This window comes from Pedobacter sp. 05T44 (genome assembly GCF_056395985.1).
In genome coordinates, this window is record NZ_JBFTKO010000001.1 from 1079641 (window position 1) to 1137311 (window position 57671).

The 57671-nt window shown below is 38.4% G+C and carries 46 protein-coding genes (2 of these 46 only partly in view); 18 read left to right on the plus strand and 28 right to left on the minus strand.

Features of this window, described 5'->3' with window-relative positions; translation table 11 throughout:
- Both AC1DDK_RS04415 and AC1DDK_RS04420 read right to left on the minus strand, forming a co-directional pair.
- Positions 1-91, minus strand: partial view of a PspC domain-containing protein gene (locus AC1DDK_RS04415; RefSeq protein ID WP_172661002.1) — the 5' end (the start) only. Its footprint begins 617 nt before the window's first position; 91 of the gene's 708 nt are visible here — the first part of the coding sequence; its start codon is at positions 89-91; its stop codon lies off the left edge, out of view.
- A gap of 20 nt (positions 92-111) precedes the next feature.
- Positions 112-801, minus strand: a complete 690-nt coding sequence (locus tag AC1DDK_RS04420) for an SDR family NAD(P)-dependent oxidoreductase (protein WP_172661003.1) — start codon at positions 799-801, stop codon at positions 112-114.
- A 160-nt stretch (positions 802-961) separates the two neighbouring features.
- Here AC1DDK_RS04420 and AC1DDK_RS04425 point away from each other — a divergent pair, with 160 nt between their 5' ends.
- From AC1DDK_RS04425 to AC1DDK_RS04435, 3 genes are read left to right on the plus strand one after another with little or no spacing between them, the layout of a single operon-like run.
- On the plus strand, positions 962-1696 hold the full coding sequence (locus AC1DDK_RS04425) for an MlaE family ABC transporter permease (protein WP_172661004.1): 735 nt from the start codon (positions 962-964) through the stop codon (positions 1694-1696).
- Entirely contained in the window at positions 1693-2445 is a 753-nt protein-coding gene (locus AC1DDK_RS04430) for an ABC transporter ATP-binding protein (RefSeq protein WP_048903872.1), read from the plus strand. The genes AC1DDK_RS04425 and AC1DDK_RS04430 overlap by 4 nt, the downstream gene beginning before the upstream one ends.
- Positions 2446-2454: 9 nt before the next feature.
- The gene (locus tag AC1DDK_RS04435) at positions 2455-3339 is read left to right on the plus strand and encodes a class I SAM-dependent methyltransferase (RefSeq protein ID WP_172661005.1); all 885 of its coding nucleotides are present in this window, start codon (positions 2455-2457) and stop codon (positions 3337-3339) included.
- Positions 3340-3556: 217 nt separating this feature from the next.
- Here AC1DDK_RS04435 and AC1DDK_RS04440 read toward each other — a convergent pair whose 3' ends face one another.
- The 6 genes from AC1DDK_RS04440 to AC1DDK_RS04465 form a co-directional block, all read right to left on the minus strand.
- Positions 3557-4585 carry a hemin-degrading factor gene (locus tag AC1DDK_RS04440; RefSeq protein WP_172661006.1) on the minus strand — a complete coding sequence of 343 codons (1029 nt, stop codon included), beginning with the start codon at positions 4583-4585 and terminating at the stop codon, positions 3557-3559.
- Between the two features lie 62 nt (positions 4586-4647).
- Positions 4648-5430, minus strand: coding sequence for a heme ABC transporter ATP-binding protein (locus AC1DDK_RS04445; protein ID WP_172661007.1), 783 nt, complete (start codon positions 5428-5430; stop codon positions 4648-4650).
- On the minus strand, positions 5431-6477 hold the full coding sequence (locus AC1DDK_RS04450) for a FecCD family ABC transporter permease (protein WP_477633856.1): 1047 nt from the start codon (positions 6475-6477) through the stop codon (positions 5431-5433).
- Positions 6478-6488: 11 nt separating this feature from the next.
- Positions 6489-7358: a heme/hemin ABC transporter substrate-binding protein gene (locus AC1DDK_RS04455; RefSeq protein ID WP_337715863.1), complete on the minus strand. Its 870-nt coding sequence runs from the start codon at positions 7356-7358 to the stop codon at positions 6489-6491.
- A 72-nt stretch (positions 7359-7430) separates the two neighbouring features.
- Positions 7431-8513 (minus strand): HmuY family protein, encoded by a 1083-nt coding sequence (locus AC1DDK_RS04460; protein WP_337715865.1) that lies wholly within the window; start codon positions 8511-8513, stop codon positions 7431-7433.
- A 30-nt stretch (positions 8514-8543) separates the two neighbouring features.
- Positions 8544-10637, minus strand: a complete 2094-nt coding sequence (locus tag AC1DDK_RS04465; RefSeq protein ID WP_477633857.1) for a TonB-dependent receptor plug domain-containing protein — start codon at positions 10635-10637, stop codon at positions 8544-8546.
- A 208-nt stretch (positions 10638-10845) separates the two neighbouring features.
- Between AC1DDK_RS04465 and AC1DDK_RS04470 the strand changes: the two genes are divergently transcribed.
- Entirely contained in the window at positions 10846-11889 is a 1044-nt protein-coding gene (locus AC1DDK_RS04470) for a hypothetical protein (protein ID WP_172661010.1), read from the plus strand.
- Positions 11890-11942: 53 nt separating this feature from the next.
- On the opposite strand, the gene AC1DDK_RS04475 is transcribed toward AC1DDK_RS04470, so the two are convergent.
- Positions 11943-12419 carry a DUF6702 family protein gene (locus AC1DDK_RS04475; RefSeq protein WP_172661011.1) on the minus strand — a complete coding sequence of 159 codons (477 nt, stop codon included), beginning with the start codon at positions 12417-12419 and terminating at the stop codon, positions 11943-11945.
- Between the two features lie 70 nt (positions 12420-12489).
- Between AC1DDK_RS04475 and AC1DDK_RS04480 the strand changes: the two genes are divergently transcribed.
- Complete coding sequence (locus AC1DDK_RS04480; RefSeq protein WP_288879590.1) at positions 12490-13077, plus strand: HupE/UreJ family protein; 588 nt, start codon at positions 12490-12492, stop codon at positions 13075-13077.
- A gap of 4 nt (positions 13078-13081) precedes the next feature.
- Positions 13082-15400 (plus strand): M1 family metallopeptidase, encoded by a 2319-nt coding sequence (locus tag AC1DDK_RS04485; protein WP_477611794.1) that lies wholly within the window; start codon positions 13082-13084, stop codon positions 15398-15400.
- 49 nt (positions 15401-15449) lie between these two features.
- Here AC1DDK_RS04485 and AC1DDK_RS04490 read toward each other — a convergent pair whose 3' ends face one another.
- The 4 genes from AC1DDK_RS04490 to AC1DDK_RS04505 all read right to left on the minus strand — a co-directional run bounded on the left by AC1DDK_RS04490 (position 15450) and on the right by AC1DDK_RS04505 (position 20049).
- On the minus strand, positions 15450-15887 hold the full coding sequence (locus AC1DDK_RS04490; protein ID WP_172661014.1) for a tail fiber domain-containing protein: 438 nt from the start codon (positions 15885-15887) through the stop codon (positions 15450-15452).
- Between the two features lie 51 nt (positions 15888-15938).
- A complete protein-coding gene (locus tag AC1DDK_RS04495; protein ID WP_172661015.1) occupies positions 15939-16238 on the minus strand; it encodes a hypothetical protein in 300 nt (99 codons plus the stop codon).
- 137 nt (positions 16239-16375) lie between these two features.
- Positions 16376-19411, minus strand: coding sequence for a DNA gyrase/topoisomerase IV subunit A (locus tag AC1DDK_RS04500; RefSeq protein WP_337715869.1), 3036 nt, complete (start codon positions 19409-19411; stop codon positions 16376-16378).
- Positions 19412-19560: 149 nt separating this feature from the next.
- Complete coding sequence (locus AC1DDK_RS04505; protein ID WP_172661017.1) at positions 19561-20049, minus strand: cytidine deaminase; 489 nt, start codon at positions 20047-20049, stop codon at positions 19561-19563.
- A 170-nt stretch (positions 20050-20219) separates the two neighbouring features.
- Between AC1DDK_RS04505 and AC1DDK_RS04510 the strand changes: the two genes are divergently transcribed.
- From AC1DDK_RS04510 to AC1DDK_RS04520, 3 genes are read left to right on the plus strand one after another with little or no spacing between them, the layout of a single operon-like run.
- Positions 20220-25331 (plus strand): translocation/assembly module TamB domain-containing protein, encoded by a 5112-nt coding sequence (locus AC1DDK_RS04510; RefSeq protein ID WP_477633858.1) that lies wholly within the window; start codon positions 20220-20222, stop codon positions 25329-25331.
- On the plus strand, positions 25297-27615 hold the full coding sequence (gene tamL / locus AC1DDK_RS04515; protein ID WP_246269550.1) for a translocation and assembly module lipoprotein TamL: 2319 nt from the start codon (positions 25297-25299) through the stop codon (positions 27613-27615). The genes AC1DDK_RS04510 and tamL overlap by 35 nt, the downstream gene beginning before the upstream one ends.
- 8 nt (positions 27616-27623) lie before the next feature.
- Positions 27624-28661 (plus strand): YihY/virulence factor BrkB family protein, encoded by a 1038-nt coding sequence (locus tag AC1DDK_RS04520; protein ID WP_172661019.1) that lies wholly within the window; start codon positions 27624-27626, stop codon positions 28659-28661.
- Here AC1DDK_RS04520 and AC1DDK_RS04525 read toward each other — a convergent pair.
- Together AC1DDK_RS04525 and AC1DDK_RS04530 are read right to left on the minus strand one after the other, a co-directional pair.
- A complete protein-coding gene (locus tag AC1DDK_RS04525) occupies positions 28658-30778 on the minus strand; it encodes an ATP-binding protein (protein ID WP_172661020.1) in 2121 nt (706 codons plus the stop codon). The two genes, AC1DDK_RS04520 and AC1DDK_RS04525, sit on opposite strands and share 4 nt — an antisense overlap.
- A gap of 122 nt (positions 30779-30900) precedes the next feature.
- Positions 30901-32802, minus strand: a complete 1902-nt coding sequence (locus AC1DDK_RS04530) for a DNA topoisomerase IV subunit B (RefSeq protein ID WP_477633859.1) — start codon at positions 32800-32802, stop codon at positions 30901-30903.
- 130 nt (positions 32803-32932) lie between these two features.
- Here AC1DDK_RS04530 and AC1DDK_RS04535 point away from each other — a divergent pair, with 130 nt between their 5' ends.
- From AC1DDK_RS04535 to AC1DDK_RS04545, 3 genes are all read left to right on the plus strand, one after another.
- A complete protein-coding gene (locus AC1DDK_RS04535; protein ID WP_477633860.1) occupies positions 32933-34276 on the plus strand; it encodes an APC family permease in 1344 nt (447 codons plus the stop codon).
- Between the two features lie 40 nt (positions 34277-34316).
- Positions 34317-35666, plus strand: coding sequence for an MFS transporter (locus tag AC1DDK_RS04540; RefSeq protein WP_288879579.1), 1350 nt, complete (start codon positions 34317-34319; stop codon positions 35664-35666).
- 107 nt (positions 35667-35773) lie between these two features.
- A complete protein-coding gene (locus AC1DDK_RS04545) occupies positions 35774-37084 on the plus strand; it encodes a DEAD/DEAH box helicase (RefSeq protein ID WP_172661024.1) in 1311 nt (436 codons plus the stop codon).
- Positions 37085-37363: 279 nt separating this feature from the next.
- Here the strand turns inward: AC1DDK_RS04545 and AC1DDK_RS04550 are convergent, their stop codons facing one another.
- From AC1DDK_RS04550 to AC1DDK_RS04560, 3 genes are all read right to left on the minus strand, one after another.
- Positions 37364-38095: an acyl-CoA desaturase gene (locus AC1DDK_RS04550; protein WP_048903852.1), complete on the minus strand. Its 732-nt coding sequence runs from the start codon at positions 38093-38095 to the stop codon at positions 37364-37366.
- Between the two features lie 66 nt (positions 38096-38161).
- The gene (locus tag AC1DDK_RS04555) at positions 38162-38659 is read right to left on the minus strand and encodes a cupin domain-containing protein (protein ID WP_337715874.1); all 498 of its coding nucleotides are present in this window, start codon (positions 38657-38659) and stop codon (positions 38162-38164) included.
- A 95-nt stretch (positions 38660-38754) separates the two neighbouring features.
- Positions 38755-39345, minus strand: a complete 591-nt coding sequence (locus tag AC1DDK_RS04560; RefSeq protein ID WP_172661025.1) for a hypothetical protein — start codon at positions 39343-39345, stop codon at positions 38755-38757.
- A 134-nt stretch (positions 39346-39479) separates the two neighbouring features.
- Between AC1DDK_RS04560 and AC1DDK_RS04565 the strand changes: the two genes are divergently transcribed.
- Positions 39480-39788: a hypothetical protein gene (locus tag AC1DDK_RS04565; RefSeq protein WP_288879574.1), complete on the plus strand. Its 309-nt coding sequence runs from the start codon at positions 39480-39482 to the stop codon at positions 39786-39788.
- Between the two features lie 106 nt (positions 39789-39894).
- Positions 39895-40395, plus strand: a complete 501-nt coding sequence (locus tag AC1DDK_RS04570; protein ID WP_288879572.1) for a DinB family protein — start codon at positions 39895-39897, stop codon at positions 40393-40395.
- Positions 40396-40488: 93 nt separating this feature from the next.
- Here AC1DDK_RS04570 and AC1DDK_RS04575 read toward each other — a convergent pair whose 3' ends face one another.
- Positions 40489-40848 carry a response regulator transcription factor gene (locus AC1DDK_RS04575; RefSeq protein ID WP_172661028.1) on the minus strand — a complete coding sequence of 120 codons (360 nt, stop codon included), beginning with the start codon at positions 40846-40848 and terminating at the stop codon, positions 40489-40491.
- Between the two features lie 99 nt (positions 40849-40947).
- A complete protein-coding gene (locus AC1DDK_RS04580) occupies positions 40948-42267 on the minus strand; it encodes a DUF3887 domain-containing protein (RefSeq protein ID WP_337715875.1) in 1320 nt (439 codons plus the stop codon).
- Between the two features lie 157 nt (positions 42268-42424).
- Here AC1DDK_RS04580 and AC1DDK_RS04585 point away from each other — a divergent pair, with 157 nt between their 5' ends.
- The 4 genes from AC1DDK_RS04585 to AC1DDK_RS04600 all read left to right on the plus strand — a co-directional run bounded on the left by AC1DDK_RS04585 (position 42425) and on the right by AC1DDK_RS04600 (position 45778).
- Complete coding sequence (locus AC1DDK_RS04585) at positions 42425-43105, plus strand: response regulator transcription factor (protein ID WP_172661030.1); 681 nt, start codon at positions 42425-42427, stop codon at positions 43103-43105.
- Positions 43106-43343: 238 nt separating this feature from the next.
- Entirely contained in the window at positions 43344-43838 is a 495-nt protein-coding gene (locus AC1DDK_RS04590) for a hypothetical protein (protein ID WP_172661031.1), read from the plus strand.
- 36 nt (positions 43839-43874) lie between these two features.
- A complete protein-coding gene (locus AC1DDK_RS04595) occupies positions 43875-44804 on the plus strand; it encodes a bestrophin family protein (RefSeq protein ID WP_172661032.1) in 930 nt (309 codons plus the stop codon).
- Between the two features lie 377 nt (positions 44805-45181).
- Positions 45182-45778, plus strand: coding sequence for an RNA polymerase sigma factor (locus AC1DDK_RS04600; protein ID WP_172661033.1), 597 nt, complete (start codon positions 45182-45184; stop codon positions 45776-45778).
- On the opposite strand, the gene AC1DDK_RS04605 is transcribed toward AC1DDK_RS04600, so the two are convergent.
- The 8 genes from AC1DDK_RS04605 to AC1DDK_RS04640 all read right to left on the minus strand — a co-directional run.
- Positions 45775-46968: a DUF5009 domain-containing protein gene (locus AC1DDK_RS04605; RefSeq protein WP_477611796.1), complete on the minus strand. Its 1194-nt coding sequence runs from the start codon at positions 46966-46968 to the stop codon at positions 45775-45777. The two genes, AC1DDK_RS04600 and AC1DDK_RS04605, sit on opposite strands and share 4 nt — an antisense overlap.
- Positions 46965-48302, minus strand: coding sequence for a glycosyl hydrolase family 18 protein (locus tag AC1DDK_RS04610; RefSeq protein WP_337715879.1), 1338 nt, complete (start codon positions 48300-48302; stop codon positions 46965-46967). The genes AC1DDK_RS04605 and AC1DDK_RS04610 overlap by 4 nt, the downstream gene beginning before the upstream one ends.
- Before the next feature lie 32 nt (positions 48303-48334).
- Positions 48335-49318 carry a glycosyl hydrolase family 18 protein gene (locus AC1DDK_RS04615; RefSeq protein WP_477633861.1) on the minus strand — a complete coding sequence of 328 codons (984 nt, stop codon included), beginning with the start codon at positions 49316-49318 and terminating at the stop codon, positions 48335-48337.
- 22 nt (positions 49319-49340) lie between these two features.
- On the minus strand, positions 49341-50930 hold the full coding sequence (locus AC1DDK_RS04620) for a SusD/RagB family nutrient-binding outer membrane lipoprotein (protein ID WP_337715883.1): 1590 nt from the start codon (positions 50928-50930) through the stop codon (positions 49341-49343).
- A gap of 23 nt (positions 50931-50953) precedes the next feature.
- Positions 50954-54421 carry a SusC/RagA family TonB-linked outer membrane protein gene (locus AC1DDK_RS04625; protein WP_337715885.1) on the minus strand — a complete coding sequence of 1156 codons (3468 nt, stop codon included), beginning with the start codon at positions 54419-54421 and terminating at the stop codon, positions 50954-50956.
- A 29-nt stretch (positions 54422-54450) separates the two neighbouring features.
- Positions 54451-55500 carry a FecR family protein gene (locus AC1DDK_RS04630; protein ID WP_337715887.1) on the minus strand — a complete coding sequence of 350 codons (1050 nt, stop codon included), beginning with the start codon at positions 55498-55500 and terminating at the stop codon, positions 54451-54453.
- 122 nt (positions 55501-55622) lie between these two features.
- Positions 55623-57377 carry an alpha-L-rhamnosidase-related protein gene (locus AC1DDK_RS04635; RefSeq protein WP_288879557.1) on the minus strand — a complete coding sequence of 585 codons (1755 nt, stop codon included), beginning with the start codon at positions 57375-57377 and terminating at the stop codon, positions 55623-55625.
- 23 nt (positions 57378-57400) lie between these two features.
- Positions 57401-57671 carry the 3' end of a family 78 glycoside hydrolase catalytic domain gene (locus tag AC1DDK_RS04640; protein ID WP_477633862.1) on the minus strand. It continues 2549 nt past the right edge of the window, so the window shows 271 of its 2820 coding nt (coding positions 2550-2820); its start codon lies beyond the right edge, outside the window; the stop codon is at positions 57401-57403.

A 57671-nucleotide genomic window follows, 5' to 3' on the forward strand; every position in this document is an offset into this window, starting at 1 on the left:
TCGTCACATCCACCTCCATGTACTCCGCAACTCCAGATGATACACCTGCAATTACTTTCTCATGCTCATTTCTAAATAATCTCTTGTCCATAATATATTTCCTCCTATATTTTAAAACTGTATCGGCTTTATAGTTATCTCATCAACATTTACGCCACTGCTTAAATTTAAAATGGTGTATATGGTATTCGCAATATCTTCTGGTTGTACAAAACGATCAGCGGGGATTTCTGTTCCCTCCCACGATGATGTTAGTGTTGAACCTGGCAATACAGCTGTTACCTTAACGTTGTATTTTGATAATTCCTCCCTAAATACACTATTAAGACTTAGCAATGCTGCTTTAGTTACACTATAGCTACCTGCATTTTCTGCATTTTGTTTACTGGCTATCGAACATATGTTAAAAATGTGGCCTGATTGCTGTGTGCGCATCATTTTACCAAAAAACTTTGACAGGTAATAGGCTGCGTTAAGGTTCAGATTTATTTGCTTTTCAAGCTGATCATCAGCTTCATCAAGTATAGATCCCTGCAAAAACATACCCGCATTATTCACTAAAACATCAACTTTGGGCATTTCGTTTTTTACAGCATTACAAAATGCATACACATCTTCTTTAATGCTGCAATCTGCCCGATAAGTAAATATCCTAACACCTGTATGCCTTAACTCTTCTGCAAAACTATCCAGTTCAGTCTTTTTTCTTGAACACACTGCTAAGTCATATCCACTCTGTGCCAGCTTTATTGCAATGGCCCTTCCAATACCTTTAGTCGCGCCGGTAATAATTGCATTCATTGTTTAAACATCTTTATTTAGCACAATAATACAAAAAAGCACCGCATGGCAAAACATTAATAGCCAAAGATTGGTTAGAAAAAGGGATTACAACGATTTCAACTTTTTATTGTTTCTTTGTAATAATATTGCACAAATACTATAGCTAATTTTTCATTGAATGAATTTCACCAATTTTGGCAGGTACCTACTTTTATTGAAAGCGGTATTTAGAAAGCCCGAAAAGTTTAAAATATACTTGAAGGCCATCTTTAAACAAATGGATTTTGTAGGGGTAGGTTCCCTGGGGCTGATTGCCATTATTTCTACTTTCATAGGAGCAGTAATGACATTACAAATTGCCTTCCAGTTGGTTAGCGACTTTATCCCTAAAACCATTATCGGTTCTGTAAACAGAGATTCAAGTATTCTTGAGCTTAGTCCTACCATTACCGCTATTGTTTTGGCCGGTAAAATCGGGTCTGCAATTTCCTCTGAAATTGGTACAATGCGTGTTAGCGAGCAGATTGATGCACTCGAGATTATGGGAATCAACTCTCCCGGTTATCTTATCCTGCCAAAAATCATTGCGGGGATTACCATGGTTCCTTTATTGGTAATTATGTCTATGTTCCTCAGCATTACCGGTGGATACATTGGTGGTACTTTATCTGGAGCTGTTTCTCCTGCCGAATATATTCAGGGTATCACTACTGATTTTAATCCTTATACCATTGTTGTAGCCCTTGTAAAGGCTTTTGTATTTGGTTTTATCATCACTTCGGTTCCTGCATATGAAGGTTTCTATGTAAAAGGCGGTGCACTCGAGGTAGCCCAGGCAAGTACAAGAGCTGTTGTTGTTAGCTGTATTACGATATTGGCATGTGATTACATTGTAACCCAGTTATTATTATGATCGAGATTAAGGACATACACAAATCGTTTGGCAGCAACAAAGTACTACAGGGAATTTCAGGTAAGTTTGAAGCTGGTGTAACCAACCTGATCATTGGAGGCTCCGGTTCGGGTAAAACCACACTACTTAAATGTATGATTGGCCTGCACCATCCTGAAGAAGGAAGTGTAGAATACGATGGGCGTGAGTTTACTACCATGAACTTCGAAGAAAAGATAGAGATCAGAAAAGAGATAGGTATGCTATTTCAGGGTTCCGCTTTATTTGATTCAATGACTGTTGAAGAGAACATCATGTTCCCTTTAAATATGTTTACCGATCAGGAACGTAAAGAAAAGCTGGAGCGCGTTAATTTCTGTTTGGAACGTGTAAACCTTGAAGGAAAAAACAAACTGTTTCCCGCAGAGCTTTCCGGTGGTATGAAAAAACGTGTGGGTATTGCCCGCGCTATTGCCATGAACCCAAAGTATTTGTTTGTTGATGAGCCAAACTCTGGACTTGATCCTAAAACTTCGATTGTAATTGATGAGCTGATTAAAGAGCTTACTGAAGAATACAACACTACAACCATAGTTGTTACCCATGATATGAACTCTGTAATGGGTATCGGCGACTATATTCTTTTCTTGCACGAAGGCAAGAAATTCTGGGAAGGCTCTAACAAAGAAATTGCCCATACTGAGATTCAAGAACTAAATGATTTCGTTTTTGCAAGCCGCTTTATGAAGGCTGCAAAAGGAAAGTTTTAATATATAATTATGATAAGCCTGCTAACACCCACGCATTGGAAAGATTATGAGCTGATTGATTGTGGTGATTTTGAAAAATTAGAACGTTTCGGTAACCTGGTACTATCCAGACCTGAGCCCCAAGCGGTATGGAAAAAGACTTTGTCTGATCAAGACTGGAAAAAACAAACACATATCAAATTTAAAGGTCGCTCTGCTACCTCCGGAGAATGGATTAAAAACTCCGCCCATTTACCAGATCGCTGGAATGTTGAGTACAAAAATGATGATGTAAGTATTAACCTCCGCTTAGGATTAACCTCATTTAAGCATGTTGGTGTTTTCCCTGAACAAGCTGTGAATTGGGATTATATCTCTTCATCGATAAAGAAATTTAAAACGGCAAGCCCTAAAGTATTAAACTTATTTGCTTATACAGGTGCTGCATCGTTAATTGCAAAAGCTGCCGGAGCAGACACTACTCATGTTGACTCTATTAAACAAGTAGTAAACTGGGCTAATGAAAACCAGGAACTTTCTAAGCTTAAAGATGTACGCTGGGTGGTTGAAGACGCACTAAAGTTTGTAAAAAGAGAGCTTAAACGCGGTAAAAAATATAATGGAATTATCTTGGACCCCCCTGCTTTTGGTCATGGACCAAATGGTGAGAAGTGGAAACTGGAAGACCACATTCAGGAAATGATGCAGGATGTTGTTCAGTTGCTGGATGAAGAAGAACACTTTCTGATCTTAAACACTTACTCTTTAGGTTTTTCTTCTGTTATTGTAGAGAATCTGATTAAAACTTCATTCCCTCAGGTAAAAAATCTTGAGACAGGAGAATTGTATTTGCAGGCAACTTCGGGTATTAAACTACCATTAGGTGTTTTTGGCAAGTTCAATACTTTCAAATAAAGAAATTCAATATTTTCAATTAGGAAGTGGCGTACACCCGTCATCTCGAAGGAGAGATCTCTTGAACTACTAAACAAGAGATCTCTCCTTCGAGATGACGACAGCTTTAAGATGGAGGAATAGATTTTAAAAATAAAAAAGGCGCCGGGACCTAAACCGACGCCTTTAAACACACTTAAACCCAGTAACACCTTACTGCTTAAGTTTCTTTCGCTGTTTATGCAATTACAGCTAATTCATTTGCGATCATTCTCCAATTCTCATTTTCAGGAATACCAGGTTTACGCTTTCCAAAAAACTGAACAATGATGTTTCCTTCTTTATCAAATACTTCAATACTGGTTACAATACCATCATCTGTTGGCTTTTTAACTAACCATACGTTTGCAATACCATCTTCACGAAGGTGCATGTTAAATTCAGGATCCAGGACGTTAAACCACGGGCCTGTTTGAACAAGCTTCTTTACCAAACCAGTATGGATCTGGATACAGCCGGCATTTGAGGTAAAAACCATTATTTCAAGATCAGTTTCTGAAGCCCTAGTTAAAATTGCTTTCAGAGAATCGGTTGTAATTTGTGTAGCATGGCCTTCAGGTGCTAAACGCAAACCCTGAGTGCGACTTAATCCATGAGTTCTTAACAAACCATGAAAATCGTGCGTATCCTTTAGCGCCAACCATTCCTTTTTAAATGTTTCTACATCAACTTCCTGATCTGGTTTTTCTACGGCAGCAACTTTCTCTGTAATTATCTCTAATGCAGCGGTCTGATCGTCTGCAGTATATTTTTCAACCAATACCTCATAAGCGTCAGCATTGCTCGTATCGGTTAAGTAGATTTTGTGTATCGCCTGTCCATCCTTACCAAAAAACTGGAGGCTTTTACGGTCATTCTCATTAACCGCAAAGGCCGATTTCCATGCGCTCATAAATAACCTCAAATCGATATCAGGATTTACTGCCAATCCCATCATTCCTTTAAAAGATACTTTTTTATAGATTCCTTTACGTTCATGAACACAAAAGTCATTACGTGTTAAGGCCATTACATAACCTAAGCTTTCAACTTCTTTTAATATCTCCTGGAATTGGTCCTGCAAACGGATAGCTGTTGAGTTTACAGTTGTTGCGATTAATTCGGCTTCGCTGGTACCAAGTTGTTTTGCAGCATCTCTGATACGGACTTTTGGGTTTTCTGTTTTGAATGCTTCCCACTGGCTTTTTAAATCTAATATCTTTTCCATTTTATCCTGTTTTAATTAATTCGTTCTATTTTAAATTGAAGTGTATTCATGATACACCTTTTTTAGCTTACACTAGTAGCTGGTATAACCAGCGGACAATTATAATCTTCGCATTCCATTAGCTTTACTTTAATGCTAAAAGTCTCATGAATATTATCACAATTGATCACTTCAACAGGCAACCCTTCGGCTACTTTTTTACCATTTTTTAACATCAGTATTCTATCTGCAAAGCGAGAAGCATAATTGATGTCATGCAAAATGCAGATCACGCAATACCCTCTGTCGGCCAGTTTACGAGCCAACACCATAATCTGCTGCTGAAACTGAATATCAAGACCGTTTGTAGGCTCATCCAATAACAAACAGGCATTCGGGCTGTCATAAACCTGTGCAATAACCCTCGCCAATTGAACCCTTTGCTGTTCACCACCTGACAGCGTATTATAATCTCGGCCCGACAAATGGCTTATTCCTGTATCCTGCATCACTCTTCTTACCACCGAAAAATCGTTGGCAGCTGGCTTCTGATCAAAATGTGGATATCTTCCCATCATTACCAGTTCATCAACAATAAAAGAAACTGAAATCGTATTGTGCTGAGAAAGCACAGCTCTTGTCTTTGCCAGGTCTTCGAGCCTGTAATTCATCAGCTCTTTTCCCTTAATAAAAACCTTACCTGCCGATGGCCTTATCTCTCTGCAAAGCAATTTCATTAAAGTACTTTTACCGGCACCATTAGCACCTAAAATAGCCAGCATTTCACCAGAGTGAGCCTCAAAGCTCAACCCATCTACCAGTTTCCTGTTTCCTACTTTATAGGTAAGTTCTTCTACTCGGATCATCTATAGGTTGTTTTTATTTTTCTCAGAAATAATAATATATATAAACACAKGCACACCAATCATTGCAGTTAATATGCCTATTGGAAGTTCCGCCGGAGCAACTATTGTTCTTGCAATAAGATCGGCCCCGGTTAACAAAGCCCCACCAAGCAATGCTGATCCAGGAATTACCAGTCTATGATCAGCAGTAAATGTCATCCTTATAATATGTGGAATAATTAAGCCGATAAATCCAATAATTCCGGCCATGGCAACAGAAGCACCCACAGCCATGGTGGCCAGAATAATAATCATCCGTTTAACTACTTTAACATTTACACCCATATGCAAAGCCTGGGGTTCTCCAAGGACCAATGCGTTTAAAGATTTGGCAAAAAAAGGAAGCGTAACAATAGGAATTAAAACAAAGGGTAATAATGCACTAACAGTTTGCCAGCTAGCCCCGCCTAGACTTCCAAGGTTCCAAAATGTAATGTTTCTTAATTGTGCATCGGTAGCCATGTACGTCATTAATCCAATAAACGAATTTGCCAATGCATTAATTGCCAATCCGGCCAGTAATAAAGTTGTGATAACTGTTTTACCATTCTTCATCGCAATGCGATAAACAATCATCGTAGTAATACCGGCACCAATAAATGCTGCAATAGATAAGGCGTAAAAACTTAATGTACCTGTTAGATTTTTAAAAATATTTATCTCAAGCACGATCATAATTACAGCAAACAATGTGGCACCCGATGATATTCCTATTAAACCAGGTTCGGCAAGGGGGTTGCGAAACAACCCCTGAATGGCAGCTCCTGAAACGCCCAATCCGGCGCCAATAAGGCTACCCAACAGCACTCTTGGCAGACGAAGATTAAAAAACACTGATTCCTGTTGCGAAGTAAAGCCCTGATGATCGGATAATCTTGTATGGTAACTTATGATAGATAGCAGTTCAGAGAAACTGATATCCACAGCACCAATGCAGGAAGAAACCACCATGGTTACGACCAGAACTACCGCAAGCAGTACAATAATATATCCTGTTTTTTTAATCACCTCTATTTTCTCTACTTAACTGCGTTGTTGATTTTACCAGACAATTCTGTTATTGCCTTGCCTAAACGCAAACCGAAACCGGTTAGCAAAGCACCATCCATAGTGATGAACTTCTTGTTTTTACCTGCATTTGTTTGCGCTATACCCTGAACTGTTTCCAAACCTTGCGTACCGCCTAAACTTTGCAAACCATCATCAAACAACAAGATTACATCGGGGTTGGCTTTAACAAGTGCTTCGGAGGTTAAAGGCTTATACTCAGAAAATCCTGTTACCGCATTTTGTGCTCCGGCTAATTCAATCACTTTATCAACTTGTGTACCTAAGCCGCCAACCATCATTGTTCCTGTGCCTCGGGCATAAATAAACAGTACTTTAGCTTTTTTTGTATTTGTTATTTGTTTTTGAGTAGCCGCTACTTCCGCATCAAATACCTTAATTAGGGAATCTGCCTTGGTCTGCTGCAATAGGCTATCGCCAACGGAACGGATTAAGTTCTTAGCCCCATCTATTGAGAATTCTTGTTTAAACAATACTAATTTAATGCCCGCGGTTTTAAACTGGGCGGCAAGTTGAGGAGATACTTCTTTATCAATCGCCACAACGATATTAGGTTGAAGCGACAAAACACCCTCAACATTGACCTTACTACTGTGGCCTACCTTAGGCTTGCTTTTTAAGCTTTCGGGATAGCTGCTTGTTATATCCGTTCCTACAATGTTTTTTTCTAAACCCAGTCCGGCAACTATTTCACTTACAGTTCCATTTAAAGAAACAATTTTCACACTATCCGGCAATTGCCTGACAGTGTTATTTTCGGTAGTGTTCCTGCATGCACTAAACATGGCAACAGCTACCATCAGCAATCCTATTTTTTTCATAATAAATGTTTAAAAAGAGGAGCTTCCGGGGGGGCCGAAAGCATCCTCATCTAACCAAACTAAACCAAACTTTTATCCTTTTTTAACGAGTTTATATTCTACTACAGGCTTGCCGCGCACTCCACCGTCGCTTGCATGAAAACTGTTAAATTTCAATTTGTATATATTACCGGCGCCATCTTTTACAACGTAAAACGAATCAGTTTTTACACCTACTGCGGTACCGGTTGTATTTCTCCATTTATCACCAATTGCATCTCGGTTTGCACTGAACGATAAAGCATTAAGGTTCGACTCAGAAAAATCTGCGTAACTTACTACCGAAGTTTTAACTTGAGCTACCTGAACACCATTTAGGCTATTGGTAAAAACGATATCAGAAAAGCTATATGGGAAAATACCATCCGCATTTGTACCATAATACATGGTCCAGGTCCATACCAGATCCCAGTTGGCTTTTACAGGCTCCACATTTACACTTTTTCCATCAGTAAGAGAGAAAAAGCTATAGTTAGAATTTGCATCCTTAACAATATCAACAGATTTAAAAGTAGTTTCCTTTAGCTTAGCATATTGCAAAGTATACCCGTTGGCCTTACGAAGAACCCTTACTTTGTAAACGGTCTCTGCACTTATTACTGAGCTATGACTACCACCAACCGGACTAACTATATAGACCTTATTTTCTGAATCTGTTGCAGAGATGGTTTCAATTGCAGTTTTATTAAGGATGCTGGCTTCTCTGGGGTCATCAAATTTCTTAAATTCAATTTCAGCTTTAGCACCTGTCTCGCCAAGCGCAATCGTTAAATCAGACAGGTTAAAATCTGCTTCAGTTACGGCATTTAAATCTGTCTTATCTAGCTTCTTTGCCGATGCCCCTGAAGTTCCGTTCAGAACAACTTTAAAATCATTACCAGAATAAAAACCTAAAGCCCAGCTGTTACGAAGCACGGTTGTTTGTTGGGCTCCACTTAAATCTACATAAACACTGTTGGCAGCACTACTGCCTGCTTCGGCACCAGCTATTCCATTTAGAGTTAATGTTGTCCCATCAGATACCGGAACCTCCAATATTGGATCGTCATCTTTACTGCAAGAAGTAAAGACTGTAGCAAAACACAATAGGGCAACGAGTTTAGTAATTTTGTTCATGATTTTATACGTATTATAATGATTAATAATCTAATTCTTGTTCCAATTAAAACTTAACCCTACAACATATGAGCGTCCATAATTCAATGGAACCGGGCCACCCGTTGAGTGTGCCGAACCAGTTGCAACTGATGTGCTGCTAATGGTAGTTACATCGAACAGGTTTTTAACTCCTGCATTCAGATTAAGAGATTTRAATATCTTTTTATTGATCATCAGATCTGCTGTACTATAAGAACCGGTTTTCTCAAGTGTTACCTGCTMTATTCCATTGTTCGTATTGAGCTGATAAAAAGGCCTTCTTCCTGAAAATTTATAGGCCAGATTTACAGTTGCACCAATTCTGGAAAAGGTGTAAGTGATGTTGCTGTTCACCTCAGGAGTCCATGCAAATTCATCAGATTCACCAGGTTTTGGAGCATCGGCTACGAAACGGTTATTAATACCGATATAGGAAAGGCCCAGAGAAACCTGAAAATCATTAAGCGTTAAAGTATTTTCAAAAGTTCCTCCAGTTGTTTTGTAGCGAGAAACGTTTATAAGAGTAGTAATTGTAGGATCAGCAGCAGAAAGGCCAAAATCTATTCTGTTTCTGAAAGTATTATAAAAGCCACTTACAACTGAGCGGAAATCAGCATTTTCATTATGCGACCTGGTAAAAGTCAGCGATCCGGTCAAACTATGTGACTGTTCTGCTTTAAGGTTTTCGTTTCCTAAAATAGAATGGCTGGCATCAAAGAAATCGTAATAAAGTTCGCGTAAGGCAGGCGAGCGGAAACCACTTGCATAACCCAAACGCAAATCAAGATCTTTATTTAACCTGAATTTTGTATTAAGTGATGGAATTACAGGGGGGGCATCGTAAACTGAGTTTTTAATAAAGCGGGCACCCGGTCTTATGGTTATACCATCTGTAACCTTCCACTCAGAAGATATAAAGAAAGCATAATCATGAATAGAGGGATCTCCTTTAATCCTTGCTCCACTTGAACCATCCAGATTAATCTCGATACCAGGTTGAAAAGACCATTGGTCTGATAACCTATACTGAGCTGTTGCTCGGACCGATGTAGATTGGAATTTAGATACATCTTGTTCGCCGGCACCGGTAGACAATTCTTCCTTTCCTGTAGAATAGTCATGCAGCACACTTCTGGTAGTACGTTTTAAGTTGGAATAACCAAGTATTCCACTAAGCTGCAATTTCTCAGTTAGCTTATAATCGCTTTGTATTTGCTGGGTATATCTATTGGTGATGTATTTTTGATTAACAGACTTAAAAATGTTTGGGTTATAGCCACCCTTGCTTAAAATAGTCTCATCAGCATAATCCATTCGGTACCATACATTTAACTTATCACTATTATAACCCAGACGGCCATTTCCCAACCATTGCTCTTTAGGTTTCCACCTATTAATATCAGCAGCGATCTGCGCTGCAGTAGCCAAAGCAGGTGCACTGTTAAAACCATTAAAATCGTTATGGGTTACACCTCCAAGAACACTCCAACGCTTATTTTGCCAGCTTGCTCCTACGTGTTGCAAGTGGGAACCTTTTTTACTGAACGCTGAGTACTCATCCCCCACTGTTTCCTCTTGCACCCTCGCATTAAGGCTTAATGTTTCTTTAACTGCTTTTTTTGTAATGATATTGATTACACCAGCAAGTGCATCGGTACCATAAGAAACCGAGAGTGGCCCTTCTACTATCTCTATGCGCTCAATGGAGTTGATGTCTATTTGGTTTAAACTTTCTCTGGTATCTCCCCTGTCTATCATTGGCACACCATCTAAAAGGATCTTAACGTTTCTGCCCGACATGCCCATTAAAGTTACGTCGCTTGTACCTAACGCCATGTCGTTAGAAAACCTGAAGCCTAATTCTGTATTTAATACTTGCTGAATATTTGTTGCAGCACGCAAGCGAATACGCTCTGAATTAATAACACGTGTTCTGTAAACTGAATTTCTTAATGATTGAGGTTGATATTCGCCCGTAACTACAACTTCCTTTAGGGAATTAGCTGTGGTATCGCTTTTCAATTCCTTGTCGGCACCTTTATCTTGTGCTTGTGTAGTTGAAACGATAAAAAATACAGCCATTAACAGTAAGCCAATTCTCATTAACAATCTATTTAGAATAATTTTAAATAACACCGCAAGTATAAGAACTTATTTAGACTAATTACAAATAATAAATAGAAATATTTTAATTAACCCTGATAACCAGCTTTTTTATTACTATGTATAGTGGTATACTTGTAAAAAATTTTATTGTTGGCTTGGAACTGACATTTACATCTTATCTTACCATAAAAAACAAGTATAAAAAATGAAATTATCTCATCTAGCAGGGATGCTTTTAGTCGGAATGGCTTCAATTGGTGTATTTATAAGCTGCACCTCGGACGTTAAAAAGGCCAATGGCCAAACAAAAAATGCTCCTGGAGATTCGACAGCAACCGAAACAAAAGAAGATTTGCGGGGACCGATTGACACTGCAAAGTATGATGCAATTATGGCAAAGTTAGCCAATGGTGATACCACTGGTAAATGGCCGGTTAAAAAACAACCATACCCACTTGCAGGTGCTATACTTCCATTTAAACGTATTGTTGTTTATTATGGAAATTTACACTCTAAAAAAATGGGTGCCCTGGGCGAATATGCTCCAAAAGAGATGTGGAAAAGATTGGATGCTGAAGTTAAACATTGGGAAAAAGTTGATCCTACTACTCCCGTACAGCCAGGTTTACATTACATTGCTGCTGTAGCAAGTGGTACGCCGGGCAGAGATGGGAAGTACATTAACCGTATGGCCAACTCACAGATTGACTCTGTATTAAGCATTGCTAAAATGCGTCCTAATACTATTGTATTTCTAGATTTACAGGTAGCACTAAGCAACATCAAGGCTGAATTGCCGCATATAGAAAAATACTTACAATTACCATTTGTGCATCTAGGTATAGATCCTGAGTTTTCTATGAAAGATGGTTCGCTTCCAGGTAAAAAAATCGGAACTTACGATGCTGCCGATATCAACTATGTTTCTCAGTATTTAACTAATCTTGTAAAGAAATATAACTTGCCTCCAAAAGTATTTGTGGTTCACCGTTTCACAAAAAAGATGGTTACCAATTCTCAAAACATAAAACTTCGTCCGGAAGTTCAAATTGTAATGCATATGGACGGATGGGGTGAGCCAGAACTTAAAAAAGGAACTTACCGTCACTTTATTTTCTCTGAGCCTGTTCAGTTTACGGGCTTCAAATTGTTCTATAAAAATGATTTGAAAAAAGATCCTAAGCGCTTAATGACTCCAGAGGAATTGATGAAATTGAAACCAGTTCCGGTTTACATTCAATACCAGTAAACTGTGTAAAGATTTAATTAAAAGGGAGCAGTTGCTCCCTTTTTTATTTAGGATTAATAAGAAAACGCGACTGATTTTTCCGGGTTATCAAGTTTGGTACTTTTTCGCTTTCCATTAACTGTAGCATGAATCATATTGATCTGTGAATCGTGCTGTTCAAACAGTATGTCGTTTTGAATCTCTAGCTTTTCGATGCTTTCTATTTTTTCACTTTCAAAATAGCACCATGCGGCATCCTCTTCAATTTGATATCCCAGGTACTTTAGCGTAAGCGATTTATTATTAGCCTTAATCTGCAGGTGGCTTTTTATGTAATCGGAAATAAGCCCGTCTACCTGTTTACGATCTTTAGGCTTCAAAATATTGATACTTGTTTTATAACGCTTATCAAGCGCATTTTCAAAATCATCAAAAAATACACGCACACTTACCTGAACAGTTTTTGTTTTTTGATTATGATCTATCTCGGTTACGCTAACGTAAAATGGATGAAAAATATTTAACCAAAAAAATAAAATAAGTTGTAACATTTTGTATAGGTAGATATAAAATAGAATATTTCTTGCTATTCTGTATTCAAAATTACAACTTTAAACTATAATGCAAGATTTCAATCTCTATTTTGATCTTGGCTGGCACCATATTTTAGACTGGAAAGGCTACGATCATATACTTTTCTTACTTGCTCTTTGTGGTGTATACACCCTCTCCGATTGGAAAAGAGTACTAATTTTGGTTACCGCATTTACCGTTGGCCACAGCATAACTTTAGCCCTAAGTGTGTTAAATGTTGTGCACGTAAACACCGCACTTATAGAATTTTTAATTCCGGTTACAATTATGATAACTGCGTTAGCCAACATCCTTAATAAAAAGCCCAAGCCCAAGGCCATAAGGTTAAAATATACATTAGCACTCATCTTTGGACTAATACATGGCATGGGTTTCTCAAATTACTTAAAAAGTCTGCTTGGCAAAACTACCAACATCGTTGTGGAGTTACTTGCCTTTAACCTTGGGCTGGAATTTGGGCAGATACTAATCGTTTTCGGTGTACTCATACTTTCATTTATCCTTATTATGATCGTAAAAATTAAGCGGTGGGACTGGAATTTCTTCCTTTCATCCGCTATATTTGGTATATCATTTGTAGTGGCCGCCGAACGGTTACCTGCAATCCTTAACTAACAAAATGAAGAAACCGTTACTTCTAACTGCCGCATTGTTTTTCAATGTCGGTATATACGCACAATCATTAAATAATCCGGGTTCAAACCACGGTAATAAATTTGAACAGCTAGGCACAATCCTTTCTGATCCAAACTATTACCGCTCTGCATCTGGCGCACCCGGCCCTGCATATTGGCAGCAAAGGGCAGATTATGAGATTAATGCAGAACTGGATGAAAAGAACCTGCGTTTAAATGGATCTGAAACGATCACTTATTATAATAATTCGCCAGATCCTTTAAGTTATTTGTGGGTTCAGCTTGACGAGAATCAGAACAAAGCTACAAGCGACAATAAGCTTACACAAACCAGCAAAATAAAAGAGAAGATGACATTAGATGACTTCTCTGATATTATTGGCCGCGATGATGATCTTGGTGTTAAGATCATTAAAATTACCGATGAGAAGGGCACTCCTCTTCCCTACGTGATTAACAACACCATGTTACGGATTGATTTGCCTGTCGTGCTTAAACCTAAGGAAAAGTATAAATTAAAAATAACGTGGAATTACAACATCTCTGATCGTAAGATTGTACATGGAAGAGGTGGATATGAGTATTTTCCTCAAGACGACAATTATTTGTTTACCATTACACAATGGTTTCCGCGTATGGCTGTTTATTCTGATTTCCAGGGATGGCAAAACAAGCAATTCGAGGGCAGAGGAGAGTTTGCCTTGGTTTTTGGAAACTACAAGGTGAACCTGACTGTTCCGGCAGACCACATAGTTGGTGCAACAGGCGAATGCCAGAACTATCCACAGGTTTTAAGCGCAACCAGCTTAAGGAGATGGAATGAAGCACAAACAGCAAAAGCTCCTCTGGAAATTATAAATCTTAGTGAAGCAAAATCCGCTATTACAAAAAAGGCAACCGGGAAAAAGACATGGACTTATGTGGCCGAAAATGTAAGGGATTTTGCATGGGTATCTTCAAGAAGATTGGTTTGGGATGCTATGGCAACTTATATCGACGGAAAAAAAACAATGGCCATGTCTTATTATGGCCCCGAAGCTTACCCGATATACAGCAGGTATTCGACCAAGGTGGTTGCGCATACTTTAAAATCGTATTCTAAACACACCATTCCCTATCCATATCCTGTTGCAATATCTGTTGAAGCCTCCAATGCAATGGAATATCCTATGATTTGCTTTAATCATGGCCGTGCAGAAAAAGATGGTTCATACACGGAGTCACTTAAATATGGTGTAATCAGTGTAATTATTCATGAGGTGGGTCATAATTTTTTCCCCATGATTGTAAACTCCGACGAAAGACAATGGACCTGGATGGATGAGGGCCTAAATACTTTTTGCCAGTTTATGGCAGAGCAGGAATGGGACAATAATTATCCCTCTCAACGAGGACCAGCACATAAGATTGTAGACTACATGAAAATGCCGAAAGACCAGCTGGAGCCGATTATGACTAATTCCGAGAACATTGTAAATTTTGGCCCTAATGCTTATGCTAAACCAGCCACAGCGCTAAACATTTTAAGAGAAACCATAATGGGCAGGGAGCTTTTTGATTATTCTTTTAAAGAGTATGCAAAGCGATGGGCATTTAAACACCCTACTCCTGCCGATTTGTTCAGAACAATGGAAGATGCTTCGGCAGTTGACCTTGACTGGTTTTGGAGAGGTTGGTTCTTTAGTACTGATCCCGTAGACATTTCATTGAACGAGGTGCGCTATTATCGCATGAACAGCATGAAACAAGCAGTTGAAAATGCAGAAAGCAAGAAAGCATATGAAAAAGACAACAAATATCTGGGCCGAGAACGCAATAAGGCCGAGGGTATAAAGTTTGCCATTGAGCAAGACACAAGTTTGCTTGATTTTTATAATAAGTTTGATCGCTTTGAAGTAAGCAAAACGGCCGACGAGCAATTTCAAAACTATTATAACTCGTTAGGTACTGAAGAGAAAAAAATCTATGAGAGCAAAAAGAACTTTTACGAACTCGAATTCTCGAACCTAGGTGGTTTAGTGATGCCATTGATCATTGAATGGACATTTAAGGATGGCAGTAAAGAAACAGATAGAATTCCTGCCTATGTATGGAGAAAGAATGAAAACAAGATAACCAAAGTTTTTGCTAAGGATAAGGAAGTTGTTTCAGTACAGTTAGATCCAAATAGAGAAACTGCCGATATTGATGAGAGCAATAACTCCTGGCCAAGAAAAAGCCAGTCTACCAGGTTTGAATTGTTTAAGGAGCAACAGATGCCTGCAACAAACCCAATGCAGCAATCTAAAAACAGAATTAATTAAAAAGCCATCTTTCGATGGCTTTTTCAAAGATACTAAAACAAAAAACTACCTATTTAGACTTCTCTTTCAAGAGGTTTAATTCTTTTTTGAGCAACTCAATTTCTGCCTGCTGCTCTTTAATAGCTGCCACGAGTACGGGAATCAGATTTTCTGATTGCACTTCGCTATATCTTGCAACTTTTGAATTGTTCTTACCCTGGTTGTACATTTTAGTAGCCTCATAAACCATAGCAGGGTATTCTGATTGTACGTTACTGGCGAGGAAGCCGTATTGCTCGCCAGCTGGTAATTTAAGATGTTTGTACTTCTGTACATCGTATTTAAAAGTTACGGGTTGCAGGTTTTTTAAGTGTTCAGTAGAATTAGAAATCTTATCAACGTTTACTTTTAACTCTTGCTCCTCAATTTTTTGTGCATTTACTGAAAATGCAGCTGCGCTTAATAAAATGCCTAATACGGCACCTTTTGATACTAAAGGATATCTCATAAAATAAAATTATTGTGTAATATTTGAATCTTAATTGTAGTGTATTTACAATCAGATTTCAGGAGGGGGGTATGGTAGCGAAATAACCGAGGTAACCGTAGGCGATACAAAGCTATAATTAACCTTTTTTGAGGTTAAGGTATGCGCCAGATCTACAATTGGCTGATGAATAAAAACATCATCCGTAAGCTCCAGATTTTTTAATTCTTTCTCTTCCTCTGAGTTCTCAGAGTCTTGATCAGTATGATGGATCGATACTGTTTGTTTATGGTCGGTTACAGTAAATAACGACACATGCTTTACCAGCAAAAATGAAAGTAAAATAAGAATGCCCGTTAATTTTTTCAACATAAACCTAAGTAGTATCTATCCTTTAATTGTGATGTGTAATCTGACAAATATATTTATMTTATTCAAAATCCGGCAATGCTTAGCCAGAAAATGACAAAAATTTAATGATCAAAATAACGAAGATCAGGACATTAAGACTAAAACAAGCCTAACTGCCCCTTATCGTCAATTTCTATATCGTCAGGGTTAGTGATCTCAAACTTAATTTCTTTTGCCGGAATATCTTTCTCATCCTTCTTTGTCTCTGGGGTTTCTTTAGCCATAGGTTTCGGCTGAGCTTTAGGCTCTTCTTTACCTTCAGGCTTGGCCTTTGATTCTTTTTCTGGCGTTTTAGGTGTTCCCCACGCTTTTTTTGGTTTTCCCTCTGCCGCCTCCTCAGATGGCTTTTCTTCAACCTTTCCTACAGGTTCTTCTTTTGAAACAGGCTTTGGTTCCTTGGCGACAACAAAAGGCTTTTTCGCAACAGGTGATGCCTCCTCTTGTTCGACTTCAGGTTCTTCCGAAACAGCTTCCGGCTCTTCCGGCTCGACATTGCTTTCCTCTACTTCCTGGATATTTTCCTCTTCCCCACTTGTAGCTACATCCGCTGTTGTTTCAGAAGTTTCTCCTTCAGCTTGCTCTTCATTAGCAGACGCATCTGGAATACTGACCTTGCTTTCCAGAACTAATTCCAGTTCTTCATGATTAGAAATACTCACATTTTTTACGTCATGTTGAGTGATCCTGTTTCCGTTAGCCTTTATACCCTTTACATCAATAAACTCTGCTAACACTATTTCTAATGTTTCCGGGATTTGCGTTTTACCTTTAAGTACATCAACCGTTAATACTGCTTCTGGATTGCTGGTCAGGTAAAGGAATCTCGAACCATTCTCTTCACTAATCAGAGTACCTTTTTTACCTACGGCAATTGATTCAAATACAAATCTCTTTATGAAATAATTTTTAGCTTTCCCCTCGTATTGTACAACAGTAAATGGTTTTTCAGGATCAAATTTCTGGATCAGTATCAGATCTGCATCAAAGTGATTGCTCAATTCGAATGTACTCAGCTCATACCATCCCTCTTTATGAACCTGTAATATTTTATCATCACCATCGAATTCACCAAGGTATTTCCCTCTTCCATCAACATTAAGTCTTCTAAGCAAATCGTCATACCATATCTTAAGGCCGGAAAGTGTTGATACTCCTTTTGTTTTTAACAGGATCTTTTTGATAGGATACTTAGATACAATATTACCCTGAGAGGCACGCCCTTTAATCGCTATTTCAGCATAATCAAGGTCAAATTGAAGTTTCTTAAGTTTAGTGTGTGGTTTTAACTGAACCGTAATCACTTCAGCTTCTCCATTTGGGTTGGCTGTAAAATACAATACTTTAGAACCTTTACTTCCTTTGGTGAGGTCATATTCCTTATCGCGGGTTACACCAACTACAGCGAAACGTTTAATGTACGAAACGCCGCTGGCCCCATCTTTATAAACCATGTTATAGATGGTCCGTTCATCACCCTTTTTAAACACCTGTGCATGCAGAATTCCTTTACCAACAAAGGTTTTATCTGCCACCTTGGTGATGATACATTTACCATCTTCTCTGAAGACGATTATTTCATCAATATCGGAACAATCTGCAACAAATTCATCCTTACGCAAACCAGTACCCACAAAACCATCTTCACGGTTCAGGTATAGTTTTACATTGGCTAAAGCCACTTTAGATGCCTCTACCCTATCGAATAAACGAATCTCTGTTTTACGCTCTTTACCTTTACCATACTTATCTCTAAGTTTCTGGAACCAGGCAATGGTATAATCTGTTAGGTGACGAAGGTGATTTTTTACAACTTTGATCTCATCAGCTAAAGCTTTCATCTGATCATCCGCCTTTTTAACGTCAAAGCGGGTAATGCTACTCATTGGTTTATCAATAAGTTTTTTGAAATCTTCCGGCTGAATCTCCCTATACAAATCGGGTTTGAATGGTTCGAATAAAAGATTCAATACCTCAACAACCGTTTCAAAATTACCAGAATTCTCATAGTCCGCATTTTTGTACATGCCCTCCTGAATAAAGATCTTTAGTAGTGAGCTAAAGAATATTCTTTCCTGCAATTCATGCAACTTAATTTCCAATTCTTGTTTTAACAGATTCTTGGTATTATGAGTATTCTCGATAAGGATATCATTAACACTCAAAAACTGAGGTTTATCATCCTTGATAACACAAGTATTTGGAGATATAGAAACTTCGCATGAAGTGAAAGCATACAACGCGTCAATAGTTACATCAGGTGAGATACCAGGAGCAAGATGGATGACAATCTCTACATTCTGTGCCGTATTGTCTTCAATTTTCTTAATCTTGATCTTACCCTTATCGTTAGCAGATAATATGCTATCGATTACAGAACCTGTTGTTGTGCTGTATGGTATTTCGGTTATTACGAGGGTCTTCTTATCTTTTTCTGTAATTTTTGCTCTTACCCTGATTTTACCTCCGCGCATACCTTCGTTATACGCCGAGAAATCGGCCATACCGCCAGTAAAGAAATCAGGGAGAATATTTGGTCTGGTTCCTTTTAAAGATTCGATGGAAGCATCAATCAGTTCCAGAAAATTATGAGGCATAACCTTGGTAGCCAAACCTACCGCAATACCTTCTGCCCCCTGGGCCAATAGCAAAGGAAATTTAACCGGCAAAGTAATGGGTTCGTTGTTACGTCCATCGTAACTCAATTGCCAAACGGTAGTATCTGGATTAAACACTACTTCGTTTGCAAATTTAGACAAGCGCGCTTCGATATAACGGGCCGCAGCGGCACTGTCGCCAGTTACCGGATCACCCCAGTTACCCTGGCAATCTATCAGCAGTTCCTTTTGACCAATTTGCACCATTGCATCGCCAATAGAAGCATCCCCATGAGGGTGATATTTCATGGTATTTCCGATAACATTGGCAGCCTTATTAAAACGTCCATCATCCATCTCTCTTAAAGAGTGCATAATGCGTCGCTGAACCGGTTTTAAACCATCGTTGATGTGTGGAACCGCGCGATCAAGAATTACGTAAGAGGCATAATCGAGGAACCAGTTCTCATAAAGCCCGTTGATAGGGATTACAGTATGTGTACTTTCTTCGTTTATGTTGTTTTCTATTTCGTCGCTCATCAAAAAAGGATTGGATTTTGTAAATATAAGGGTTGGAATGAAATATTAAGAACAGAAGTTTTTAACAGTTCTTAGTTAATAACCTATCTTTTTCGGGTTAATGGACTAGATTTTCATAATTTTCAGGCATTATTTTATGAATTGATGTTTTACCTTTCCAACCGCTCTTCAACAAACACAAAAGGCAATAGATTTTTAATCCCTTTTACTTTTATTATTTCGCCCCCTATACAGTAAAAAAGCACCTCAATTTCCTGCTTTTGCTTCTGTTCAAATTCGGCCATTACCTGCAAGCATGCACCGCACGAGGTAACAGGTTTCTGGATAACAAAATTACTGCTTTTTGCAGTAATTGCCATAGCCTGAACAGCCGCTTCGGGGTAAGCAGCACCAACTGTAAATAGTGCAACGCGCTCTGCACAAAGCCCTGAAGGATAGGCCACATTTTCCTGGTTACTACCAAGAACCAACTGCTTATTACTTAATTTTAAAGCTGCCCCAACCTTAAAATTCGAATAAGGTGAGTATGATGATTTCAATGCCTCTTCGGCCTTTAAACATAATTCCTGATCTGATGCACTTAGCTCATTTAAGGACTTAAAAGTTTGATAGCTAACAACAAAATTTTTCTGATCCATATTTAAACATACGTAATTTTCTAACAATAGATTAACAACAATTTTATCCCTTGATTTAAACAATTTAATTATTTAGATTGTAKATATAAGTAAGAAGCCTAATTTTGACGCCGATGGCATGGTTTTAGTGCTGTAATCATAGATTTAAAACCCTATTAAACGCATTTCAATTGAATATATATATTCGTAAAAGTCTTAAAATCATACTTTGGATAGTAGCAAGCATCATTATGCTGGTTGTCCTTATTGCACTTTCCCTAAACATTCCGGCGGTACAAAATTTTGTAAAGGATAAAGCAATAAATTATTTAAAGGATAAAACCAAAACTGAGGTAAGTCTGGAGAGTATAAAAATTGCATTACCAAAGGATGTGGTGCTGAATAAATTTTATATTGAAGATAGAAAAGGAGACACCCTGCTATATGCACAAAAACTTTCTGTAGACATTAACTTATTTAAACTTTTAAGTAATAAGGTAGAGATCAACAATATTTCACTGCAAAAAATAAGGGCCAATGTTACCCGCATAAACCCCGATACCTCATTCAACTTTTCTTTCCTGGTAGATGCGTTTATGTCTGAGCAAGAAAAGCCAGAAGAAGAAGTTGCAAAAGACACCACATCTACTCTCAAATTTTCTATTGAAAAGGTGGCTTTTGAAGACATTGGTATCGTTTATCGTGATGATGTTGCTGGAAATGATGTAAAATTAAACCTGGGTGAGTTTACTGCAAACATAAAAGATTTCGACCTCAATAATCAACACTATGTCATCAAATCTTTAGCCTTAAAAAACACCTCCTTAAAATACCTGCAGCAAAAACCGCTTACACAGTTACAGGCTCACTTACAAAACAGCATAGACACAGCAAAAACAGAATCCGGTAAATTACCACTTGTAGAGATTCAGGACTTTGCTTTCAACAATATAAAAATAGGATTCGACGATCGGATTTCGGGTATGAATGCGGATGTTGATCTGAACAAGCTAGCCTTAACTCAGCTGTTTATTGACCTTACCAATAGCAATTATAAAATTGACGATGCCAAACTAAATGATACCAAAATAAACTTCAGCTCCACAACTAATAAAGCGAATGTTAATGTTAATGACTTGTCTTTAACCAAGCTTCTGGCAGACGTTAAAAATGGCAGGTACAAAATAAATGACGCAAAGCTAAGCAAATCAAATATCCTGTTTGCATTAAAACCGGTTAAACCCGGGAAAGAGACAAAAGCGGATACTGCAGAGAAATCTTCACCCCTGTCATTACTGGTTGACAATATAAGCTTAACTGAGAACAATGTACAGTTTGATAATCTTGGAGCTAAACCTACTAAAGGAATGGACTTTAACCATTTAAAGTTTACCGGCCTTACCTTAGTAGCTGATGCGCTTGGCTATAGTGATACTGGTATAAAAATCAATGTAAAAGAAGGTGTGTTTAAGGAGAAGAGTGGTTTTCAATTATCTAAGCTAAGAGGAGATGTTGTATACTCCGACAAGGCAATTAAGGTGAATAACTTCTTACTAAAAACACCTAATACATCAATAGAAAACGTTACAGAATTAAATTACTCTTCTCTTGATGATTTAACCAAACATCCGGAAAGGGTAAAGCTTTCAATGGTTGTTAAAAACACAACTATTGGCTTAAAAGACGCTGCTTACTTTAGTGATGCGGTCCCGGAAAACTACAGAAATGAGAAGATAAAAGTAAATGCCAATGTTAGTGGCTATATGAATAACCTTGTAATTCCCCGACTGCAGATTTCGGGGTTAAAAAGCACAAACATTGATGTGAGTGGCAGGATAAAAGGACTCCCTGATATGGATAAAGCTTACTTTGACATGAACATCAAAAGGTTTGCAATGACCAAAAAAGATCTTTTGGTAGTTATCCCTAAAAAGACTTTGCCAACCAATATAGAGCTTCCTAATGTGATTGTTGCAAACGGAAAGTTTACCGGTTCAATGACCAATTTCAATACCGGTTTTAACATTAATACCGACATGGGATCGGCTAAGTTACTGGCAAGCATGAAAGGTCCTAAAGGCAAGGAGAGCTATGTTGCCAGTGTAAACCTGAATAATTTTAATGTAGGTAGATTACTTAAACAGCAAGCCCAGTTGGGCAAAATTACGGCTAAAGCCAGCGTTAAAGGAACCGGGCTTGATCCTAAAACTGCCTCGGCACAGTTTAAAGCACAATTAATAAGTGCATACTACAACAAATACACTTATAAGGATCTCTTTTTAAGTGGCGATTTCAAGCAGCAAAAATTGAATCTAAAAGGCAATATGGCCGACACCAATTTGAATTTTAATTTAACCACTGCCGTAAATATTGCGGGCAAATATCCGGCAGTAAAAGCAGACTTGGATTTAAAACAGGTTGATCTACAGAAATTAAATTTCAGTCCAGGTGAGTTTAAGTTAGCGGGGGTAATTAATGCAGATGTAAAAACTGCTGATCCAGATTACCTTAACGGTGATATTTTTGTAAATGGCCTGCAGGTAGTTAAAGATGGCCAACGTTTCAATGTAGACACCATTGTAGTGCATTCTGAAGCGAGCAAAACACACAATATGCTTACCCTTCGTTCTGAGTTTATGCGAGCCAAAATTGATGGTAAATATCAACTTACCAATGTCGGCAGCGCAGTGATTAACCAGATCAATAAATACTATCAATTTGGCGAGGTAACTAAAATCCCTGATCAGCGTTTTAGATTCTACGTAAATTTCTACAATCCTAAAATCCTTCAGAACTTTGTACCGGAACTAACCACCTTTGCCCCTTCCAGAATGAATGGCTTAATTGATACTCAGAAGGATAGTTTACTCATGAATGCCTCTTTTCCTCAGATAGTTTATGGTGGCTACAGGATTGATAGTACTAAACTTAATGTGAACAACACTGAGCAGAAGCTTAATTATAAATTACAAATAAAAAGTTTTCAGAGCTCTGCGGCTAATTTGTTTAATACCGAAATTAGTGGCGACGCTGTAAATAACAACCTTGCTCTCAATATTTATTTAAGAGACAGTAAGCGGAAAGACAAGTATATTTTGGGTGGTAATTTTAAATCGATTAACAAAGACTACCAGTTCAGTTTAGATCCTCAAAAGCTTTTGCTTAATTATGAAAAGTGGGCCATCGCACCTCAAAATTACATTCAGTTTGGTCAGTCGGGTATTATAGCTAATCAATTTAACCTGAGTAAGGGTAATCAGCTCTTAGGGATTAACAGTACTGATACTGTTGCCAACTCTCCTTTAAAAGTTGAATTTAAAGACTTCAAAATAGAAACGCTTACTAAGTTTGCCGAGCAGGACAGTTCTTTGGTTGGTGGTACTATTAATGGCACTATTGATGCAAAGGAGCTTATGGATACACCTAAGTTTGAGGCAAATCTAACAATAGATAGGTTAAGGTATTTGAAAGATGAGTTTGGAACCTTGCGTGTTGCTGTAAACAACAATACAGAGAATGCATATGAAACTAACATTGCCTTATCTGGTGTACACGAGTTAAGGGTTAATGGATTTTACTATACTTCACCACAGAGTGCCCTTGACCTTAACTTAAACATTGATAAAATTGACCTGAAAGCAATAGAGAGTGTGTCAATGGGACAGATTAAGAATGGCACGGGTACAATATCCGGAGAATTGTCTATCAAAGGCMCCMTTGATGCCCCCAAAATTTTAGGCGACGTTAAATTTAACCAGGCCGCATTTACAGCAACTTATGTGAATTCTTATTTCAGAATGCCAAATGAGTCTATAAGTTTTACTGATAAGGGGATAAACTTCAATAGATTTACCATTATAGATTCTTTAAATCAGAAGGCAGTAATAACCGGTGGTGTCCTCACTACTGACTATAAAGATTTTCGGTTCAACATGGACATGAGAACGAACAACTTTAGACTTATGAACTCTACTGCTGCCGATAACGACATGATCTACGGTACTGTTTATGTTACCAGTACCATTAAGGTTCGCGGCGATCTTAACCAGCCTGATGTAGACATGAACGTTAAAGTAGAAGATAAAACTAAGTTCTTCTTTGCTATGCCACCTGATGATCCCTCGGTAATTGATCAGGAAGGTATTGTACAGTTTACAGATTTCAGCGCACCGCCGTTTAATGGTAAAAAGGCACTGAACGTTAGCGATTCCGTAAGCAAAGCTCCAATCAAGGGACTTAATTTAAGTGCTACTATCGACATTGATCCGGATGCAGAATTAAATGTAGTGGTGGATCCATCTAACGGTGATGCACTAAAAGTTAAAGGGCAAGCATCTTTAACAGCAACAATGGACCCTAGCGGCAAGACTAGTTTAACGGGAAGATATCAGGTATCTGATGGCAGTTACAATCTGACTGTTGGTCCTGTTAAAAAGGACTTTAAGCTGCAACAAGGCAGCAGCATTGTATGGACTGGAGATCCTATGGAGGCCAATGTAAACTTAACGGCATTATATGAAGTTAATACAGCTCCTATTGACTTGATAGGTGATCCAACACAATATGAGGCTAAAACCAAACTTCCTTTCCAGGTATACCTGATGATGACGGGTGAACTTTTAAAGCCAAGCATCAAATTTAAATTAGACTTACCAGAAAATGAGCGGGGTGCACTCAATGGTCAGGTATATGCGAAATTACAGAGTGTAAATACGAATGAAAGCGAACTGAACAAGCAGGTATTTGCACTATTGGCGTTCAACAGGTTTATTGCTGACAATCCGTTCCAAAGTCTGGCCGGAGGTAGTAGTGTTTCTTCTATTGCCCGTTCAAGCGTAAGTAAACTATTAACAGAACAATTGAACAATCTTGCATCCGATTTGATAAAGGGTGTAGATATAAACTTTGGTTTAAATTCATCTGAAGACTATTCGGCATCAGGCAGCAAGTCGCAAAAAACAGATCTGGAGATCGGTCTGTCTAAAAAACTCTTGAACGATCGTTTAATTGTTACCGTTGGTAGTTCTTTTGGATTGGAAGGCCCTCAGCAGCAAGGTCAGAGTTCTACCAATATTGCAGGAAATGTTAATGTGGAATACCTTCTTTCCAGTGATGGCAGATACAGGTTAAGAGCTTATAGACGCAATCAGAATGAAGGCGTAATTGAAGGACAGATCATTGAAACAGGGCTTGGATTTGCTTTAGTGGTTGATTACAATAAATTCAGGGAGGTTTTCCAAAACTTCTCTAAAAAGAAAAGATTTAGAAATGAAGAGAGGCGTAAAAATGAGACAACAAATTAAATCCGGCTTATTTATACTTGCATGTTTAATTTTTGGCGCCTGTAGCAGTACCAAAAACCTTAAACCCGGGGAGATTTTATATACCGGTGCCGACATTAACATCAATCCTGATTCAACAGCAAAAATTGACAATCAGAAAGAGGTTAAAGGGGTTTTACTTGATAAAACACGACCTAATCCTAATAAGTCAATTTTAGGCATAAAGTTTAAACTTGCCATGTACAATCTTGCCGGCGAACCTAAAAAATCAAAAGGGATCCGGTATTGGCTCCGCAATAAAGTGGGCGAACCGCCTGTGTTATTAAGCGAGGTAAAAATCCCTTATAACAACGCTGTGCTTAAAAGTTATTTGATTAGTCAGGGGTATCTTCAATCTGAAGTAAACGGAGATACTGTAGTTAGTGGTAAAAAAGGCAAAGCACTTTATACCGTTGTTACCGGTGCGAGATATAAAATTAACAGTGTCGAATTCCCAAAAGATAGCACAGGTATAGTCCAAATCATAAATCAGAATAAAGATAAAACGCTATTAAAAGTAGGCGACAATTATGACCTGGAAACTTATAAAAATGAGCGGATCAGAATAGACAATGATTTAAAGGAACAGGGATATTTTTATTTTAATCCTGATTATTTGATTTTACAGGTTGATAGTACTGTAGGCAAACATCTGGTAGATATCAGAATAAAAGTAAAAGACATTGCCCCTGATGCAGGCCTTAAACCTTATACCATTGATAAAATTAATATCTACCCTAATTATTCTTTAAGAAGAGATAGCGCAATCAGAAATTCAACTCCTGAAGTATACAAGGATTTTAATATTTATGATACACGACACACCTACAAGCCGGGCTTATTTGACCGCTTGGTTTTCTTCAAAAAAGACGAATTGTACAATAGGCGTGATCATAACCAATCTTTAAACAGAATGGTTAACATAGGTATTTTTCAAAATGTTAAAGCAGAATTTTTACCTGTCGACAGTTTTAGAAACAATAAGCTAAACCTTAACATTTTCCTCACCCCTTTAAAGAAAAACTCTCTTTCCTTTTCACTAACCGGAACCAGCAAATCCAATAACTTTGTCGGATCAGAAGCTAAGTTAACTCAAACTACCCGTAACCTTTTTAGAGGTGGCGAGCAGTTGGATGTAAGTGTAAGTGGTGGATTCGAAACCCAGGTAAGCGGGCAGGCCAAAGGACTAAACTCATATTCTTTTACTACTGAAGCAAAGCTTACCTTCCCAAGGTTTATACTCCCTTTCTTTAACTTTAACAGTACCAATGCGTTTATTCCTAAAACCATTGCTTCTTTATCATACCAATCGCTAAACAGAGGTTCCTTATACGGTTTAAATTCCTTTAAAGGAGAGTTTGGATATAACTGGAAAGAGAATTTATATAAAGAACATAGCTTTAACCCTATCTCTATAAATTACGTAACATCTAACGTAACCAATGATACGGCAAGAAGGGATAGTCTCTTTAGTGCAAACCCCGGCTTGGAAAAGAATCTCGAACGCCAGTTTATTATAGGAAGCAACTATAGTTTCACATTTACCAACCAGATGGAGGATTTCAGAAGAAACAATATATATTTCAATGGAACTCTTGAAACTGGTGGAAACGTATGGGGCTTATTTGCAGGAAAAAACGATGAAGGCAAAAAGACTGTATTAGGCATTCCTATCAATCAATTTATACGGGTTGAAACCGATTTTAGAGATTATTATAAAATCACAAAGAACCTGATCTGGGCAAGCCGTTTAAATCTTGGATATGGATATGGATATGGGAACAATACATCTATCCCTTTTGTGCGTCAGTTCTTTGCCGGAGGCAGTAACGATATCCGGGCTTTTGCAGCCAGGTCATTGGGGCCCGGATCTTACAAACTGCCAAACCAAACTAATAACTATACCGACCAAAGTGGGGATATAAAGGCAATGGTTAACACAGAGTTACGTTTTAAATTATTTAGTGTTTTATATGGGGCTCTATTTGCAGATGCCGGGAACGTGTGGTTAAGAAAAGAAGATCCGTTAAGACCAGGGTCAGGCTTTAACTTTAAAGATGCACTTGATGAAATTGCGGTAGGCACCGGTGCCGGCCTCCGGGTAGATGCATCGATCTTCGTTATCCGCTTAGATGTAGCCTTCCCTATCAGAAAACCTTATCTTGAACCTGGAAATCGTTGGGTAATAGATCAGGTAGATTTTGGAAGCAGCACCTGGCGTAAAGAAAATTTAATCTATAACATAGGTATTGGGTATCCTTTTTAATATTGATTATGACATTCTTAAAAAAAGCTATTCATTTTGTTAAAGCAACAGCACATTTATTTATAGCCGCTGGAAAAGGGTTTATGGAAGACAGGGTGATGAAGCTAAGCGCGGCACTAGCCTATTACACCATATTTTCTCTTACCCCACTTATCATTATTATCATTGCTGCAGCAAGTTTGTTTTTAGGTGGAGATATTAAGCATACAATAGAAACCTCTGTAGATGGAACAGTGCAAGAATATAAAATGGATCCGCGAGAGGAACTCTTCTCTGAAATACAAGATTTGGTAGGTCCGGATGCCACTGCTCAACTCAAATCATTCGTAAAACAATCAAACGTTTCGGGAAAAAGTACATTAGGGCTAATTATAGGTATCACTACACTTATTATTGGTGCTACGGCTATGTTCATAGAGATTCAGGACAGTATTAATTTAATCTGGAAAGTAAAGGCTGTACCAAAAAAGGGATGGAAAAAATTAATCACCAACAGACTGCTCTCCTTTTCGCTAATTGCTTCGCTTGGATTTTTGTTACTCGTCTCCCTTGTTATAAATAGTATTGTAGTAGGCATAGGCGACAAACTTGTGGGGCTTGCGTCTAAAGTCGGTGTCGAAAAGGTATCAGAGCTATTTATGCTAATCCTTACCAATGCCTTAACACTGGCAGTTGTAACCTGCATTTTCGCAATTATTTTTAAGGTGTTGCCTGATGTTGATTTAAAATGGAAACCAGCAATTGTTGGGGCCCTGTTTACGGCACTGCTTTTTAGTTTGGGTAAGTATATAATTGGAATCTATATTGAAAAGGGCAACCCTGCATCGGCATTTGGCGCTGCCAGTTCTATAATTGTAATCCTGTTGTGGATCTATTACACCTCTATCATATTATATTTTGGAGCTGAATTTACACAGGCCTATGCAGAACGATATGATAAAGGTATAGCACCAAGTAAATATGCAGTGCATACCAAAATTGTTATTGTAGAAAAAAAGGTGGATGTATTGCCGCCACAGCATCCGGAAGACACAAAGATCCCTTAAATATACTTAAGCATCTGGTCCATCAATTCCTGTTCTAAAAACGGCTTTAGTACCAGATCATTCATTCCTGCTTTTAAGTAGGCTTCTCTGTTTTCCTGCATTACATGGGCAGTTATTCCTAAAATCGGAATTCCGGATTTCGCAAAATCCCCGTTATATCTGATTTCATGTGTAAGCTCTACCCCACCCATCACTGGCATCTGAATATCTGTTAACACAATATTGTAGTCATTCTTCTTGTATAATTCGAGTGCCTGTTTACCATCATAAGCAGAATCATATTCCATGCCCCACCGCTTTAATATTGTTTGAACCAGCAAAATATTCATTTTATTATCATCTACCAGCAGCACCTTCTTTCCTTTCAGCTTCTCAACAGTTGACGTTCCTTTATCAACATGTTGCTCCTCTGCAAATTCTGAAATAAGGTAGGGGATTTCAAAACTAAATACGGAGCCCTTACCAAGTACACTGCTCACATTTATTTTACCACCCTGCAGTTCTACTATCTTTTTACAAATTGCTAATCCCAGTCCAGTTCCCTGAAGTTGTGTTGTAGCCGATGAATAGATTTGCGAGAATTCAAGAAATATCAGATCAAGGTCTTCCCTGGCCATACCTATACCAGTATCCTCTACCTGTACTTTTAGTACCGCCTGTTTTTTCCCATCTATTACCAATTGAACCCGAAGCGTTATTTTCCCTCTTTTTGTGAACTTAATCGCATTGGTTAGCAAATTCATAACAACCTGTTTCAAACGCAAACGGTCGCCAATTAAATAAATATTTTTATCGATAGCTATTTTACTCTCTAATTTCAGATCCTTATTTTCTGCAAGAACATTCATGCTATGAAAAACTTCCGCAATCTCTGATTCCGGAGAGAAAGGCTCAGATTCGATATTTATTACGCCTACTTCATATTTAGAAAAATCTAGAATTTCATTAACCAGTTCGAGCAGCATCTCTGATGAACTGCGTATAGCGTCTACCTGCTCTCTCTGTTCATCATTCAGGTTACTCTTGCCTAGCTGCTCAGAAAATCCAACTACCGAATTTAATGGTGTGCGTATTTCATGGCTCATATTAGCAAGGAAACGACTTTTCGAATGCGAATCTTGAGCTGCCAAACCATTCAGGCTGATCAATAAACTTTCATTCTTATAAAGCTTATATAAATTATATAGAATAATTGCGACTAAACAAACCAACAATAGTGCATCTATCAGTTCCATTCCGCTTAATTTTTTAAGCTCTACTTCAAGCTCTTCGCCCAAAGTAACCCTTCGTTTAGCCACATACTCAATATCATTTTGCTTAAACTCCTTTAATACCGTAATAATATCCTGGATCAGTTTATTATTCAACAACAAAATTGCCTTTTCATTGCTCTTGATTTGGTTATTGTTAGCATAAAGCTTCCGGTAATAGGCTTCTACTTCTTCTAACAATTTGTTATTAAAAGTGGTAACCTCATCTACCACTCCCTCGTTCTTTTTGGTTTTAACAATTGTAACGGCACTATCTTTACTCCCTTTATTGGAAATTGCATCCGCTAATCGGCCAAAGAATTTTTTACGTGGTTTAACTGCTTGTTTAATCGTATCGACGGTTGTTACTGTTTTAAACTTTTTCTTTATTGAACCCAGATTAATTTTTGCCTGGGCACGCCTTTCTTCCAAACCAAGTTTTGAGAACCCGGCAAACAGGCTATCTGTTAACTGCCTAAGTTTCAAATAGCTCTCTGTCTTTAGCTTTTTCTGTTTTACAAGTTCTTTTAAATCCTGATTTTCCGTATTGTTATCGCCTAGGCTATTTAAATCGTTTAAAAGAAGAGAGATTTTATGGATACCGTCTGAGAATTGATTAAGATAATATTTATCTGCAGTTACGGCATACATGCGCGAATTATTCTCTGCCTGATAAAGGGTATAAATACAGGTATCTACTTCCGAATAACTTTTCTGAAGCATCGTTAGCTTCGTAATATCGTGCTTTAGCCCATTAATTTTATTATTCCTGAGGTATAACAGAAAGGCATAAATAAACAATGCAAATATCAAAAATGCTACTACAAAGTAACGGAATGGATCTCTTCTCTTAGCGTTAAACGACATATTATCTTATTATACTGCAGTTTTAATAACTACAGAACTTATCAAACAATTATATCAAAAGGGATCTGATTGAAATACAATAATAAACGAAAATTTTCACATAACCGATACTTTAATAAATCTTAAGCAACATCTAGTGTTGTTTCCTCAGGATCTTCTGCAATAACGAGTTCTTCGGGCAATAATTCCTCTATAGTATCTTTCTCTACMCTAAGGTTTCTAATGATGTGTTGTTGCCTGTCCGGGGTATTTTTACCCATATAATATTCCAAAAGATTTTTAATGGTCTGATCCTTTAAGATTACTGGATCTAACCTGATATCCTTACCTATAAAAAGTCCGAATTCATCTGGCGAGATTTCACCTAAACCTTTAAATCGGGTAATTTCAGGTTTGTTACCAAGCTTCTCAATTGCACGCTTTCTTTCATCGTCGCTATAGCAATAAATCGTTTCCTTTTTATTACGAACCCTAAACAATGGCGTTTGCAAAATGTAAACATGGCCTGCACGCACAAGATCAGGAAAAAACTGAAGAAAAAAGGTCATCATTAACAACCTGATGTGCATACCGTCAACATCGGCATCAGTAGCAATTACAATATTATTGTAATGCAAGCCTTCCAACCCGTCTTCAATATTCAATGCATGTTGCAACAGGTTGAACTCTTCATTTTCATATACCACCTTTTTAGTAAGCTCATAACAATTCAGAGGCTTACCCTTAAGACTAAAAACTGCCTGGCAATCTACATCTCTGGATTTAGTGATAGAACCGGAAGCAGAATCACCCTCGGTAATAAACAAAGTAGTCTCGTATCTCTTATCGTGATTACTGTTAAAGTGGACTTTACAGTCTCTTAGTTTCTTGTTGTGTAAAGATGCTTTTTTTGCCCTATCGTTAGCCAGCTTCTTGATGCCTGCAATATCTTTACGCTCTCTTTCAGACTGCAGGATTCTTTTCAACAATGCATCAGATACATCAGAATGTTTGTGCAGATAATCATCAAGTTCCTTTTTAACAAAGTCGTTAATGAATGTTCTTACCGAAGGCCCCTCGGGGCCCATATTCTGAGACCCAAGTTTGGTTTTAGTCTGCGATTCAAAAACAGGTTCCTGCACCCTAACAGAAATTGCAGCAATAATGGATGCCCTGATGTCAGAAGCATCATATTCTTTTTTATAGAACTCTCTTATCGTTTTTACCACTGCCTCACGGAATGCAGCCTGATGCGTACCGCCTTGCGTAGTATGCTGACCGTTAACAAAAGAGTGATAATCCTCACCGTATTGTTGTCCGTGAGTCATTGCAATTTCAATATCATTACCTTTTAAGTGAATGATAGGATAGCGTAATTCATCGGCTTTGTTAAATTTAGAAAGCAGGTCGTACAACCCCCTTTCCGAGAAGTATTTTTGATTATTAAAATTGACTGTAAGGCCTGTATTCAGGAACACATAGTTCCAGATCATACTCTCTACAAAATCAGAAATGTAGTGGTAGTTTCTAAAAATAGTCTCATCCGGATAAAAAGTAATTGCTGTACCATTGCGCTGAGTAGTTTCAATAATATCATTCTCCAAAACAATTTCACCTTTAGAGAATTCTACTTTTTTCGTTTTCCCATCACGATAAGACTGAACCACAAAATTGGTAGAGAGCGCATTTACCGCCTTAGTACCCACACCATTTAACCCTACAGATTTTTGGAAGGCATTACTATCATACTTACCACCGGTGTTTATTTTAGATACGCAGTCTATTACCTTACCCAAAGGAATACCCCTACCGTAATCCCTAACATTAACCTTGTGTTCGGATACCGTAATTTCAATTGTTCTGCCAGATCCCATCACAAACTCATCAATTGAGTTATCCACAATTTCTTTCAGCAAAACATAAATCCCATCGTCCTGTGCAGATCCATCGCCCAGTTTACCAATGTACATACCGGGACGTAATCTGATGTGCTCTTTCCAATCGAGGGAGCGTATACTATCTTCGTTATAATTCGGTTCAGCCATGATGTAAGTAAGTATAATACAAAAATACTATAATGCAGTAAATTTACTCGAATAAGCTGGGGAATCAATTACAAAGTTTCAACAAATGCACATTTTCATGTATATTCAAACAAATTAAATCATGCTCAATATGCGACCTGAAAAACAGCTCTCCATGCTTGACTTATCAATGATCGTTGTAAGTCTGGTAATAGGGATGGGCATCTTCCGCACACCCGTTAATGTAGCTGCAGGAGCGCAAATACCAGAGTTATTTTTTTTAGCATGGATTGTTGGAGGATTAATTGCTCTGTGTGGAGCTTTAACTTATGCCGAAATAGGATCTCGTTTTCCGGTTACCGGCGGGTATTATAAAATATTCTCTGCATTTTACCATCCTTCCATTGCTTTCGCCATCAACTGCATCATAGTAGTTTCAAATGCCGCTTCAGTTGCAGGTGTTTCAATTATTGGAGCTGAGTATTTAAGTAAGATTATTTTACCCGTTGAAATGCAAACCGAGTTTTCAAGAATAGCTATTGCAGCTATTTCTATTGGTCTGTTTTACTTCATCAATTTATTGGGACTAAAAGTTAGCTCTAAAACGCAAAACGTACTTTCGTTAATAAAAATAGGCATGGTGCTTATATTAATTGGCGCTGTGTTTATGGGGCCGGCAGCAGTAAGCTCTCCTYCCACTTTCAACACATCAGGTTCAACTACCCCAACCCTGTTTGATTATGGCAAGGCCCTGGGCATCTGTTTAATCGGCATCTCTTTTACCTTTGGCGGATATCAGCAAACCATCAACTTTGGGGGCGAAACAAAATCTCCGGGTAAAATTATCCCCCGCTCAATCTTTACCGGCTTAGCTATCATTTTTATACTTTACATGGCAATTAATTACGTATATGTAAGGGTCATAGGGTTTGAACAGCTAAAAACAGCCGAAAGCATTGCTGCAATACTTGCGGGAAAAATCTTTGGTCCCATAGGTTTTACTGTGTTATCCTGCTTAATTTACCTTTCTGTTTTAGGCTATGTAAATGTCAATTTACTAAGCAATCCACGCGCTATGTTTGCCATGGGCGAAGAGAAAGCATTACCTGCAATCTTTACTAAAAAGAGCAAAAAATCGGATGTCATGTTTGTGAGCTTAACTGTATTCACAATCATCTCTATCATTACATTGTTTTACGCTCAAACATTCGACAAAATCCTGAACTACACCATATTTTTAGATTGTATTGGTATGGCTACTTCCGCGGCTACCATATTCTTTTTAAGAAAGCGAACCCCCCATCTTGATAAAAATACCATTTACAGTATGCGCCTGTATCCCTTAATGCCATTAATATTTATTGCCGCCTATTTATTTGTAGCTATCAGCATTTATGCCGACGATCCGCAAGCCGCAATAAATGGTTTATTGATCTTTGCATGCTTTATTATCATCTATTTCATAAACCGATTTTACCAAAGAAACCGAACATAGCAACCAGAATTAACAAGCTCAATCCATCACCCTATATAAAATGCCGATAAAAGAATTACCCTTTAAAAAAGAAATTGCCTATGCAGCAGGAATGATGGGCTGGAGCATCATGACCAACATTATTATAGTTATGCTGCCCTATTTTTATCTTCCTCCAAACAATTCAGGACTCACTCCGCTGGTTCCCCAATTATTGGTATTCGGTGCCTTTAATATTTTATCACTCATTGCTGCATCCGGCAGATTGTTTGATGCCATATATGACCCGTTCATTGCCTCCGTCAGCGACGCCAGCGACAACCCAAAAGGCAGGCGCATTCCTATTATGAAATATGCAATAGTGCCGGCAGTGGTATGTTGCTCACTGGTTTTCTATCCTATGGTTAAGGGCGAAAGCATTACCAATGCCTGGTGGCTTACCATAGTACTTGCTGGTTTTTTTATTTCGGTTACCACCTATATTATTCCTTATAATGCACTGCTTGCTGAATTAACACACAGTGCTGATCAGAAAGTCAAACTATCTACCTTTCAGCAGGTGGGCTTTGTTTTAGGGATGATAATTGGAGCCATGTGCAATAATTATGCTGATCTGATACAGGATGTTTTTAAAATCACAGACAGATCCGAAGCCCTGCAATACACCATCTTTTGCCTCAGCATATTCTCTGGGCTGGTTATGATCTTACCGGTTATGTTTATAGATGAAAAAGAATATACCGATGCCAAACCAACGCATATCGAACTCATACCTGCACTTAAAAACACATTCAGAAACACCAATTTTAAGTATTACCTGATCTCTGATTTCACTTACTACATTGCCCTTAGTATCATTTCAAGTGGCCTGCTTTTCTTCGTTACCGTATTATTAGGTCTGCCGGATTCTGATGGCGGTAAATTTATGGGTACCATGGTAATTCTATCACTCTGCTTTTATCCCTTTATTAATTATGGAGCCAAAAGGTTTGGCAAAAAGCCCCTGGTACTAGTTGCATTTGCGATACTCAGCTTAATATTTGTCACCATTTATTTCTTAGGGCACCTGCCCTTTTCTCCTGCCGTCCAAATGTATATACTGGTAATATTTGCGTCTTTCCCTTTGGCGTCTTTAGGCATTTTACCTAATGCTATTTTAGCTGATATTGCTCAAAATGACACAAAAGAAACAGGAGAAAACCACGAAGGGATGTTTTTTGCCGTTAAATATCTCTTTGTAAAATTAGGCCAAACTATGGGAATAGCCATATTCGCTATGTTAACCGTATATGGTAAAGACCCTGGAAATGATTACGGGCTGCGTTTAAACGGGGTTGTTGGCTTTGTGCTTTGCGTCCTGGCCCTCCTGTTTTTTAGTCGTTTCAAAGAAAACAAAGCTTCTGATTTATAGCCACATAGCTATAAAACCGGGATATGAATAAAAGCCGGAAGTTTATATGTACCTTTGCAGCGAGGTGATATTCTTTTGCCTCTATTATACATTAAAATACAAATACATTGTTATTCGAAGAATTAAACCTGATTGAGCCAATTTTAAAAGCGCTGCAAACAGAAGGTTATACACAACCTACCCCAATACAAGAACAATCCATACCATCCATACTTCAAAACAGAGATCTGTTAGGGTGTGCACAAACCGGTACAGGTAAAACTGCCGCATTTGCTATCCCAATGTTACAGTTGCTTAGTAAACCTCACACCAATACGAAAATACATAAAGCGATAAAAGCATTGGTATTAACACCAACACGTGAGCTTGCCATACAAATTGAAGAGAGCTTTAAAGCTTATGGAAAAAACCTGCCTTTAAAACAACTGGTAATATTTGGTGGTGTTGGACAAAAAGCACAAACAGATGCGCTACACAGAGGTGTCGACATTCTTGTTGCTACTCCAGGAAGATTACTAGACCTGATGAATCAGGGCTTTATCAACCTGCGTGATATCGAGATCTTTGTTCTTGATGAAGCCGACAGAATGCTTGACATGGGTTTCATCCATGATGTAAAGAAGGTTATTGCTAAATTACCTGTTAAAAGACAGACTTTGTTTTTCTCGGCTACCATGCCAAAGGAAATCCAGACTTTAGCCAATACGATCCTTACAAATCCAATTAAGGTTGAGGTTACCCCTATTTCATCTACAGCAGAAAAGATTCAACAAGAGATCTTTTATGTAGAAAAAAACGACAAGAAAGATTTATTGCACCATATTTTAAAAGACAAAACCATTCAAACTGCATTGGTATTTTCTCGTACAAAACATGGTGCCGATCGCATCGTAAAAGACCTGATCAAAGTTGGTGTTAAAGCCGAAGCCATCCATGGTAATAAATCACAAAATGCCAGACAACGTGCATTAACCAATTTCAAAGCTAAAACCACACGTATATTGGTTGCTACTGATATTGCCGCACGGGGTATTGATGTTGATGAATTAACTCATGTAATCAACTACGAGCTGCCAAATATACCTGAGACTTATGTACACAGAATTGGCCGTACTGGTCGTGCAGGCTTAAGTGGTACTGCGCTATCATTTTGTGATTCGGAAGAGAAAGAATTTTTAGACGATATCGAGAAATTGATCGGCTTAAAAATACCTGTTACCGAAGATCACCCTTTTGCGATGAGCTGGCAAAGCCTGATGTCAGGTGCTGCTGCTGCAAAATCAAAAGGCAAAGCTAAGCCATCAAGAGGACAACGCCCCGAAAGAACAGAACGTCAGCCTAACTTAAGCGGTGCAAAAAGAACCCCAAGCAGTGGAAGCAGACGCTGGAGCGGCAACAACAAAAAGAAGTCAAATTAAATGATCTGTTTTCGGGTTGCATTAATTTGCGCTGAAGAAGCGCAAAAGAACGCTAGGCCCTCTTCCAGACATTGAATTTGTAGGAAAAAAATAAAAAAGGGCAGGATCTTCGAAAGAAGATCCTGCCCTTTTTTATGAGGTTTATCTTTTACATTGTTAATAACTATATCTAGTATTACTAACTCTAAAGGCTATTCTGATATCATTAATCACTACCATTTAGTGTAACCGTTCACAAGTGTTTGTAAAAGTTCACTGCCTTTCGTGCTTTTACTACTCTTAATTTGACTTTCTCAACTTAATAATCCTCATCCAGTGCATCACTTTCATGAGTGGATAAGTAGGATCAAACTCAAACCATTTTGAGGCAAAATTAGGGCTATTAGGTTTTTTGTGGTGGTTGTTCTGGAACAGCTCACCCAGCATCAGAAAATCAAGAGGCAAAGAGTTTTTGCTGTGATCATCATTATCATGATTGGAATAACCGTATTTATGTCCACACCAATTTACAATCGCACCATGAAGAGGTCCCATTAAAAAGTGTATTGGCAACAATAAAAACATCCACCATGCGGTAGCAAAAGTTACATAAAACCAAATGTAAAAGCTAATGAACACAAGACGTGTAATCCAGGAATCTCCTATCTTATCAATAAGTGGCCATGCAGGATAGTTATCACGAAACTGCTCTTCAGGCTCATGGTTATATTTTGAATAATTCAGATAAATGTTTTTTGTCTGAATCATCATGCCCCAAACATCTTTTACAAAATGTGGAGAGTGCGGGTCTTTTTCTGTATCACTAAAAGCATGGTGCATACGATGTAAAATCGCATACGCTCTTGGATTTAAGAAAGACGACCCTTGAGACAAAAAGGTAATTGCGTAAAAAAACTTCTCCCAAAAACCATTCATTTTAAACATCTTATGCGATGCATAACGGTGTAAAAAGAAGGTTTGAGAAAAAAGAGACAAAAACCAATGTGCCAGAAAAAATAATAAAATTATCATATAAGATATTAACGAGTATTATAGGTGTTTAGATACAATGATGTCATTAAATGACAGGAAGATGCATTATCTTCCGAAGTCGTCCTGAACCCTTACAATATCGCTCTCATCAGATGGCTTAGCTGGGTCTGTGTGTTGCCAGATTTCTGAAACAATACCCCAGTCTTCTAAACCTATTAAACGGTGTCTTTCACCTTGCTTTAATTTTATGCTTTGTCCGGGAGTTAATTGTTTTACTTCCCCCTGCTCATCGGTATCACTTGTGATCACACCAACAGTACCGTTAACTACTCTCCATATTTCAGCACGACGGTGGTGATATTGCCACGACAAACGTGTATTTGGAGCAACGATTAATATTTTAGGACTTAGTTTACCTGAAATTTTAAGATCATCAACATTTAAACCTTCAAAATAAACGTTTGCAAATTGCTGCGCCTGTTCTTCATCAATTACAAAAAAACCTCCCCACGGACGGGTCTCATCACGGTTAACTACATTAAATCCTTCAATCTTTAAGCGCTGTGCTACGCCTTCGAATATTTCTTTTTTCTGATCTGACATTTTATAAGTGGTATATTTTAAATCCCAAACTTACTTAAAACTGCTTAAGCTTTCATTAACAGAGACAAAAAAAATCAAAAAAACCAATAAAAGAGTTAATCTGTGAGCTTATCTATATCACCCAGATCAGTATTTAAGTCTATTATAAGATCGTATAACAGCGAAATATTTTTATCATCAGGATTTATCTTGCCTCTTAACAAATCCGAATACTTATCCAGAAACTCATCATACATATCCTCTGGTATTTCAACTTCATCAAGTTTAATTTGGCAAGTGGTATGATACAGCAGTTGCGAAATAGAAAAATAAACTGCGTTTAAATTGTAGAGCAGGTCTTTGTAACTTTTACTTTCCCAATCAATAATATAAGTATAGTAATTATCGGAAGCCAGCAGATTATACTCTTCATTTTCCATTACCTCCATTTCGTCAAGATTATTTATCAGAAAATAGGTTTTAGAACATTTTATTACCTTATCAATAGACCCAAGCAAAACGCGTACAACATCATCATCAACAGCCTCCAGCAGTTCAAAATCATCAGGTGAAATAGAATCGGGCTCAATCAGGCCTTTTAAATCCGATAGGTCCTTTTCATAAGCAATCATAAAGCCATTCTTGCAAAGCTCATTTATAATAAAACTCAATACATGTGGTACAAGTCCTTTAATGCTATCTTCCAAAATGCTAACTTTTAGATGCTATTCGTTGAAGTTAATTACTTCTCGACATATTACAAAATAAAAGATTATGTCCTATTTCAATTTTGTCAATCGTCTATACATAAAACAACTTTTAATTTAATTAACAGAACATCATGAAAATTGTCAAAGTAACTTATACTGTAAAGGCAGAATTTGCCAAAAAGAATCAGGAAAACGTAAACGAATTTATAACCGATTTAAGAAACATTAAAGATTCAGGCATTCGCTATTCATCATATCTTGCCGAAGATGGCAAAACATTTACGCATATTTCGATACATAAAAACGAAGCTGCCCAACAAAACCTGTTTAACCTGGAATCTTTTAAATCATTTCAAAAGGAAAGAGATCAAAGATTGGAAATTGAGCCGCACATCGATTTTTTGGAACTTGTGTCGTCATCTTTTGATATATTTAACTAGTCACATCGCCTTATCAACCGGTCGCAATACACCCTGTATATTGCCGTATCTGCACCTGTTATCAAAAGCTAAATGGATGTAACTTTAAGTTATAAAATCAAAACCCATGAAAACAGAAACCTTAAACAAAGTAACAGAAACAACAAACGAATTATTAAATGTCGTTTCCGCGCTATCAGAAGAGCAAATAAATAAAATCCCTTTTGAAGGTAGCTGGACTGCAGGGCAGGTTACAGATCACATCTCACAGTCCTTTGATGGGGTAATAAAAATAGTTAATGATAAAGCAGTACCAACCGAGAGGGCACCGGATAAAAAGGTAGAGCTCATTAAAGGTATATTTTTAGACTTTACGACTAAAATGAGTTCACCAGAGTTTGTGCTGCCCGCTCAGCCACCTCATAAAAAGGAGATATTGGTCGATAATCTAAAGTCCTTAACAAAACAGATGACTGATGCAATTAATAAACAGGACTTATCTTTTATCTATACAGATTTTGAGATTCCGGGATTTGGAAAATTCACAAGATTAGAGTGGATCAACTTTCTTATCTATCACATGCAAAGGCATACACATCAAATCAAAAACATACAGCAGCTGGTATAAAAAAGAAGAGGGCGGGTATCCTAAAGCAAAATGACATAAATAAAAAAGATGATCAACTTTGATCATCTTTTTTATTTATGTCTGTACTTATTATTACGCCAATTGCGAATTAATTCGTTTTACAATGTAATCAATATCAAATGGCTTACTGATGTAATCATTAGCCCCTGCATCTAAACTTTTTTGTTTATTCTGATCATTTGCAGACATCACTATAATTGGAATGTGTTTAGTAAAAGGATCACTTTTCAAATCACCACAAATGTCAGTACCATCGCCATCAGGTATCATTACATCTAAAATGAAAAGATCTGGCACACTGTCTTTTAATTTACTTTTAAGCTCAGTAAATGTAGAAGAAAGCTGTAATTCATACCCCTCATCTTTAAGGAGAACACCAATTATGTACCTTATATCTTCATCATCTTCAAGTATGTGTATTCTTTTTATCATAACGGATCTTATATTAATATGGTTTCCGCTAATGCTAGCAACAATATTGCCATATATGACAAAACTGCATATAAATGTTACTTATTAGTAAAAAATAACTTACGGTTTGGCTTTTATCCAGGTAGCGATATCTGTTATCAGTACATCAGAAACGCTTACAGGAGTTCTGTACTGCTCCATTGAGCCTTTTTCCGTTTGAGGACTTAAAAGGTGATTAAGTTCAGGATACAATTTTACCATAGCGCCTTTTTTCTTACCTATAGCAGTGTTCCATAAATTGTAATCAGTAGTTGAAACCTGAAAATCGTTTCCACCCTGTCCAACAAAAATACGCTGTTTTGCTAATTTCTTTGCCGCAGCAACCTGGTCGTTTACATTTATATCAACCCAGTAAGAAGCTGGCAAACCCAACAAAACAGAATCAGCCTTCATGGTTCCAAGCTTAGTTATTCTGGTTACCTCCAACTCCTTAATTACCGTATCAAGTGTTTTCTTGCCTGCTGCCGAGGTATCTTTTGAAAGGCCAAACATATATTTGTTTTGCTCAACCAAAAGATCTGTAAACTTCCTTGCAGGCGCAGCAAGCATTATAATCCCATTTAAATCGGGCGCCAAAGTAGCTATTCTTGGTGCAATCATACCTCCAAGGCTATGTCCAAGCAAATAGATCTGTTTCTTGTTTACTGCAGGTAAAGTCTTTGCAAGTGCAATTGCGGCAAGCGCATCGTCCATCACTTCCTCTTTAACGGTAAAAGCCTTTCCAAACTCACCGGCATAAATCATTGTTCTTTTTACATAACGAATAGAAGCTATTCCTTTTGATGCCAAACCAAGCGCAATATCCTTTAACGGCTTATTAGGGCCAACAGTCTCATCCATATCGGCTGGTCCGGATCCATGAACCAGAACCACAACCGGGTAACTGGAAAGCTTTTTCGGCACAGTTAACATGCCAACCAAAGTATGTCCGGGTGTTTTAACATTTATTTCAGTTTCCTTATATAAGGTCGTATCTGCATAGGCCGGGAGTACGTAAGTAGCTGCTGTAGACTTTGGTTGAAGAAAAAAACCAACTATCTTTTCAGCTTTATTGAAGGCCAAAAGAAAATTTTGATCATCATTAGTAAATTTCCCTTCCATCGTAACCACAAAAAACTCTCCCTGGGTTTTACTGCTGATCACATCTAATGTTTCAATTTTACCAAGTTTCTCTGAAATTTGCGTCCATAGCTTTTTTAGATCCTCTTCAGGAACTTTCGCCTGAAAAGTACTATCAAGATATCCGTAAGCGTCTGTATACTTTTGGTCTTCCAAAAGCTTAAAGAAATCCTGTGAACGACCTAATAAATTTAACACACCCTGTGAGAACGCAGTTGTTGTAACAAACAACGCAAAGATTAATAGAATTACTTTCTTCATTTAAATAATAATAATTGATTTTCAGGTCTTTCGTTTAGAGACTTCAAACCAAAGCTAGCATTATTTAGTAAAAAATACTTTTAATGTAACTTTTTGCTCCTAAAATCTGTTTATTGACAGGAATATTATATTTTCCCCATTTGAGAAAACAAAGTATATGAAGATACTATTGATTGAAGATGAACCCGGTCTAATTTCTGTAATGGTTAGAGGATTAACGGAAGCCAATATGGAGGTAAGTGTTGCGGCCGACGGAACTACAGGATTAGAAATGGCAGTAAAGCACCAATTTGATCTGATTATTCTCGACATCATGCTCCCCGGCGTTAATGGGATACAAATTTGCAGGGAAGTGCGTAAAGTCAATAAAAACGTGAGCATCCTGATGCTAACAGCATTGGGCAGTACCGAAAATATAGTAACCGGATTAGACAGCGGAGCTGATGACTACGTTGTTAAACCATTCAAATTTGCTGAGCTGGAGGCCCGTATAAGATCGCTGGTAAGAAGGAGAAGTACACCAGGCGAGGCTGGAAACAGCATCCATATTGCCGACCTTGAATTGGATTTTAATTCCAAAACCGCCAAAAGAAACGATAAACCCATAAGTCTCACTGCAACAGAATATCGCTTGCTCGAATATTTTGTAAAGAATGCAAATAAAATACTTTCGCGGATACAGATTCTCGAAAATGTATGGGATATCGACTTCAATATGGGCACCAACGTGGTTGATGTTTATGTAAACTACCTCAGAAAGAAGATAGATAACGGGACCGGGCAAAAGCTTATCCATACCGTTTTTGGAATGGGTTATATATTAAAAGAAGAAGCTTAACGAGGTTAAATTCTAGTGCCAGTTTGCGGTGCCAAAGAAAATTTATACCCAAATTTCTAATCAAATTCTAATAAGTATAAAAAACCCATCAAACAGCCCACAAAAACACCCTATAAAACAACAACTTACACATATAATTAAATATGATTTTCTAATCAAATTCTAATTTACCTCTTATCCCCTTTTAATCATTGGGGCCTAGTATTGCAGTATAACATTAACCATTAATTATTTAGTTATGCAAACAATACTTATCCCCACCGATTTTAACCCTGCATCGGTAAACTGCATCCCAACGTTATGCAAACAATTACCTGAACAGGAATTGAACTTTATTTTTATCCATATGTTCAAACTTTCCGACAGAATGGGTGATCTTTTAATGCTTTCCCGAAGGAACAGGGAATACAAATATGTAAGTCAGGAATTTTATGATCAGTGCGAACTCATGAAACAGACTTACTCCTTAATTAAAGCAATTAAAATAGAGTTTTTTTATGGAAGTACAGTAGGCATGTTTCGCGATTACCTTGAAAACGCCGGAGTTAATCAAATTCTTGACCCCTCTTTTTGCTCCACCGGTAAACTGAACAGTAACAGCATTGACCCTGCTTTGTTAGTTCAGCGTTCGGGCACTCCTGTAATCCATATTAATACCAACACGCCTGTTGCCGAGCTTCCAAAAAGAAAGATCATACTGGAAGCCGAAACATTGGAAACATTGTTAGCCTAAACTTAACGGCTATTACTTCACCTAAAAATTAATCCTATGCTATTAAAAGAAAATATTCCTATTAGCTATATAGCCGGTAAGATTCGTAAAGAGATCATTCTTGTAAGTGCCTACGCTATTTTAATAGCAATTGTATATAATAACTTTCATTTCACAAGGATTTCCATTCCTATTGCCGTTCCCACTATACTGGGAACGGTAATCTCTCTGTTGCTTGCCTTTAAATCTAACCAGGCTTACGACCGCTGGTGGGAAGCAAGAACCATTTGGGGGGCAATTGTAAATGATACCAGAAGTTTAACCCGGCAGCTGCTCACTTTTGTAGATACTCCTTACAGCTCGGCCGACGGAAAAGCATTTTGCGAAAAAATGGCAAAAAGGCAAGTAGCATGGTGCTATGCACTTGGCAGACATTTAAGGCGTCAGGATATTATGCCAGGACTCGAAAAATTACTTTCCGAGGAAGATTACAATCATATTAAAAGTTGTAATAATATCCCATTGGCATTGCTGGAACTGCAGGGGTTTGATCTCCGAAATGCACACAAACTGGAATGGATCAATACCTACCAACAGGTGGAAATAGATAAAACATTAACGCGTTTTTCCAACCATATGGGAGGCTGTGAGAGAATTAAAAACACCATTTTTCCGGCAACTTACAGTGTATATATTCATTTCGCTTTAGTCCTTTTTATCATGTTACTGCCATTTGGCCTGATAGAATTCTTTGGCATTGTAGAAGTACCATTGGTGATTGCGATATCCTGCTCTTTTTTTCTGATAGAAAAAATGGCCATTCATCTTCAGGATCCTTTCGAGAACAAACCTACGGATACGCCAACTACTACAATTTCCAATAACATTGAACGTGATGTGAAACAAATGCTTAAAGAAAACTACAGGCAAGAGGAAAAGCACAATACTGATTTGCTGATAAAATCACAATTGTTTTATATTCTATAAAATCATAGGAACTCATTTCGTTTTTCTCTAGTGAAGAAAGGAAAACAGCATGCACTCAATCTTTGTTGATCATCGCTGTTTTCCTTTGCATTTCCAATTCCAACCGAGGCTAGTAGCAGGCATCAATCAAATTTTGCAGATACGTTGTATTTATGCTGCATAAATTTTGCTATTTTATTGTCTCACCAAAAGAATAGCAAAAGAGAAGCAAAACAATAGCAAAAGAAAATTGTATTATAAACTTATTTTTTATTACAAAAAGCTGGAGTTATTGTATAACAATAGACCTTACTTTAACATCATTTGAGGCAAACATATCCTGATATTTTTTCTTATTTTCGTTTTCTTACAACGTCTTTCTTCGAAAAGGTAGGTACATGGAATATAATCATCAGGGAATTACAAAAAACTGGAAGCTCCTGGTCGAGGGTGAGAAGCAGGGTCTTTACACCTGCTTCAATTTATTCTATGACGACCTCTATCGTTTTGGGATGTCGCTGTACCGAAATCCGGAATTGGTTAAAGAGAGCATCCAAAACTTGTTTATAGAGCTTTGGCAAATAAGGGATAAACTAAGCCATGTACAAAACATTCAGCAATATGTTTTTACCGTCTATAAAAGGATTATGTATAAAACCTATCAAAAGGAAATCCGCAAGGATCCTGGTAAAGTTGTACACCTGGAGGACCTTAATGAACAATATGTTTCAGTTCATTCTTACGAAGCAATACTGATTGCGAGCCAGGAAGATGAGCAGCTAAAAAAACGCTTGGAGCATGCGCTGAATAAGCTTACTCCAAGGCAAAAAGAAATTGTACAGCTACGTTATTTTGACTGTTTATCGTTCAAAGAAATTTCACACAAAACGGAGCTTACAGAAAGAACGGTTTACAATACCCTTCATAATGCAGTCAACGTTTTGCGTGATTCTCTTCTTTCCATTCTTATTCTTATGATCCTGGGCGATCTCTAAATTTTTAACCTGATATTTCTTTTTTCCAGCAAACCTGTAACTGATACAATTAGCAAGGCATAAATCAATGATTTAAATAAGCCTGGCACCCCTGTGCGCATGACCTCCGGTAACTGCGAAAGTCCGAGTAGTCCAATTAATGCATAATGGATATAGGGTATCAAATAACAGGTAAGTGTGCTGGTACCGGCCGGTTTAATGTAGTTATACCAGCTCGCCACTTTTCGGATATCACTGATGTACACCATTACTAAAAACCCAAGAATTCCTATACCCGAGCAGATGGCCGTCCACGATGGTGTTGCCCTGATCTTAGAGATTCCCCAAACAGGGCGTGTAAGCAAACCAAATCCAATAAGTAGAACAGCAAACAGAACCATCAATATCCAGAATTTCTTATTTGCTGAACTAAGGTTTCGATACGCAATGGAAGTAATGATGCCTGCCATACTAAATGCAGGCATTGACCCATCCCCTGCGATCCAAACGTACTTTTTTATGCTTTCTATTGGCCCCAGCCAGTCGAGAAATGAGGCACTGCTAAAAAGCATAAAAAAAACAAGGGCAAGCACCTGAATCACGGGTTTTCCGGCCGAGAAAAGATAAACACAGGAAGCAATGAAGTAAGCCCAGCCAATTAACCCAAGTATACCCCACCAATGAATACCCATAGCTGTTATTCCATTGCCGGTTTCTGTTTTATAGAGGGCGGCCAATATAGCCAATAGTAAAACTCCCCCAGCCCTTAACAGTTTTACGGTTAATGACTCAGGGTTTTTATAGGCCATCCATATCAGAAAAAAGGCGGCTACCAATAAAATCATCCAGACATCCTTAGGCAAAATTGCATTATCTGCATAGCTTTCTGAATTGACAAGGAACAAGCCCATTACCAACAGTGCTATCGTTCTTGCTACAATATGAAAAAATACTGTGGTGTTTGTATCGCCCTTTTTGCTTCTGCTCTCTATTGCATAGGGCACAGATAAGCCTACGATAAATAAAAAAGCGGGAAATACAACATCGGCAAGCCCCATACCATCGGCATCGGCCGAAACATGTTCAAGCCAACCCGGAATGTCAATTAAGGTCCACAGATCGTTTACAAAAATCATCAATATCATCACTATTGCCCTGAAGGCATCGATAGAAATCAGTCTGGATAATGTTACCCCTGGCTTAGCTGTCATTTGAGTATCTTGCTTAATGTATTCATTAAGGAATTTTCGCCCACTGCATCATAGTCGCCTGCCCAAAGATACGCTCCTTTAAAGCCTTTTTCTTTTATGTAATTGGCTTTTTGAGTTACCAGCGGAATTCCATTGAAATATACACCTTTAGCTTCAACAGCTGTAAATTCTTTTTGAGCAGCCGTTGGGTCTTTTACTAATATGTCTTTAAACTGCATATAATCATAAGATCCCCAGCTCAGGTTATTACCGTCTCCATCTAATTCAAGATACCTTACACCAAAAGCTGGTATTCCTAGCACAATTTTGTTAGCAGGGAAACCTTTATTTCGCCAGATGGTTGCGCCATCATTCATAAAACTAAGTGATGACTGCTGTCCTAAAGGAGCTCCCGGGCCTACGTGTGCACCATCCTCAAATGCGTGAACATTTATCCAATCTGCTTTAGAAAGATCAGTATATTCCCAATGCATATAGTTTGTGGTTACCGTGGCGGTAACAATGCTTCCAACTGGTAATGCCGCCTTTAACTCTGATACGAAAGGGCCAACGGATTGAGCACTTTTAGCAGAGATATCGTAAACGTCGTTACTTAGGTCTGTCATCATGACATCTATTCCGTCCAGCTTTCTGTTTACAACATATTGAGTAAGGGCTTGTACCAGATGAGCTCTTTTTGCTGCATCGCTGATCACCAAACCAAAATCTGTACTGTTGTATAACGACCATCCATCTACTCCCGACAGTCGGCCAGTAACACCCAGCAGCACCGGAACGCCATTCATATGGCCCCGGGCAACAAGTTCATCTATGTTTTGATTCTGGTTTCCCTTCGAAAAATCAACCTCTCCATCGGGAAGCACCCTTGCCCCGCTAAAAGCCACATGGGAAACATTGGCCCAGGTAACATTGGCCGAAACCCCGTTTTCAGAAAGATAAGGCATATTTACAAATGGGCTAACTTTTGGTGTATAAGTGGATGGGCTAACCAGAACCTTAGATAGGCGTGTGGCAGTCTGTCCATTAAATGTGGCTTCCAGTTTAATTTCAAATTCACCTCCTGCCGTGGGGGTAAATGTAAAGGCAGTATCTGTTGAAACCTCTTTACCATCTACCTTCCAGCTTAATTTTGTTTTAGCTCCGGGAGCCGGGGAAAATAGCAGGCGGTTATAAACGGCCGATTGCCCTTCCTGTATAATTCTGGATGGCGACTGAAATACCAATCCCTGGTCGAAGATCCGGGGATGAAAATCTCCGCCAACCTCATCATTGTCTTTTTTACACCCGAGCATAAATATCAGCAGGGGAAATATAAGGTATACTATTTTTTTCATCTGAATATCTTTATTATTTTAAATAATTTCTCTTATTGGATTAAGGTATTTATGGCCGACAAAAGTGATTTATCTCCTGTTGCATCTCCCAGCAATTGCCAGATCATGATGCCTCCTGCTTTTTTATTCAAAGCAAAGCCGACCTTTTTCTTTATGGTTGGTAATCCGTTATAATAGATCGTTCCCTTATTGGGCACTACAACAAAATCAACAAGCTCTGAGCCTGGAAATCCTGTTACAATATCGCCATAAGAATAGCTCTCCTGAATTGAGGGGCCAAAACCATATCCATAAAATGGCAAGCCAAGTGTAAGCTTATTTGCAGGCACGCTTCTGGAAGTGTTCCAATAAGCAAAGTCTGTTTCTGCCGCTTCATAGGTTGAATGGGGGCCCGGTTTTTCTTTATTCCACGGACCCGTCTGGTCATAAGACATGATGTTAACCAGATCGAACAAAGCCAGTGCCTTATCTGATATTGCATTTCCGTTCCAGGTTGCTACTGCCGCTGTTAGTAGTTTTTTATGCGGCTTTAAGGCGCTCGACAATTCAACAATCAACCCTTCATAGTTCAAATCAATAAAGTCTCCTTCCAGGTCAACATCTACCCCGTCAAAATTATAGGTATTGGTTAGCTTAACCAGTTCCTTAATCAATTCAGCACGTTTAGCTGGTTTGATCAGTTCCTTTAAATGTTGCGGGGCATTCCCTCCTCCAATGGAGAACAAAACCTTTACCTTATTGTCATGTGCCCTTTTTATGGCTGCCGTTAAACCTGCAGATGGACTAAACAATCCATTGGCATCCGGATTTAAAAAAGCAATGTTCAAATGTGTGATCTTGCTGAAGTCCAGCTTTGCTGATTCCGCATCCAGGTCGCCGCTTCCAAATATATATCCAACAACATAAAACCCTTTATCTTTTTTGTCTGGCATACTCTGATCTGTTGCTTTTGATTTGGMACAGGACACTAATGCAAACAAGCAAATGATTTGTATAAAAATTCTTGACTTTCTCATCGTATGAAAATTAGGTTTAACATTATGGTTTATCCCACCAAACCCTGTTGGTCCAGGTATTACCACCAGGCCCAATTGCAGCCACCGCAGCAGCAGCATTCACTGCATTTTGCTCCAGTTCAAAAATTGGATATTCAAATCTTCTTGGCGTGGTTTGAACGGATGAGTCGTAATTAGTAGATGAAGCTAAGGCAGGAAAGCCTGTTCTTCTCCAGTTTGCGTAAGCTTCCGGTCCGTTTAAAAGCAATGCAATCCACAGCTGTTTGTTGATCATCTCAATTTCCCTTCCCGGAATCAGGTTGTTCCCTTTTATGAAATTGCTGATGTCTGTTGAGCTGATAGAAGGCCCGCCCGGGAAAAGGCTTAACTGCGAAATTGCAGCTTCAATACCTTTTGCATAATGTTCTGCAGCTGTGCCACCAAAAGTTGCGCCCCATCTTACTGTTGCTTCGGCAAGTAGCAATTCAACTTCGGCATAAGTCTGGTGAAGAAAAGGGGCATTGTTACGAATGAGGAAATTAGCTAGCTGCGCTTTTTGATCGTTGTTAACGGCCTCAGTTGGCCCAACACCTGGTATGTCAATGGTGATCGGATTCATCCAGCCATCCCAAATGTACTCATTAGGAGGTACCCCGTTATAACCAATCTGCGCTTTAACCTGATCTGTGATGTCTGTGCGTTCAAAAGGTCTGTTCACAATGTCAATATAATACCTCACCATATGTGAAAGACGAGGGTCGTTAGTACTTCTCAGTTGTTCTATGAAAGGGTCCTGAACACGAGGAATAACCTCAGACTGACAAAAAGCTGCAGACACGCCATTTCCTCTAATATCTATATAGCTGTTTTGTACATCCTGATGAACTATTTTACACATCTCCGCATTGCTGGTAAAAACACCCGCCGCAAATGCAGCCTGAGCTTCCGTTTTTGCTTTATCAGGATTAATCTTTACCAAACGCATGGCATACCTTAGCCTAAGCGAATTGGCGAATTTTTTCCATGAAGCAATTCCACCATTATAGAAAAGATCGCCTTTCACGGCATCCTTAGAAGCATCAAGTTGGGCCGAGGCCTCGGCAAGTTCTTTAAAAAAGTCGTTGTAGATTTCTTCCTGTTTATCAAACTTGGGTTGTACTATTCCATCTGTAAATGCTTTTCCCGCTTCAAAATATGGGATATCTCCATACACATCTGTTATTCTGGCAAATTCATACACCTTCATAATACGACAGATGGCATTCAGATTCGTTTTTAAAGGATCGTTTTTAGTCCGGTTCACCGCATCTACAATATTTACCACATCATTGTTGTACGTGTTATTCCATAAAGAGGAAAGGTAGTTTCGGTCGTATACGTAGAACTGGCCATTTCTATTCAGCCAGATTCCTCCAATTTGCTGTACAAGAGGCATTGTAAATACAAGACCCAGCTTTTCATTTACTTCCAGATCTCCTGAGAAGCGTAGTTGAACGTTTGTGAGCTGTAAAGAAGGATCAAGATTGCTTGATCTGGTAGGATCAATATTTACATCCCCAAATTTTTTACAGGCACTGAGCATCAATACCATTATGGCAAGTACGAATGCGTATTTTTTTAAATTCGTTTTCATGTTTATCTCCCTTGATGAATCTCTTAAAACTTAAAGTTTAAATTAAAGCCCCAGCTGCGTCTGGTTGGCAAAGAGCCGTACTCCAGACCCTGTCCGTTTCCATTATTGTAATTAGAATCAGGATCTACATTTGGTACATCGCTGAAAAGAATAAATGGATTTCGGCTTACCAGCGCTACCTGTATATTTCTAACTCCCCATTTAGCAGAGATTCTTTCAGGAATGGTATACCCCAAGGTGATCTCACGCATTTTAACATAAGTTCCAGAGTAGATATAAGGTCTGGCTACACCACCGCTTGATACGATCTGTGGCCAGTAAACTGAAGGATCAACGGCTTTTGTGTTTTTAACAAAGTTTCCATTCTCGTCTTTCACTACACCTTCAGGAACTAAGCCCCTCACCTTTCCTATTGCCTTCCATTGGTCAAGTGTGTAACCCTGGGCCTGTCTTTCTTCTTCCGATGCAATCCATTCTTCACGTCCGGCAAGTGTAGTGTTTAAACTACCACGACTGGCGGCAAAAAGATTAGTCATTGAAAACAGGTCTGACCCGAACTTCACATCGATAAGTGCACTTAAACTAAAGTTTTTGAAATAAACCGTATTGCTAACACCACCTGTCCAATCGTAAATTCCTTTACCAACTACTTGTCTTTCGTCGCTTTGCAGAGGCAAAAGTGTAGTAGGGTCAAGTATCACATTTCCATTGGGATCTTTCTGATAGTCGAACGACAAGATAGAGCCATAGTTTTCACCTGGTTTTGCTATTACCGCAACCCCCATCCATCTCGCCTCCGATAGGGTTAAAAAAGGAACACCATCGGCCAGAGATTCAACTTTATTGACATTACGGGCGAAATTAAAGCTCACATCCCATTTAAAATCTTTCTTGGCAACCGGACTTGCAGTAAGCAGTACCTCGATCCCTTTATTTGAAACCACTCCTGCATTGATCATCCTTGTAGAAAAACCTGAGGAGAAAGGACTTGGAACATTATTGATCTGATCTCTTGATCTTTGGTTGTAATAAGTAACATCAAGTCCAATTCTGTTTTCAAAGAACTTTAGTTCCGTACCTATTTCCCAGGAGCGTGTACGGGTTGGCAACAGATTGGCATTTGGCATTCTGGCCGTATTCAATCCTCCATAAGACATTCCGTTAAAAGACAATGGATTTACCGAATAGTATAGGTCCAGTAAATAAGGATCGGTATCACTAGCCACCTCAGAAATTGCCGCTCTTAATTTACCCATCGTTAAGACTTTCTTACTTAATTTAAAGGCATCAGAGAAGACAAAACTTGAAGACAGTGATGGATAAACATAGTCTTTATTCAATGTAGAATAAGCATCATTTCTAACTGTTGCATCCAGGTACAGATAACCTTTATAGCCTACACTAAGCAGTGCATAAACAGAGTTTAAGTTCTTTTTATACGGCACAGGGATAATACTTTTATCGGTAAAACTTGTAGGGGTAATTGCATCAGGAACAGTAAGATTTGTGAACTGCATAAAGTCTGCATTGTTGTGTACCCTCGAAATACTACCCCCTAAACGGGCGGCCAGATAAAGAGAAGGTGTAACCTGTTTTTGCCCGGTAATTAATACATCGGCCTCTGTAGTTACGTGCTTTCTGTTGATCTGATCCAGCGCTCCGGTTACTACACCCGGTGTAGTTCTTGGACTGAATTTTTCAAAATTGATATAGGTAAGGTCTGTTGATCCGCGACCTTGAATACTTAACCAATCGGTGATTTCATAGTTTAATTGCAGGGCACCTAACAGACGATTCTTTTTGGTTGTGTTCTTCATTTCGTTAATTACCCAATATGGATTTAAACGATACTGACCACCACCCCATTCGATATAAGAACCATCTGGGTTTTTATAAGTTTCTGCAAACCATGCCTGATCTACATTATTTGCAAGTCCTATAAAAGCATTTCCAATATTCCCCGGATCATCAGCCAAAGCAGGACGATTATTTACATTTTCGTCCATGTAAAAAGCCCTGGCTTCGAGAGAGAGCTTAGAACCAAATTTTGATGTACCATTAAAAGTAAATGAATTTCTTCTAATGCCACTTTCAGGAATGATGTCGTTATTTCTAAGATCAGTAGCAGAAAATCTGACAGATGATTTTTCATTGGCGTTACTGAAGGAAACATTATTGGTAAATGTAGTACCGGTTCTGAAAAAGCCACCAATATTGTCGCCAATCTTTTGGTAAGGCCTATACACATCGTCGTACGATACCACCATTAAATCAGGATCCAGTCTGGCACCAAAGTTATTAAACATTGATGTTCTTGCCTGTAAAGAGGAGGTATTGATGGTCTGATTACGGCCTTGACCATATAAGTACTGGTACCCATCGAAGGAAGTAAGCTGATTCTCAAATGATGCAGTACTGTTTACTTCTATACCAAGGTCAGAAGTGCCTTTACCCCGTTTCGTTGTGATCAAAATAACTCCATTGGCGGCTCTTGCACCGTACAAAGCCGATGCAGAGGGACCTTTTAATACGCTGATTTTATCAATGTCGTCCGGATTTATTGCAGATATTGCATCTCCGAAATCATATCCCTGAGCATACATCTCAGATCCTGTACCTCCGTAATTCGAGTTATCTATTGGAACCCCATCTACCACATACAAAGGCTGGTTATTGCCCGTAACTGTGGTATTACCACGAATGATCACTCTGGAAGATCCGGCAGGCCCACCTGCTGTACTGTTAATGATAAGACCTGCTACCTTTCCAGCTAAAGAGTTAATTACGTTTGTTTCTCTTGCTTTTTTTAATCCCTCGCCATTTACCTCAGAAACCGCATACCCCAAAGATCTTTCTTCTCTTTTGATACCCAGTGCGGTAACAACTGTTTCTTTCAGTTCAAGCGATTCCTCTTTCAGCACCACAGTTATATTTTTCTGTGATTCACTGGCAACAATGCCGGTTTGCTGAAAGCCCATCATCCGGAACCTGATGATGTCGCCTTTATTGGCTGCAATAGAAAACTTCCCGTTCTCATTAGTTGAAACTGTTTTGTTAGCCGTGGCATTAATCACAGAAACTCCGGGAATCGGGATGTTTTTTTCATCGGTAACCGTTCCGGTTATGGTAAATTCAATTTTTACAACCACCGGCTTGTAAGATTGGATCATTATCGTTTGTCCGTTGATCTGATATTTGATACTCACCTTTTTTGAAATGGCATCCAGAACGTCGTTAATTTTCTGTTTTTCGATATTCAGATCAAACCTTGCGTTTACATTTAAATCGAGTGGGTTGTAAGAAAAGTGCACTTGTCCCTGACTTTCTATTTGTTTAAAAGCATCCAGGATGGTGGTGTTTTTCCATTTAAATGAGTACAATTTATCTTTGGACTGTGCATATGCGGACGTTGACAGGATTAGAACAACGCATAAGCTTATTTTAAATAAAAGCCCATAAAAGAAATAATAGGTTGGTAAGTTTTTTTTCATATTGTTTGGTTTGGTTAGGTTGTTGCGGTTTAGAATGCCAGTGTTACAGTATCATTTTTTATAGTGTAAGTAAAGTGGTTAGCGAATCCGATGGCATTAAGCACATCAGTAAGATTTTCATTTTTAAATTGACCGGTAAAAGCGATTGGCTTTTTAGGTTGTTTTTCTGTTCTGATTTCAACTCCATAGATCTCCTTTAAAACCGATTTAATATCTTTTAAAGAAGCCATTGAGAATACGAGTTTTCTTTCTGCCCAGTTCTCTACTTTTTCCAGCTCAAAGTTTGATTTTGTAAATTTATTTTGAGTCTCCACAATCTCAACCTGCTCTCCGGGAATCAGGTCAACTTTGTTTATTATTTTTTGATGATTAACAGTTCCAACACTAACCTTACCAGTGGTGAGCATTACAGAGGTAGAAGTATGCATTTTGTAATTGTTGATTTTAAAAGAGGTGCCCAGGGCTGTGGTGGCTGTTTTGCCTGAAACTACAATGAAAGGTTTGTCTTTATTTTTAGCAACGCTAAAATGAGCCTCTCCATCCATCCATAAAACCCGGTTATTTTCGTTGTAATTGTCGTCTATCTTTAGTGTTGTTAAGCTATTCATCAACACAGTACTTCCATCTGACAGCCTTATAGATTTACGTTCGTTATATCCTGTTTTTATAGTGGCTTTGGTGCTAAGTTCATTGTAGACAGGAATGGTTGTGCTATAATCCTTCCTATTCAACAGTGCATAGGCGCCTATAGCAATTAAAATTGCTGCTGCCGATGAGAACCAAAGCGTCCGGCTTTTTAAACGAATCGTTTTCGCAGGTATCTGTTCAGACTCTAATGTCTGTAAGTGTTCAATAGAAGATTTAAGTTTGGATAATTCCTGCTCCTTTTCCTGAGGATCAATTTTTACAGAAAGTAAAAAGAAAAGCGATTCGGCCTGGTGTATTTTTGTCGAAAGTTCCGGGTACCGGATAAGGATGTTTTCCCAGAATGCAATATCCTGATGGTTATCGCGCAAACAATATTTAACAAAACTTTCGTCGGTTAGAAAGTCCTCAATAGTATATAAAGAATAATCCATTTTTATCGCCTATAATTGATTTATAAGCACAAGTGCGGGACTATTCCATTTTTTACCAAAAGAATTTTAAAAATTAACACAAACAACTGATGATGAGTGCATTAATTTTAACAAGGATAATTCTATTGAATTATCCTTACTCCTTTAGGGGCATTTATATCCGTTTTAATTTTACCGTTAGCCAGTTTAGTATGTTTAATTTTTAAAACACCATAAGGTGTAGGGTATGTACCTTCTACAAACTTTAAATCACCTAAATGCGGTTCTATTTTAATTGCTTTACAACCCGCTTCCACTACTTTAACACCTAAAACATGTTCAGTTAACCATGCTGTTGGCCCCGAGGCCCATCCATGGCATAAGCTATGTCTGAAACCTACATAACAGTATGCTCCATAATCGCCATGTACGTCTTTTTTACCTTCTGGTACTAACTCATCTATGCGGGAAGCATTCGCTATCCAGTCCATATTAAAATCTTCCCAGAAAGTGGTGGCTCCTAAGTCGAGCATTGCACCCCAGTACTGACGGATTACATCAATAGCACCTTGATGGTCCCCTGCTTTAGCTTTTGCCTCGAGCATATAGTAGCCATAAAAAGTAGAGAAATTTGCTGCACCACCAACTGAAAGTACATCTTTATTGGCTTTCTCTGCAGGCATTAAACCAGTAATGGCAAGCAAAGCTGCCGCTTGTTTTGAACCATTAGGATCGGGTATATATTTGCGCATCCTGGCCACCGTTTTGTTGCATAAATCAGCGGTTTCTTTATCGCCTACAAGGTTACTTATTTTGGATGCCGTAGCCAATGACCAAACCGTCATGGCCTGCAAGCCTGCATGAATTCCCTTAGGATTTTCGCTTGATGGCCAGTCCAGAAAACGCGTCCCATCCAGTTTTTCCTGATTATCATCACCAACTTTTGCTACTATTTGCTTTACCAATCCATTTAAATACTGCTTCTGTTGTTTCAGGTAATTTAAATCTCCGTTCTGCATATACCAATCGTAATGAAGAATAATCCACCACATAGAATAAGTACTTATCCCATTCATCCAACCTGGTAAAGGAGTAGTTTCCTTTGATAAATCTAAACTTTTAGGAACCACCTCATTGTATCCAAAAACAGAATTAACGGTAGATATTTCAGGATGAAGATCACCAACCCATACCAGCCTATCACGTTTAATTCCATCCCAAAGATATTCCTGCATGTTCAAGTGTACTGTATAGGCACCCGTTTCCCAAATTTTGTTCAGGCGTTCATCATTGCTTTTAAATGAACCGATATAAGGAATATCACGATAGGTAAAAATTGCACGTACTTCTTTCAATTGCAGTTCTGCATTTTCCTCTTCAAGGTCTATGCGCACAAAGCGAAATCCGCTTTCCGCCAATTGGATTCGGCCCAACCAGGGAGCCAATGTGGTAAAATCCCTGATAGCATGATCATTGGTTGCACCCTTTGGACCACCAACGTCAGACATGGCTTCGCTTGCCGATTCACCATAACGCACACGTATTTTAAGGGGAACATTTTTTGGCCCCCACATGCCGGTTACAATCTCCAATCCACCCTGCAGTTCTTTACCAAAATCCAGTAATATAGATGCTTTTTTACCTGAGCCATCATTTTTCAAGATCGCCATGTTACGATTGGCCAGATCGGCCTGACTAATTCCCGGTTTCAACAATTGCTCAATGTTGTTAACCTGGCCTTCTTTCCATAAAATCTTTACAGGAGAAATATATTGTCTGGTTAAAGGACTAATATTATCAGCTTTAGCAGAACTACTTAGTTTCTTGCCTGGCTGTGCATGTGTACTAGCGGCTATTAAACAAATGGCAAAAAGAGGATATAAGAATTTTTGTAACATGTTTTTAATTTATAATGATCTGTTTAGATTTTCTCTGTTTTAATAATATGGTTACCTGATGTAAGCTCAAAAGATCTGAAACCATCCTTTAAACCTAAGTCCTTAATGTGGTTTGACTTATCAGTTACATTTTTTGTCTCATTTTCCTGTAGCTGAAGTATAGCCGTACAATTAGGAGGTACGTTTATGTTCATGGTGAGCTGATTACCTGTACGTTTCCATGCCGTTTTGATTAAACCTGCAGGCGATTCTATATTGGCTTTGGCCCATTCCATTTGCGTGGCTGTTAACAGT

Bases quoted from the DNA above. Each gene is read 5' to 3' on its own strand.
- AC1DDK_RS04460 (WP_337715865.1), bottom strand. From the start codon at position 8,513: ATGAACAAAATTACTAAACTCGTTGCCCTATTGTGTTTTGCTACAGTC.
- AC1DDK_RS04495 (WP_172661015.1), bottom strand. From the start codon at position 16,238: ATGTTGAAAAAATTAACGGGCATTCTTATTTTACTTTCATTTTTGCTG.
- AC1DDK_RS04435 (WP_172661005.1), top strand. From the start codon at position 2,455: ATGATAAGCCTGCTAACACCCACGCATTGGAAAGATTATGAGCTGATT.
- AC1DDK_RS04425 (WP_172661004.1), top strand. From the start codon at position 962: ATGAATTTCACCAATTTTGGCAGGTACCTACTTTTATTGAAAGCGGTA.
- AC1DDK_RS04500 (WP_337715869.1), bottom strand. From the start codon at position 19,411: ATGAGCGACGAAATAGAAAACAACATAAACGAAGAAAGTACACATACT.
- AC1DDK_RS04635 (WP_288879557.1), bottom strand. From the start codon at position 57,377: ATGTTACAAAAATTCTTATATCCTCTTTTTGCCATTTGTTTAATAGCC.
- AC1DDK_RS04540 (WP_288879579.1), top strand. From the start codon at position 34,317: ATGCCGATAAAAGAATTACCCTTTAAAAAAGAAATTGCCTATGCAGCA.
- AC1DDK_RS04490 (WP_172661014.1), bottom strand. From the start codon at position 15,887: ATGAGATATCCTTTAGTATCAAAAGGTGCCGTATTAGGCATTTTATTA.
- AC1DDK_RS04525 (WP_172661020.1), bottom strand. From the start codon at position 30,778: ATGTCGTTTAACGCTAAGAGAAGAGATCCATTCCGTTACTTTGTAGTA.
- AC1DDK_RS04595 (WP_172661032.1), top strand. From the start codon at position 43,875: ATGCTATTAAAAGAAAATATTCCTATTAGCTATATAGCCGGTAAGATT.
- AC1DDK_RS04470 (WP_172661010.1), top strand. From the start codon at position 10,846: ATGAAATTATCTCATCTAGCAGGGATGCTTTTAGTCGGAATGGCTTCA.
- AC1DDK_RS04455 (WP_337715863.1), bottom strand. From the start codon at position 7,358: ATGAAAAAAATAGGATTGCTGATGGTAGCTGTTGCCATGTTTAGTGCA.
- AC1DDK_RS04485 (WP_477611794.1), top strand. From the start codon at position 13,082: ATGAAGAAACCGTTACTTCTAACTGCCGCATTGTTTTTCAATGTCGGT.
- AC1DDK_RS04420 (WP_172661003.1), bottom strand. From the start codon at position 801: ATGAATGCAATTATTACCGGCGCGACTAAAGGTATTGGAAGGGCCATT.
- AC1DDK_RS04430 (WP_048903872.1), top strand. From the start codon at position 1,693: ATGATCGAGATTAAGGACATACACAAATCGTTTGGCAGCAACAAAGTA.
- AC1DDK_RS04575 (WP_172661028.1), bottom strand. From the start codon at position 40,848: ATGATAAAAAGAATACACATACTTGAAGATGATGAAGATATAAGGTAC.
- AC1DDK_RS04440 (WP_172661006.1), bottom strand. From the start codon at position 4,585: ATGGAAAAGATATTAGATTTAAAAAGCCAGTGGGAAGCATTCAAAACA.
- AC1DDK_RS04620 (WP_337715883.1), bottom strand. From the start codon at position 50,930: ATGAAAACGAATTTAAAAAAATACGCATTCGTACTTGCCATAATGGTA.
- AC1DDK_RS04550 (WP_048903852.1), bottom strand. From the start codon at position 38,095: ATGATAATTTTATTATTTTTTCTGGCACATTGGTTTTTGTCTCTTTTT.
- AC1DDK_RS04625 (WP_337715885.1), bottom strand. From the start codon at position 54,421: ATGAAAAAAAACTTACCAACCTATTATTTCTTTTATGGGCTTTTATTT.
- AC1DDK_RS04580 (WP_337715875.1), bottom strand. From the start codon at position 42,267: ATGAAGAAAGTAATTCTATTAATCTTTGCGTTGTTTGTTACAACAACT.
- AC1DDK_RS04565 (WP_288879574.1), top strand. From the start codon at position 39,480: ATGAAAATTGTCAAAGTAACTTATACTGTAAAGGCAGAATTTGCCAAA.
- AC1DDK_RS04445 (WP_172661007.1), bottom strand. From the start codon at position 5,430: ATGATCCGAGTAGAAGAACTTACCTATAAAGTAGGAAACAGGAAACTG.
- AC1DDK_RS04600 (WP_172661033.1), top strand. From the start codon at position 45,182: ATGGAATATAATCATCAGGGAATTACAAAAAACTGGAAGCTCCTGGTC.
- AC1DDK_RS04520 (WP_172661019.1), top strand. From the start codon at position 27,624: ATGACATTCTTAAAAAAAGCTATTCATTTTGTTAAAGCAACAGCACAT.
- AC1DDK_RS04570 (WP_288879572.1), top strand. From the start codon at position 39,895: ATGAAAACAGAAACCTTAAACAAAGTAACAGAAACAACAAACGAATTA.
- AC1DDK_RS04555 (WP_337715874.1), bottom strand. From the start codon at position 38,659: ATGTCAGATCAGAAAAAAGAAATATTCGAAGGCGTAGCACAGCGCTTA.
- AC1DDK_RS04505 (WP_172661017.1), bottom strand. From the start codon at position 20,049: ATGGATCAGAAAAATTTTGTTGTTAGCTATCAAACTTTTAAGTCCTTA.
- AC1DDK_RS04585 (WP_172661030.1), top strand. From the start codon at position 42,425: ATGAAGATACTATTGATTGAAGATGAACCCGGTCTAATTTCTGTAATG.
- AC1DDK_RS04480 (WP_288879590.1), top strand. From the start codon at position 12,490: ATGCAAGATTTCAATCTCTATTTTGATCTTGGCTGGCACCATATTTTA.
- AC1DDK_RS04605 (WP_477611796.1), bottom strand. From the start codon at position 46,968: ATGACAGCTAAGCCAGGGGTAACATTATCCAGACTGATTTCTATCGAT.
- AC1DDK_RS04475 (WP_172661011.1), bottom strand. From the start codon at position 12,419: ATGTTACAACTTATTTTATTTTTTTGGTTAAATATTTTTCATCCATTT.
- AC1DDK_RS04610 (WP_337715879.1), bottom strand. From the start codon at position 48,302: ATGAAAAAAATAGTATACCTTATATTTCCCCTGCTGATATTTATGCTC.
- tamL (WP_246269550.1), top strand. From the start codon at position 25,297: ATGAAGAGAGGCGTAAAAATGAGACAACAAATTAAATCCGGCTTATTT.
- AC1DDK_RS04590 (WP_172661031.1), top strand. From the start codon at position 43,344: ATGCAAACAATACTTATCCCCACCGATTTTAACCCTGCATCGGTAAAC.
- AC1DDK_RS04630 (WP_337715887.1), bottom strand. From the start codon at position 55,500: ATGGATTATTCTTTATATACTATTGAGGACTTTCTAACCGACGAAAGT.